At 41.7% G+C, this 57,671-nt stretch carries 54 protein-coding genes (2 of these 54 cut by a window edge); 34 read left to right on the plus strand and 20 right to left on the minus strand.

Going from position 1 to position 57,671, the window contains the following annotated elements; all coding sequences use genetic code 11:
- The 3 genes from KXQ82_RS17460 to KXQ82_RS17470 all read left to right on the plus strand — a co-directional run.
- Nucleotides 1-142, plus strand: the 3' end of a protein-coding gene (locus tag KXQ82_RS17460; RefSeq protein WP_219489750.1) for a hypothetical protein. 350 nt of this gene lie to the left of the window's left edge; only the last 142 of its 492 coding nucleotides appear in the window; its start codon lies beyond the left edge, outside the window; its stop codon occupies nt 140-142.
- Between the two features lie 76 nt (nt 143-218).
- Nucleotides 219-995 (plus strand): hypothetical protein, encoded by a 777-nt coding sequence (locus tag KXQ82_RS17465; protein ID WP_219489751.1) that lies wholly within the window; start codon nt 219-221, stop codon nt 993-995.
- Between the two features lies 1 nt (nt 996).
- Nucleotides 997-1,731 carry a hypothetical protein gene (locus KXQ82_RS17470; protein ID WP_219489752.1) on the plus strand — a complete coding sequence of 245 codons (735 nt, stop codon included), beginning with the start codon at nt 997-999 and terminating at the stop codon, nt 1,729-1,731.
- Nucleotides 1,732-1,781: 50 nt separating this feature from the next.
- On the opposite strand, the gene KXQ82_RS17475 is transcribed toward KXQ82_RS17470, so the two are convergent.
- The 6 genes from KXQ82_RS17475 to rpsO all read right to left on the minus strand — a co-directional run bounded on the left by KXQ82_RS17475 (nt 1,782) and on the right by rpsO (nt 7,862).
- Complete coding sequence (locus KXQ82_RS17475) at nt 1,782-2,732, minus strand: D-2-hydroxyacid dehydrogenase (protein WP_219489753.1); 951 nt, start codon at nt 2,730-2,732, stop codon at nt 1,782-1,784.
- Between the two features lie 83 nt (nt 2,733-2,815).
- Nucleotides 2,816-3,886 carry a 3-phosphoserine/phosphohydroxythreonine transaminase gene (gene serC / locus KXQ82_RS17480; RefSeq protein WP_219489754.1) on the minus strand — a complete coding sequence of 357 codons (1,071 nt, stop codon included), beginning with the start codon at nt 3,884-3,886 and terminating at the stop codon, nt 2,816-2,818.
- Nucleotides 3,887-4,107: 221 nt separating this feature from the next.
- Nucleotides 4,108-4,761 (minus strand): ribulose-phosphate 3-epimerase, encoded by a 654-nt coding sequence (gene rpe, locus KXQ82_RS17485; RefSeq protein ID WP_219489755.1) that lies wholly within the window; start codon nt 4,759-4,761, stop codon nt 4,108-4,110.
- A 66-nt stretch (nt 4,762-4,827) separates the two neighbouring features.
- Nucleotides 4,828-5,103: a hypothetical protein gene (locus KXQ82_RS17490; protein WP_219489756.1), complete on the minus strand. Its 276-nt coding sequence runs from the start codon at nt 5,101-5,103 to the stop codon at nt 4,828-4,830.
- Nucleotides 5,104-5,314: 211 nt separating this feature from the next.
- Nucleotides 5,315-7,456, minus strand: coding sequence for a polyribonucleotide nucleotidyltransferase (pnp, locus tag KXQ82_RS17495; RefSeq protein WP_219489757.1), 2,142 nt, complete (start codon nt 7,454-7,456; stop codon nt 5,315-5,317).
- Nucleotides 7,457-7,583: 127 nt separating this feature from the next.
- The gene (rpsO, locus tag KXQ82_RS17500; protein ID WP_219489758.1) at nt 7,584-7,862 is read right to left on the minus strand and encodes a 30S ribosomal protein S15; all 279 of its coding nucleotides are present in this window, start codon (nt 7,860-7,862) and stop codon (nt 7,584-7,586) included.
- Nucleotides 7,863-8,058: 196 nt separating this feature from the next.
- On the opposite strand from rpsO, the gene KXQ82_RS17505 reads away from it, so the two are divergent.
- Complete coding sequence (locus tag KXQ82_RS17505; RefSeq protein ID WP_219489759.1) at nt 8,059-8,484, plus strand: acyl-CoA thioesterase; 426 nt, start codon at nt 8,059-8,061, stop codon at nt 8,482-8,484.
- A 93-nt stretch (nt 8,485-8,577) separates the two neighbouring features.
- On the opposite strand, the gene KXQ82_RS17510 is transcribed toward KXQ82_RS17505, so the two are convergent.
- From KXQ82_RS17510 to KXQ82_RS17535, 6 genes are all read right to left on the minus strand, one after another.
- Entirely contained in the window at nt 8,578-9,318 is a 741-nt protein-coding gene (locus tag KXQ82_RS17510; protein ID WP_219489760.1) for a rhamnogalacturonan acetylesterase, read from the minus strand.
- Nucleotides 9,319-9,394: 76 nt separating this feature from the next.
- Nucleotides 9,395-11,890 (minus strand): MG2 domain-containing protein, encoded by a 2,496-nt coding sequence (locus KXQ82_RS17515; protein ID WP_219489761.1) that lies wholly within the window; start codon nt 11,888-11,890, stop codon nt 9,395-9,397.
- A gap of 2 nt (nt 11,891-11,892) precedes the next feature.
- Nucleotides 11,893-14,331: an alpha-2-macroglobulin family protein gene (locus tag KXQ82_RS17520; protein WP_219489762.1), complete on the minus strand. Its 2,439-nt coding sequence runs from the start codon at nt 14,329-14,331 to the stop codon at nt 11,893-11,895.
- A gap of 182 nt (nt 14,332-14,513) precedes the next feature.
- The gene (locus KXQ82_RS17525) at nt 14,514-15,011 is read right to left on the minus strand and encodes an FKBP-type peptidyl-prolyl cis-trans isomerase (RefSeq protein WP_219489764.1); all 498 of its coding nucleotides are present in this window, start codon (nt 15,009-15,011) and stop codon (nt 14,514-14,516) included.
- A gap of 76 nt (nt 15,012-15,087) precedes the next feature.
- Nucleotides 15,088-17,106: a thioredoxin domain-containing protein gene (locus KXQ82_RS17530; protein ID WP_219489766.1), complete on the minus strand. Its 2,019-nt coding sequence runs from the start codon at nt 17,104-17,106 to the stop codon at nt 15,088-15,090.
- A gap of 148 nt (nt 17,107-17,254) precedes the next feature.
- Entirely contained in the window at nt 17,255-17,605 is a 351-nt protein-coding gene (locus KXQ82_RS17535; RefSeq protein WP_219489768.1) for a hypothetical protein, read from the minus strand.
- An 89-nt stretch (nt 17,606-17,694) separates the two neighbouring features.
- On the opposite strand from KXQ82_RS17535, the gene KXQ82_RS17540 reads away from it, so the two are divergent.
- Both KXQ82_RS17540 and KXQ82_RS17545 read left to right on the plus strand, forming a co-directional pair.
- Nucleotides 17,695-18,792 (plus strand): mandelate racemase/muconate lactonizing enzyme family protein, encoded by a 1,098-nt coding sequence (locus KXQ82_RS17540; protein WP_219489769.1) that lies wholly within the window; start codon nt 17,695-17,697, stop codon nt 18,790-18,792.
- 97 nt (nt 18,793-18,889) lie between these two features.
- A complete protein-coding gene (locus KXQ82_RS17545; RefSeq protein ID WP_219489771.1) occupies nt 18,890-21,778 on the plus strand; it encodes a PAS domain-containing sensor histidine kinase in 2,889 nt (962 codons plus the stop codon).
- Nucleotides 21,779-21,818: 40 nt separating this feature from the next.
- On the opposite strand, the gene KXQ82_RS17550 is transcribed toward KXQ82_RS17545, so the two are convergent.
- On the minus strand, nt 21,819-23,636 hold the full coding sequence (locus KXQ82_RS17550; protein WP_219489772.1) for an alpha-amylase family glycosyl hydrolase: 1,818 nt from the start codon (nt 23,634-23,636) through the stop codon (nt 21,819-21,821).
- A 177-nt stretch (nt 23,637-23,813) separates the two neighbouring features.
- Between KXQ82_RS17550 and KXQ82_RS17555 the strand changes: the two genes are divergently transcribed.
- From KXQ82_RS17555 to KXQ82_RS17605, 11 genes are all read left to right on the plus strand, one after another.
- Complete coding sequence (locus tag KXQ82_RS17555) at nt 23,814-24,812, plus strand: alpha/beta hydrolase (protein WP_219489773.1); 999 nt, start codon at nt 23,814-23,816, stop codon at nt 24,810-24,812.
- Between the two features lie 49 nt (nt 24,813-24,861).
- The gene (locus KXQ82_RS17560) at nt 24,862-25,731 is read left to right on the plus strand and encodes a sialate O-acetylesterase (protein ID WP_219489774.1); all 870 of its coding nucleotides are present in this window, start codon (nt 24,862-24,864) and stop codon (nt 25,729-25,731) included.
- Nucleotides 25,732-25,736: 5 nt separating this feature from the next.
- Nucleotides 25,737-26,252, plus strand: coding sequence for a GNAT family N-acetyltransferase (locus KXQ82_RS17565; RefSeq protein ID WP_219489775.1), 516 nt, complete (start codon nt 25,737-25,739; stop codon nt 26,250-26,252).
- 39 nt (nt 26,253-26,291) lie between these two features.
- Nucleotides 26,292-27,413: a magnesium/cobalt transporter CorA gene (gene corA / locus KXQ82_RS17570; protein ID WP_255563711.1), complete on the plus strand. Its 1,122-nt coding sequence runs from the start codon at nt 26,292-26,294 to the stop codon at nt 27,411-27,413.
- 75 nt (nt 27,414-27,488) lie between these two features.
- Nucleotides 27,489-28,607, plus strand: a complete 1,119-nt coding sequence (locus KXQ82_RS17575; protein WP_219489776.1) for a tetratricopeptide repeat protein — start codon at nt 27,489-27,491, stop codon at nt 28,605-28,607.
- Nucleotides 28,608-28,770: 163 nt separating this feature from the next.
- Entirely contained in the window at nt 28,771-31,044 is a 2,274-nt protein-coding gene (locus KXQ82_RS17580; protein WP_219489777.1) for an ATP-dependent helicase, read from the plus strand.
- Nucleotides 31,045-31,225: 181 nt separating this feature from the next.
- Nucleotides 31,226-32,065: a hypothetical protein gene (locus tag KXQ82_RS17585; RefSeq protein ID WP_219489778.1), complete on the plus strand. Its 840-nt coding sequence runs from the start codon at nt 31,226-31,228 to the stop codon at nt 32,063-32,065.
- A 157-nt stretch (nt 32,066-32,222) separates the two neighbouring features.
- Complete coding sequence (locus KXQ82_RS17590; RefSeq protein WP_219489780.1) at nt 32,223-32,978, plus strand: porin family protein; 756 nt, start codon at nt 32,223-32,225, stop codon at nt 32,976-32,978.
- 45 nt (nt 32,979-33,023) lie between these two features.
- Nucleotides 33,024-33,422: a hypothetical protein gene (locus KXQ82_RS17595; protein ID WP_219489782.1), complete on the plus strand. Its 399-nt coding sequence runs from the start codon at nt 33,024-33,026 to the stop codon at nt 33,420-33,422.
- Between the two features lie 6 nt (nt 33,423-33,428).
- Nucleotides 33,429-33,836 (plus strand): DUF1801 domain-containing protein, encoded by a 408-nt coding sequence (locus KXQ82_RS17600; RefSeq protein ID WP_219489784.1) that lies wholly within the window; start codon nt 33,429-33,431, stop codon nt 33,834-33,836.
- Nucleotides 33,837-33,890: 54 nt separating this feature from the next.
- On the plus strand, nt 33,891-34,643 hold the full coding sequence (locus KXQ82_RS17605) for a porin family protein (protein WP_219489786.1): 753 nt from the start codon (nt 33,891-33,893) through the stop codon (nt 34,641-34,643).
- A 17-nt stretch (nt 34,644-34,660) separates the two neighbouring features.
- Here the strand turns inward: KXQ82_RS17605 and KXQ82_RS17610 are convergent, their stop codons facing one another.
- The 4 genes from KXQ82_RS17610 to gatB form a co-directional block, all read right to left on the minus strand.
- The gene (locus KXQ82_RS17610; protein WP_219489788.1) at nt 34,661-35,380 is read right to left on the minus strand and encodes an RluA family pseudouridine synthase; all 720 of its coding nucleotides are present in this window, start codon (nt 35,378-35,380) and stop codon (nt 34,661-34,663) included.
- 163 nt (nt 35,381-35,543) lie between these two features.
- On the minus strand, nt 35,544-36,233 hold the full coding sequence (locus KXQ82_RS17615) for a response regulator transcription factor (RefSeq protein WP_219489790.1): 690 nt from the start codon (nt 36,231-36,233) through the stop codon (nt 35,544-35,546).
- Nucleotides 36,234-36,333: 100 nt separating this feature from the next.
- Complete coding sequence (locus KXQ82_RS17620; protein ID WP_219489792.1) at nt 36,334-37,464, minus strand: TlpA disulfide reductase family protein; 1,131 nt, start codon at nt 37,462-37,464, stop codon at nt 36,334-36,336.
- Complete coding sequence (gene gatB / locus KXQ82_RS17625; RefSeq protein WP_219489794.1) at nt 37,461-38,933, minus strand: Asp-tRNA(Asn)/Glu-tRNA(Gln) amidotransferase subunit GatB; 1,473 nt, start codon at nt 38,931-38,933, stop codon at nt 37,461-37,463. Before gatB ends, KXQ82_RS17620 begins: the two co-directional genes overlap by 4 nt.
- Nucleotides 38,934-39,069: 136 nt before the next feature.
- Here gatB and KXQ82_RS17630 point away from each other — a divergent pair, with 136 nt between their 5' ends.
- Nucleotides 39,070-39,606 (plus strand): hypothetical protein, encoded by a 537-nt coding sequence (locus KXQ82_RS17630; protein ID WP_219489796.1) that lies wholly within the window; start codon nt 39,070-39,072, stop codon nt 39,604-39,606.
- A 100-nt stretch (nt 39,607-39,706) separates the two neighbouring features.
- Here the strand turns inward: KXQ82_RS17630 and alaS are convergent, their stop codons facing one another.
- Complete coding sequence (alaS, locus tag KXQ82_RS17635; RefSeq protein WP_219489798.1) at nt 39,707-42,418, minus strand: alanine--tRNA ligase; 2,712 nt, start codon at nt 42,416-42,418, stop codon at nt 39,707-39,709.
- 136 nt (nt 42,419-42,554) lie between these two features.
- Here alaS and KXQ82_RS17640 point away from each other — a divergent pair, with 136 nt between their 5' ends.
- The 16 genes from KXQ82_RS17640 to KXQ82_RS17715 all read left to right on the plus strand — a co-directional run bounded on the left by KXQ82_RS17640 (nt 42,555) and on the right by KXQ82_RS17715 (nt 55,470).
- Nucleotides 42,555-42,890 carry a MerR family transcriptional regulator gene (locus tag KXQ82_RS17640; protein ID WP_219489801.1) on the plus strand — a complete coding sequence of 112 codons (336 nt, stop codon included), beginning with the start codon at nt 42,555-42,557 and terminating at the stop codon, nt 42,888-42,890.
- A 221-nt stretch (nt 42,891-43,111) separates the two neighbouring features.
- Nucleotides 43,112-43,963 carry an ATP phosphoribosyltransferase gene (hisG, locus tag KXQ82_RS17645; RefSeq protein WP_219489803.1) on the plus strand — a complete coding sequence of 284 codons (852 nt, stop codon included), beginning with the start codon at nt 43,112-43,114 and terminating at the stop codon, nt 43,961-43,963.
- Nucleotides 43,964-44,000: 37 nt separating this feature from the next.
- Entirely contained in the window at nt 44,001-45,287 is a 1,287-nt protein-coding gene (gene hisD, locus KXQ82_RS17650; RefSeq protein WP_219489805.1) for a histidinol dehydrogenase, read from the plus strand.
- A 127-nt stretch (nt 45,288-45,414) separates the two neighbouring features.
- Nucleotides 45,415-46,461 (plus strand): histidinol-phosphate transaminase, encoded by a 1,047-nt coding sequence (gene hisC / locus KXQ82_RS17655; protein WP_219489807.1) that lies wholly within the window; start codon nt 45,415-45,417, stop codon nt 46,459-46,461.
- 51 nt (nt 46,462-46,512) lie between these two features.
- Nucleotides 46,513-47,661: a bifunctional histidinol-phosphatase/imidazoleglycerol-phosphate dehydratase HisB gene (gene hisB, locus KXQ82_RS17660; protein WP_219489809.1), complete on the plus strand. Its 1,149-nt coding sequence runs from the start codon at nt 46,513-46,515 to the stop codon at nt 47,659-47,661.
- Between the two features lie 106 nt (nt 47,662-47,767).
- Nucleotides 47,768-48,358 carry an imidazole glycerol phosphate synthase subunit HisH gene (gene hisH, locus KXQ82_RS17665; RefSeq protein WP_219489811.1) on the plus strand — a complete coding sequence of 197 codons (591 nt, stop codon included), beginning with the start codon at nt 47,768-47,770 and terminating at the stop codon, nt 48,356-48,358.
- Nucleotides 48,359-48,367: 9 nt separating this feature from the next.
- Complete coding sequence (locus tag KXQ82_RS17670; RefSeq protein WP_219489813.1) at nt 48,368-49,117, plus strand: 1-(5-phosphoribosyl)-5-[(5-phosphoribosylamino)methylideneamino]imidazole-4-carboxamide isomerase; 750 nt, start codon at nt 48,368-48,370, stop codon at nt 49,115-49,117.
- Nucleotides 49,118-49,218: 101 nt separating this feature from the next.
- Nucleotides 49,219-49,974: an imidazole glycerol phosphate synthase subunit HisF gene (gene hisF, locus KXQ82_RS17675; RefSeq protein WP_219489815.1), complete on the plus strand. Its 756-nt coding sequence runs from the start codon at nt 49,219-49,221 to the stop codon at nt 49,972-49,974.
- Between the two features lie 123 nt (nt 49,975-50,097).
- Nucleotides 50,098-50,685: a bifunctional phosphoribosyl-AMP cyclohydrolase/phosphoribosyl-ATP diphosphatase HisIE gene (gene hisIE / locus KXQ82_RS17680; RefSeq protein ID WP_219489817.1), complete on the plus strand. Its 588-nt coding sequence runs from the start codon at nt 50,098-50,100 to the stop codon at nt 50,683-50,685.
- 130 nt (nt 50,686-50,815) lie between these two features.
- Nucleotides 50,816-51,709, plus strand: a complete 894-nt coding sequence (bla, locus tag KXQ82_RS17685; RefSeq protein ID WP_219489819.1) for a class A beta-lactamase, subclass A2 — start codon at nt 50,816-50,818, stop codon at nt 51,707-51,709.
- 121 nt (nt 51,710-51,830) lie between these two features.
- Complete coding sequence (locus KXQ82_RS17690) at nt 51,831-52,739, plus strand: WD40 repeat domain-containing protein (RefSeq protein ID WP_219489820.1); 909 nt, start codon at nt 51,831-51,833, stop codon at nt 52,737-52,739.
- 92 nt (nt 52,740-52,831) lie between these two features.
- Nucleotides 52,832-53,317, plus strand: coding sequence for a DUF4442 domain-containing protein (locus tag KXQ82_RS17695; RefSeq protein WP_219489822.1), 486 nt, complete (start codon nt 52,832-52,834; stop codon nt 53,315-53,317).
- Nucleotides 53,318-53,403: 86 nt separating this feature from the next.
- On the plus strand, nt 53,404-53,874 hold the full coding sequence (locus KXQ82_RS17700) for a GNAT family N-acetyltransferase (RefSeq protein WP_219489824.1): 471 nt from the start codon (nt 53,404-53,406) through the stop codon (nt 53,872-53,874).
- Nucleotides 53,875-53,884: 10 nt separating this feature from the next.
- Nucleotides 53,885-54,508: an AlbA family DNA-binding domain-containing protein gene (locus KXQ82_RS17705; RefSeq protein ID WP_219489825.1), complete on the plus strand. Its 624-nt coding sequence runs from the start codon at nt 53,885-53,887 to the stop codon at nt 54,506-54,508.
- Nucleotides 54,509-54,554: 46 nt separating this feature from the next.
- Entirely contained in the window at nt 54,555-55,121 is a 567-nt protein-coding gene (locus KXQ82_RS17710; protein WP_219489826.1) for a winged helix-turn-helix domain-containing protein, read from the plus strand.
- Nucleotides 55,090-55,470 carry a restriction endonuclease gene (locus KXQ82_RS17715; protein WP_219489827.1) on the plus strand — a complete coding sequence of 127 codons (381 nt, stop codon included), beginning with the start codon at nt 55,090-55,092 and terminating at the stop codon, nt 55,468-55,470. Before KXQ82_RS17710 ends, KXQ82_RS17715 begins: the two co-directional genes overlap by 32 nt.
- A gap of 18 nt (nt 55,471-55,488) precedes the next feature.
- Here KXQ82_RS17715 and KXQ82_RS17720 read toward each other — a convergent pair whose 3' ends face one another.
- Both KXQ82_RS17720 and KXQ82_RS17725 read right to left on the minus strand, forming a co-directional pair.
- A complete protein-coding gene (locus tag KXQ82_RS17720; protein WP_219489828.1) occupies nt 55,489-56,073 on the minus strand; it encodes a DUF502 domain-containing protein in 585 nt (194 codons plus the stop codon).
- Nucleotides 56,074-56,086: 13 nt separating this feature from the next.
- On the minus strand, nt 56,087-57,671 hold the 3' portion of the coding sequence (locus KXQ82_RS17725; RefSeq protein WP_219489829.1) for a bifunctional UDP-N-acetylmuramoyl-tripeptide:D-alanyl-D-alanine ligase/alanine racemase. The gene runs 887 nt beyond the window's last position; the window shows 1,585 of its 2,472 coding nt (coding positions 888-2,472); the start codon falls outside the window, past its right edge; it ends in the stop codon at nt 56,087-56,089.

Consider the following 57,671-nt stretch of genomic DNA (forward strand, 5'->3'; position numbering starts at 1 on the left):
CCAAACAAACAATAATATTGGAACGGTAACCGTAGACAGTATTAACGTTACTAAAGGGTATATTTCGGGCAGCTTTTTAAGTACGATAACCGTAGCTTCAAATACTGCAAACGTAGTAGGTGTATTTACCATACAGCAATAACATTCTGTTCATATTTTCTTGTTTTTAATATAATTTATATATGTTACCTTTATGGGGTTTTATATAATTTATATTAATGAAAAAGAATTTTACCCCTAAGTTGGTATTTATCTATACGTTGCTTTTTGCGGGAATTGCAATTATATCATCCTGCGCTAAAATTGCGGGACATACTATAATACCAGCAACTTCAACAGGGAGTACAGGTAGCACTGGTTCAACTTCAGGTACCGGAAGCACAGGCAGTACTGGATCGACAGGTTCGACAGCCTCCACCGGTAGTACCGGAACTACAGGCAGCACTGGCTCGACAGGCTCAACGGGTAGTACCGGAACCACAGGCAGCACTGGCTCGACAGGTTCAACTGGAAGTGGAACAACAGTCAATCCATCTGCCGGCACACCAAATGCAAACGGTATTGGCCCTATAGCAGTTGGTGCTTCAAATACTATTATTTTTCAGATAAATGGAGGACCTATTGTTACATTTAGCTCAAGTGCAACTAATCAGATTTCACTTAATTGCCTTGATTTTGGTGGTGGGGCTGCGCAAACAGGTATAATAGCAGCAAATTCGTCAGCTACAACTACCTTGGCTATATCTTACTTTGGGAATGGTGTAGGTACCTATTCCGGTGCGTCAAGTTTCATTACAACAGGTGTCTTTGATCTTACTGACAAAACCGGCACCGAAAAGATTAATGTTACAACTTCAAATGTTAACCCTACCCCTTTGACTTCGCCCGCCACACCTACTACTGGAACAGTAAAAGGTACTTTTGATGGCACTATGTTTGATGCTAATTCCGGTTTGTTCTTACGCGTATCAGGTTCGTTCAACATAACTCAGTAGAATGAATCTTAAGTATACGCGGTTGTTATTTGCTATGTTCACAACATTGTTGTTTTCCTCCTCATGCGTTAAAATTGCCGGTCATTCTGTTAGCCCAACTGTAACTACCTCCACAGGAAGTACGGGCAGTTCTGGTTCGACAGGCATAACTGGTAACACTGGTGGTACCGGATCGACCGGTACAACGGGTTCAACTGGAAGCACAGGAGCGACGGGTAGTACAGGTTCTACCGGTAATACCGGATCGACAGGTGGAATTACTTATTTTGACCCTAACCTGGGCATTGGTTCTGTACCTATTGGCGGAACAAATACATTCATTTTGCTATACAAGGGCGTAACATACTCATATTCTGCTGCTACCGAAAATATAAATATAAGTACTCTTTCCACATCCAACAGCGGGAAACCGCCAACAATATTGTCCGGACAAGATAATAGCAGCACATCATATGTAACCTTACAATTTGACGATACTGTTGCCGGAACTTATAAGTTATCCGGCTTTAATTTTCGTAATGTGGCGCATGGAAACGACATAAAACTAATCTTAACCCGTGCAACTTCTACCGCATTCGCAAAAGTAATAGCCGAAAACGTTACTGCTAACCCGATAGTTACCAATTATTTAATTGGAACAGTAAAAGGCACTTTCAACGGATATGTAACTGACGATAAGTCTGCGACTTTGGATTCGGTAAAGGTTGAAGGTTCTTTCAATTTCTCATTACATTAAAAAAGGCCCGGGTAATACCAGGGCCTTATATCTTCCACGTAAAGTTTGCTTTATTTCTTAAAGAAATCAATGATCAAACTAGCCAACTCCACCCCTATGCGTTCCTGGGCTTCGTTTGTTGAAGCGCCAATGTGTGGGGTTAATGATATTTTAGGGTGAGTTAAGATCTCAGCACGAGGTGTTGGTTCGTTATCAAAAACGTCTAATCCGGCAAAGCTAACCTGTCCGCTGTTTAATGCTTCTATCAGCGCCAGCTCATCAATAGTACCGCCACGTGAGCAGTTTACTACGGCAACACCTTTTTTCATTTGAGCAAATTCTTCAGTACCTAATACCGGTTTATCAGTAAACGGTGTGTGTATACTGATGAAATCGCTCTTTGCAATAACTTCTTCTTTAGTTGCAACCTTCACCGCGGCTTTAACCTGTATGCCACCGCCTAAAGTCAATTCAACTTCGGGGTTAAACGGAAACAGGTCATAAGCTAAAACATCCATACCTAAACCTATGGCAACCTTAGCTACCTCGCGGCCTATACGGCCAAAGCCTAAGATACCGATGGTTGTACCACGCAGTTCTGAACCTTTGGCGTAAGCTTTTTTCAGATCGTTAAATTTGGTAGCGCCTTCAACCGGCATTTTGCGGTTAGCATCCTGCAGAAAACGTACTCCTGTAAATAAGTGGCCAAAAACAAGCTCGGCAACAGATAATGATGATGATGCGGGAGTATTATAAACGGCCACGCCTTTTTCTTTGGCATAATCAACATCTATGTTATCCATACCAACACCGCCACGGCCTATTAGTTTCAAGGTAGGTACGGCATCAATAAGCGCTTTGCGCACTTTAGTAGCGCTACGAACGGTTATCGCATCATAAGCGCCTAATTTTGCAGCAAGTTCATCCTGTGGGATATTCTGGGTATCAACTACAAAACCTGCTGCTTCAAGCATTGCTTTACCTGCAGGATCGATACCATCATTAGCTAATATTTTAATCATTTGGTTTATTAAGTTTATTGGGTTGATAAGTTGATTAAGTTGAAGAAAGTAACCACTCGCCTATCAACTTAATCAACACTTAACTATGCTTTATTCTTCTCTGCAAATTCCTGCATGGCCTCTATCAGCACATGTACGCTGGTAATTGGCAAGGCATTATAAATTGACGCCCTGAAACCACCGGCACTACGGTGACCTTTTATGCCTACTATCCCTTTTTCTTCTGCAAGCTTAAGGAATGGTTTTTCGTGCTCAGGGTTAACCGGCACAAAGCACACATTCATTTTGGAACGATCCTCAGGTACGCAAACACCGGTAAACAATGGATTGCGGTCAATTTCTTCATATAAAGCCTTTGCCTTTGCATCGTTCTCTTTCGCGATAGCAGCAACGCCGCCTTTAGCTTTTAACCAACGTAGGGTAAGCATGGATACGTATATGGCAAAGCATGGCGGAGTATTATACATTGATCCACCTTCAATTTGTGTTTGATAGTTAAACATTGCCGGTATTTTACGGTCAACTTTACCTAAAATATCGTCTTTTATGATAACCAGTGTTGTACCTGCAGGGCCCATGTTTTTTTGAGCACCGGCGTATATCACACCAAAATCAGCAACATTAATTTCGCGGCTGAATATATCTGAAGACATATCGCAGATTACCGGAACCGGTGATTTTGGAAACTCGTGCAGTTGTGTACCGTAAATGGTGTTATTTGATGTTAAATGCAAATAGGCTGCATCAGCAGGAACTGTAAAATCTTTAGGGATATGTTTAAAGTTAGCTTCTTTTGCTGTCGCGATAACTTCTACATTACCAAAGTATTTTGCTTCTTTGAGTGCTTTGTTTGCCCAAACACCGCTTTCAACATAAGCTGCTTTACCATCAGTTGGTAACAGGTTATATGGCACCATGGCAAATTGAGTGCTGGCACCGCCTTGTAAAAATAATACCGAGTAACCTTCGGGAACATTAAACAATTCTTTTACCAAACTTACTGCTTCGTTTAAAACTGCTTCGAACTCCGATGAACGGTGCGAAATTTCAAGAATAGATAAACCTATTCCATTCAAATCGATCACGGCTTCTGCGGCCTGTTTTAAAACTTCGTGTGGTAAAATGCCCGGACCGGCACCAAAATTATGTTTCATATTTACTGTATTAGTTTCTGTTTAATTGGGCTGAGTTATGGCCTTTAACGTTAAATACTATAGACTTTGTATATTATGAGAGTTTCGAAAAACAAGCAACTATATTAAGAGTATTAAAAATTTAACGCCCCGAAGTTAGTAATTTGAAATTGTTTAGCTATATTTTATAGAAAATAATTGATACCAGCTTTGGATAAATGTTAATAAAATTACAATTGGGTTTAGTTAATATTTTTGAGATGGCTTATTGCCGCGTTAGGATCGGTTGCAGAGAATACCGCGTTACCGGCAACTAAAACATTTGCACCTGCCTCTAATAATTTAGCCGCGTTGTTTGAATCTACTCCCCCATCAATTTCAATATGGAGCGACGGGTTACGTATCGTGCTGATGATAACCAGGTCGTTAATTTTTTTATAGGTATTAGCTATAAACTTTTGAGCGCCAAAACCCGGGTTAACAGACATGATCAATACCATGTCCAGTTCATCAACAATATCATCAAGTACAGCTACCGGTGTATGCGGGTTAAGCGCCACCCCTGCTTTACAGCCCAGTTCTTTTATTTTATTGATGGTACGGTTAAGGTGTGTACATGCTTCGTAATGCACCGTAATCACATCGGCACCGGCATCTTTAAATTCCTGCAGGTATCTGTCAGGGTCAACAATCATCAGGTGTACATCTAAAGGCTTTTTGGCTATTGCCTTAATTTGTTTAATAATGGCAAAACCAAAAGATATGTTTGGTACAAACACACCGTCCATTACATCTACATGTATCCAGTCGGCATCGCTTTGGTTAAGCATTTCAATATCTTTTTGCAGGTTAGCAAAATTGGCGGTTAAAATAGATGGTGAAACCAGGTGCTTCATGCCGCAAACTTACATAAATTTTATGTTTTTGTAGTTTCGAAAAAACGACTATTGGCAAGCTGCTTATTAATCGCAATTCAATAACAGATCGTAGTACTTTTTCATTAAAACAGGATCATAATCAACCAATGATCTATGTGCTTCGGCTACAAGTTCATTTAGTATTGATGCGGCAAGCATGCCCTCTGCATCAGGCATGGCTTCGTGAAATTTTATGAGTTCTTTTACCCGAATAATTTGGTGGAGCAGGTCGGTAATAAGATCATTTTGCGCACGCTTTTCCATCCCCTTTCCGCCGGGTTTGTTTTTATCATCAAGCGGATCGTGGATATTAAGTGTCATGTCGATAATTACTTAGTATATGCTTTATTAACATTAGTTAATAAGACACTGTTATACGTCAAAAATCATGCTATAATTTAAAATCGCAACAAAATATATCCGGAAATTTAACAATGCGTAATAAATATGATGAGCGCACTTTTTATTCAACAGATCGTCATAAAAAAAGGCCCTCTTTTCAGAGGGCCTTTTAAATATAATTGATTTTATATTAAGCTTTTGGCTCAACCGGTTTAGCTTCCGGTTTTGGTAATAAAGCTTTGCGCGAAAGCTTCAGTTTACCTTGTTTATCAACTTCAAGTAATTTAACACGAACCTGATCGCCTACGTTGAATATACCATCCATTGTTTCGATACGTTTGTGGTCAATTTCCGAAATGTGTAATAAACCATCCTTACCCGGCATAATTTCAACGAAAGCACCAAACGGCATGATCGAACGAACTTTACCTTCGTAAATTTCGCCAACCTCTGGTTTAGCAGCTATCGCGCGGATACGTGCAACAGCAGCATCAATAGCGCCTTTGTTATCAGCAAATATCTGAACGATACCCTGGTTGTCTTTTTCTTCGATAGAAATGGTCGAACCGGTTTCACGTTGCATTTCCTGGATAATCTTACCACCGGGACCTATTACAGCGCCGATAAATTCTTTATCGATACGTAGTTCAACAATACGCGGAGCGTGTGGTTTAAAGTCTTCGTTAGGAGCCGTAATGGTTTTAGCCATTTCACCTAAGATGTGCAAACGGCCTTCTTTAGCCTGGTTTAACGCATTAGTTAATACTTCGTATGATAAACCATTGATCTTCAAATCCATTTGTACAGCAACAATACCGTTTTTAGTACCTGTTACTTTAAAGTCCATATCACCCAGGTGATCTTCATCACCCAAGATGTCAGAAAGGATAGCATATTTTGTACCCATTTCGTTGGTGATCAAACCCATCGCGATACCCGATACCGGGTTGCTGATTTTGATACCTGCATCCATCAAAGCTAATGTACCGGCACAAACCGTAGCCATTGATGATGAACCGTTAGATTCTAAAATATCAGATACAACACGGATGGTATAAGGATTTTGATCATCGGCAGGTAACACACGTTTTAACGAACGCATAGCTAAGTTACCGTGACCGATCTCACGACGGCCTGCTCCCCTGTTCGGGCGAACCTCACCGGTTGAGAAACCAGGAAAATTGTAATGCAACAGGAATTTTTGGTAACCGTTGATAAACGCGCCATCAATCATTTGCTCATCATCCTTAGCACCTAAGGTAACCGAAGTTAATGATTGTGTTTCACCACGTGTAAACACGGCAGAACCGTGAGCAGCAGGCAAATAACCAACTTCGCTCCAGATAGGGCGTATTTGTGTAGTTGTACGGCCATCTAAACGTTTGCCTTCATCCAATACAAGGTTACGGATAGCATCATACTCAACATCGTGATAATATTTTTTAGCTAATGATTTTGTGATATCATCAATTTCGCCTAAAGTAGCGATATAGGTATCCCTAACTTCTTTGAATTTAGCACTACGCTCATCTTTAGCTGATGCAGAACTTGCAACAGCGTAAACCTGATCGTAAGTAGCAGCGTAAATAGCTTTCTTCAGCTCTTCATTACTATGCTCATGGCTGTAGGTACGTTTTTCAGTTTTGTTAAGCTCTGCAGTTAATTCTTTTTGAGCTAAACATTGTACTTTAATAGCAGTGTGGGCAAATTTAATAGCCTCAACTAATTCAGCTTCCTGTATCTCGGCACTTTCACCTTCAACCATGTTGATATCATGCTCGCTACCGGCTACGATGAACTCTAAAGTGGCGCGTTGCAATTGGCTCAGTGTTGGGTTGATAATTAGTTTACCATCAATTTTAGCCACGCGAACTTCAGATATCGGGCCGTTGAACGGGATATCAGAACAAGCTAAAGCTGCTGATGCAGCTAAACCTGCTAAACAATCAGGCATGATATCTTTATCAGCCGATATTAATGATATCATTACTTGTGTATCAGCATGATAATCATCCGGGAACATTGGGCGTAATGCACGGTCAACCAAACGCGAGATCAAAACCTCATAATCTGATAAACGTGCCTCTCGGCGTAAAAATCCACCAGGAATACGGCCTGTAGCCGCGTATTTTTCTTGATAATCAACAGAAAGGGGTAAAAAATCAATACCTTCTTTTGCTTCTTTTGATGATACTACAGTAGCCAATAACATGGTATCACCCATTTTAATTACTACAGAGCCATCGGCTTGTTTGGCCAGCTTGCCGGTTTCAATTTCGATGGTGCGGCCGTCACCCAGATCGATAACTTTTTTAATTACGTTTAAACTCATCTTTTTTTGTGTTTGGCGCACTTTTCATCTTTTGAGTGCACCGGTTTTTATGGTGTATAAATATTTCGGACAAAAGTAAAAAAGCCGTCTCCAAAAGAGACGGCTTTTTAGTGATTCACTAAAAGAATTATTTTATGATATCGCGCAAGCCTAAAGCTTTGATAATGGCACGGTACCTGTTAATATCTTTTTTGTAAAGGTATGCCAGCAATCCGCGGCGTTTACCTACTAATTTTTGAAGGGATAACTGTGTAGAAAAATCTTTTTTGTTTTTCTGTAAGTGGCCGGTTAAGTGAGCAATACGTGCTGTAAATAAAGCTACTTGTCCTTCGGTTGAACCGGTGTTAGTGGCTTCGCCACCGTGTTTTGCGAAAATCTCTGATTTCCAATCGTTACTTAAATACATTACCTGAATAATATTGAAGCGTAAATAATTCTATTAATTGGGTGCAAAGGTAATTCTTTTAAGTCAAAAGTAAAAATCCAAAAGGCAAAATAAAACATTCGCGGTTAGCGGGTGTTAACTTAACAAACAAACTGGCTTTTAAGCATATTAGGCTATATAGTTTTGAATTTTTACTTTTGACTTTTTATCTAACATTATGCCTGGCACTAACCCACTTTATAAAGCCTTCGAAACTGAACTACGCGTACGCCCCGATGATATCGATATGTTCCAGCATGTGCATAACAGCAAATACTTTGATTATGTATTAGCTGCCCGTTATGACCAAATGGAACTTAACTACGGCATGAGCATGGAAAGGTTTATGGAAAACGGTTATGGTTGGGTAGTTAAGGCTGTACACATTAATTTTAAACGGGCCTTAATGCTGGGCGACTACTTCACCGTTAAAACAGGTATCAATGAAATTGACGACCGGGGCTGCCGCGTAAAGTTTATCATTACCAATAAGAGTAATAACAAGGTGAGCGCCGATGGATGGTTTGATTTTGTGATGATAGATATCAACACAGGCAAAAGCGTTCTCATTCCTGATGATATTATGGAGCATTATATGATATAATGTGCAAATTAGTAAATGTGCAGATGTGCAAATAATTGCGTATCACCATTCTTTTAAATCATTTGCACATCTGCAAATACGCACATTTGTACATTAGGGTTTCAAATATGCCGTCAGCGGCAATTTCAATTCCTTCAATCCTTCTACAGCTAATTCAGCCATTTTGTGCGCGCCTGTTGGGTTAAAGTGGGTATTATCCTTCACCCCCTTCGGGAAGCCTTTGTACACACCCGAATCTGCCCAGTTCCATAGCGATTGTGATGGTGCTTCTCCCATCGCTTTTACCAGCTTCTCGCTTTTTTGCAGCATATCTACAAAGGCTACATTATTTTTAGTGGCCACATCGCGTACAGCATCCGGGTATAAGCCATGCGAGTTTGTAAGTACACCATCCTTAAAGCTGCGGCGGGTAACAGGCGTCATTAATATCGGGGTTGCGCCTTTGCCGCGTGCATCAGTAACAAATTTTAACAGGTTGGCTTTAAACTCATCTATGGTAGTACCTGTATTTGGTTTTTCAACCTTCTCATCATTGTGGCCAAATTCAATTATTACATAATCTCCGGCCTGCAATGTGCTCATTACATCATCCCAACGTTTCTCATTAATAAAGCTTTTGGTACTGCGGCCATTTTGTGCACGGTTATCAATGGTAACGTCACCGGTAAAATACTCTTTGAATACCTGACCCCAACCTGTTTCGGGATAAACACCCGGGCTTTTGTTGGCCATGGTCGAGTCGCCTATCATGTATACTTTTATGGGTGTTAGTTTCGTCCAGCTCACTAAAATAGCGGTAAGCAAAATAAAGGCTATTGGTTTTATAAATTTCATGATATTTTTTATACTGTGTGAGATTTTATAAATGTGCAAATTATTAATTCAGTTCCCCATTTAAGGGTTTAGAGGATTATTTTACCATATATGTTGTACCCGATACCACAGGCGTGCCCTTCTCCGTCAACCCCTGCACCACTACCCTGATGTTTGTTTTCGGGTCGGCGTTAAAAAAGGTTAGCGTTGCTGTACCGCTGGCATCAGTAATCACATCGGGTTCCCAAAATATAGCTGTGCGGCTATCCGGCTTGCCCTGGTTACCTGCATTATAAACCGGCTTGTAAAAAGTGCGGGCTTCGTAATAACCATCAACATGGGCATTTACCATACTCAGCTGCGCTTTTTCCATAGCATTTGGTTTCAGGTCCAGAAATATCAGGTAAACATCACCACCGGCGCCGGTACCATACGTACCCGTGCTGCTGGCTGCTGATACCGTTTGGCCCAAAACGTGCCTTACAGTCACCTTGTTTATCACATCCATGGTCAGATCGAGGTAGATACCATTGCTGATATCATCAACATCTTCGCGCCCGTTGGCAATAAAGCGTGGTACTATCTTTTTCTGACTGTCACGGTTCTTCTCCACATCAAACTGCGCCCCTAAAAAATATACGGTATCCACATCATTTACGCGCGCGCCCGGCACTTCGTGTATCAAAAAATCGCGTAACGAATTATAGAAATAGTATTTTGATGTTACCGGGTAAGTAAGATCCGGATAGCCAAATTTAGTTACGGTTTGGTTGAACAACTGATCGTATTTATTAGCTTTAATGGTTAGCTCCTTTAGTTTTAGGGTATCCGATAAGCGTTGTTTTCCTCTTGACCGTACCGCATCAGCATTTAAAAACGCAACCTGGCTTACTGTATCAACCGTAAACTGGCGGACAGGGTTTGCCGGGATCGCCGCTTTATTTAGTGAATCCATTTGTATCAGGCCCACCTTTTTTTGTTTATCATCAAAAGCTGCCAGGGTTATGTCTTTACCCCCGGTAAATGGCACACCTTTAAAATAGTATTTACCGGCACTATCTGTTTTTGTAAGATAAGCTTGCCCTACTACAGGCCCCTTAATAGTTAAGGTTACATTTGTATTAGGGATAGGTTTATTGGCAAATTTAGCCCTTAGCCTGCCTGATACGGCAAAACCATCTTCGGCCGGGTAGCTTATCCTGATAGCGGTATCGGCTAAACGTTTCCATACAAAATCGCGCCAGCCTTGTGTCATCAATAACAGGTCTATCTGTTTAAAGCGATTGGTATTTGTGGTATCAAAATACCTTTCGGGATGCTCTATTTTACCCCTTACCTCCGATTGCAGCATCAGGTACGATACGATATTGCCATCACCCGCCGGAACTACCTTTGCATCAACCACGGCAACTGAAAGGTTTGCCTTTAGTGGGTTGTTCCTTGCATCAGCCGCTTTAATGTTCAGGGTTACTTTTTCTTTTGAAGCATACACGATCTTATCTGTTTTAACAGTTAATGCTTTCGCTGATATAGAATCCGGGATAAAGATCAATCTTTCGCATTGCGGGTGTTGTTGCTTATCGTATATCGTAATGCTGGAAACCCCTGCCGGGAATTGTTTTTTTGGCAGCGTGGCGCTGATCTGCATCTCCTGGAATTTTGCTGTAGCATTTAACACCCTCAAGCCTGTATGCCTTGCGGTAAGTACAATTTCCTTATCGGGATTATCTGCCAGCGTAGCCTGGTTGGTACTGATAATGATACGTAAATGCTCAGGGTCTGCATCGCTGGTGTGTATGGTATAACCTTTGGCTAAAGCGGCAGGTAAAGTTGTTGTAAAGGGCTGGTTATTATTGAACGCCCCTTTTACCGCATAGGTTTTATTCGCCTCGGGCGTAAAAACAAATAAGCCTGTTCCCTGGGCAGTACTGTTAAAACGCGCAACCGTATCACCTGTTGATGATATGATGCTTGCCTTAACGCTCACATCCTTCCCATTAGGATCTTCGGCTTTAAAAGCAACTATCCCCGTCACATCATTAACCATTGATCCGCCTTCAGGGAAAAAACGGATAATAGACTTACCTTTTGTTGTTGCTATTACTGCAGGTTTGTTTTGCTTGGCTAAAGTTTTTGCCGCGGCACCGGCTGCGCCTTGCTTATCAATAATGGTATTTGATATGGTGATGGTTTTCTCAAAAATAAAATTATCGCCAAAATTACGCATCCAGTTGGTGTAGGCACGCAGCCTGTAAGTGCCTGCCGGGATAGAATCAGCAAGTTTAAAATCGCCTTTACCTAAACCATTAGCCATAAAAACGGTTTCGGTATTGATGATCTTAGCGTTGGGGTCTACCAGATCTACATATAAATTATTGGTATAACCTAAAGGTATATTTGTTTGCGCGTCAACCAGGTAAGCCTTAAACCACATATCATCGCCGGTGCTATAATAATCCCGATCGGTATGAAGATATACCTTCTCAAAAAAGAGTTTGCCCGCGGGCGCCTTTTGTGCTTGCGAAAAACCCGTATAACTAACAAATAGTAGCAGAGCGGTCAGGCTTAACCTGTTCATATATTTTAGTATCATTTTTATTTAATGCTATAACCTGCTACTGCCGATAGTGGCACTCCGGTGTTTGATAAACCCTGAACTACTACTCTTATTTTTGATTTTGGATCGGCATTGTAAAAAGATACCGTTGCCTGACCTTTTTCATCCGTTGTTATCATAGGCTCCCAGTGAATGGTTGTACGCTGGTCGCTTTTGGTTGAAGAATATTCGTAATTAGGCGCGTAAAAAGTACGGGCATTATAATAACCGTTAACATCCTGGTTAACCAGGCTAAATTCCTTTTTATCAAAAGCTGTTGGTTTAAGTGAAAGATAAACCAGGATCCTGTCGCCACCACCCATGCTGATCAGGTGCCTTACTGATACCGTATTGATCTGGTCCATAGACAGATTGTAGTAATCCAACCTTTCGTACATATCCTCGCGTTTATCTACAACAAACTTAGGAAACACCTTTTGACCGCCGAACATAAACATGATACCGCTTTCCTTATCGGGATTGGCGATAGCCCCGGGCACTTTTTGTATTAAAAATTGCTCCAGGGTTTTATAGGTATAATCGGCCTTGGTGATGTTGAACTCATATTCAGGGTACCCAAAGCTTTGCAGGGTTTCGTCCATTAAGGTAACCGTTTTTGGCTTATCGGTAATATTAACCTGTTTTAACTGCACCACATTTGATACCTTAAAACGATTAGCCTCATTTACACGTGTTGTACTGGCTTTGTTAAAAGCCAGTAATTGCGGGCTCGGCTCTTCATTAAATATAGGTGTAGGTGTAACCGGGAAGGCATCATTGGCAAGGGTATCTAAAAACAACCAGCCATCTTTTTTACCTTTCAAATTGCGCGATGTGAGTTTAAGGGTCTGGTTGCCATATAACTCAATACCATCCAGGTAATATTTTCCATCCTGATCGGTTTGCGTCGCGAAAATTTTATTACCCTTTGCACCGGGCGCATATAAAGTGATATTGGCATTAGCGATAGACTTATTTACCATTACCGATCTTACCCTTCCCGATACCGTAAACCCGGCTTCGGGCAGGTAGCTTAGTTTTAATGTTGAATCTTGCAGGCGTTTCCATACAAAATCCCGCCAGCCTTGTGTTAACAGCAGCATATCCATTTGCTTAAAACGATTTACATTATTCACATCGAAGTATTGCGCTGCATTTTCAATTTTCCCCCTGATATCCGATTGCAGTAACAGATAGGCTACTATGTTGCTTTCATCGGCAGGTACTACAGTGCCATCAATTGCAGCTAAAGATAGTTCTGCCTTCACGGGCTGGTTTTTACTATCAGTAGCGGTAATGGTTACTGTTGTTTTTTCTTTTGATGCGTAAACCGCTTTATCAGGTACCACACTCAGTTTAACATTATTTTTGTTGTTGATATAAACCAGGCGCTCGCAATTAGGATGCATCAATTCATCAAACAAAAGAATACTGCTTACCCCCGGTGATAATTTCGCCTTGGATATACCGATACTCATTTGCAGATCAGCAAGGTCAAATTTTCCTTCCCACTGATATTTATCGGCATGTTTACTGGCAAGTGTTAATTTTTTGCCTTTGTTTTTATCTAACGTGGCCTGGTTAGTACTTACAACCACCTGTACTACAGAGTCGGTATTAACAATATGAATAGCATATCCTGTACTCAATACATCGGGTAATGCCGATGTAAAAGGCAGGTTGTTTTTATAGGTGCCCTTTATCATGTATTTGGTACCGGCAACAGGCAATATGGTAAAACTACCCAGCCCCATATCGGTACTTTCAAAATGCCCCACCACATCGCCCTGGGCAGATGTAACATCACCACTTACCTTTACACCTTTGCCCATAGCATCTTCTGCTTTGTAACCTACCACAGTGGCAACACCTTCTATCATTGATCCGCCTTCGGGGAAAAAATTGATCTTGTAGGTCTGGTCGATATTTACCGGAGGTATCTCGGTTGCTTTGCCGCGTTTACCTGCTTCTTTAACCTGCGGGTTTGCCGATTTTACCCCCTGAACGCTGTGAATAGTTATCTTTTTATCAAAAATAAAATTATCGCCAAAATTACGCATCCAGTTGGTGTATGCTTTCAGGTGGTAAACACCTTCGGGTACTGAGTCGGTCAGTTTAAAATCGCCCACGCCCATACCCTGATCCAGGCGTATGATTTCGCGCGACATGATCTTTGAATCGGGAGAAATCAAGTCGATATACAGGTTATTACTTGTATAGGTAGGATAACTGCTTAAGCCATTAACCAAATAGGCTTTAAACCAAATATCTTCGCCGGTAGCATAATAATCACGATCAGTGTGTACGTATACTTTCTCGAAAAATAAGGTGAAGTTTTTTTGAGGGGCTGTGGCCACAGGCTTTTTTTGTGCTGATGCCGATTGGCCGATGCTTAAAAGGCAGCACAATAAAACAGCAACTAATAAATTGGATTTCATGGGAGGTTTTAGCTGTAATAGATTAAATAAGGTTTAGACTAAAAAATTTAAAATAGTTTAAATTGTACCATCCTGAACTGTAATGACAGGATGATACGCGATGGGGAGTCAATGATAAGCAATTATACAAAAAAAGCCGTCCCGAAAATTATCGGGACGGCTTTTTAACAATTTATATTTTTTTAGTGTTGATGATGACCATCAGGGCCGTGTGCATGACCATGAGAAAGTTCTTCAGGGTTTGCAGGGCGTACATTTAGTATACTACCTTTAAAGTGCAGTTCCTGACCTGCCATAGGGTGATTCAGGTCAACAATAACCGCGTCTTCAGCTATTGATACAACCTGGCCCTGGAAATGGTTACCCTGGTTATCCTGTAAAGGTAAAACGCTGCCAATAACAGGCATTTCGTTTCCGTTAAACATTTCTATAGGCAGGTTAGCTACCGCTTCATCATCATATTCTCCATAAGCGTCTTCGGCACTCAAGCGAAAATCATAGCTATCGCCGGTTGATAGGTTGCTCAGGTTTTCTTCAAACTTTGGCAACATCTGGCCAACACCAAACAAAAAGGTTAAAGGTTGTTCCTGGGTAGTGCTTTCTACTAAAACCTCGGCTCCATCCTGGTTTACATACAAATCATAAGTTAGCGACACTACATTTTGTGGTTGAATTTTCATTATCAGTAATTTTTTTAAAGTAAAACAATAAACTCAAAAAAGTATAACACAAGCTAACCAAGCCTGTATATCCGTTTTAAGCTTCAATTTGTTTAAACGCCTCAGTTGTTTCTGTAACGGGCAACCGGCAGGTTTTATCTTTACAAACAAAAATCCTGGTCTCGTCGCTAAACTTATCTGCCAACAAAGGTAAACTTCCTTTTGTTCCGCCCAATATTATTTTGTTGGGGATGTACTTTTTTTCTGTTTCTTTTCGCCTTGCTTCTGCATTGGCCCCGGTTATGGCAATTTCGTAAACACCGGCTACGTTATCCAGCAGCAACATTGCCCAATTTGAGTATGCCGAGCCATATTTTGCCATCAGCTTTTTAATGTTGCGCATCATTTGGGCCGATATGTTGAGGTATTGTTCATCATCAAACAACAACCCCAGTTTATACAGGTTACGTGCCATTACCGAGTTGGATGATGGTATCACATTATCCATAATTTCAAGCTTCCGGGCTATCAGTTGCTCGCCGTTGTTAGGCGTGTAATAGAACATGCCTGTACTTTCATCATAAAAATAGCTGATAGTATAAGTAATTAGCTTTTTAGCAAGTTGTAACCATTGCTCATCAAAAGTAACCTCGTACAAAGCGGTAAACGCCTCAATGATCATGGCGTAATCATCCAAAAAAGCAACTGCTTCATCAAGCTTACCTGCCGAATCCGAGCTATCGTAAACCCTTGTGATCTTCCCTGAAAGTGTGATCAGGTTATCCTGGATAAAGGCCGCGTTTTTGAGTGCCAGCTCCAGGTATGCAGGTTCATCAAAGGCGCGGTAAGCATCACAAAGGCCCTTTAGCATTAGGCCATTCCATGATGCCAGTACCTTATAATCCAAACCCGGGCGGATACGTTTGGAGCGGGCGGTTAATACCTTTTGTTTTAACTCCGCTATTTTTTCCAACATACGTTCAACCGGCAAACCCAGCTTTTGAGCCAATACAGCGTCATCATCACTTCTGAAAAAAATGTTAGTATGCTCTTCTTCCCAGTTACCTTCGCTGGTTACATTATAATAGATGCCAAATAATGCGGCATCATCTCCCAAAATCGACTCAACATCTTCCAGGTCGAAAGTATAGAACTTACCCTCAACACCTTCACTATCAGCATCAAGCGCCGAATAAAAACCAAACTCGGGCGAGGTCAGCTCACGTTCAACAAACGTAATGGTTTCTGCAACTACTTTACGGTACTGCTCATCGCCCATGCAGGTATAAGCTTCCGAGTATAACGATACCAATTGAGCATTATCATACAGCATCTTTTCAAAATGTGGTACATGCCAGTGCCCGTCAACCGAGTAACGGGCAAAACCGCCCCCTACATGGTCATATATGCCGCCCTTGGCCATTTTATCCAGCGTAAGCCCAACAATTACCTGTGCGGCCTCATCCTTCATTATATGTGCATAACGCATTAAAAACTGCCAGTTGTTCGGCATCGGGAATTTGGGTGCGCTACCCAAACCTCCTTCATTAAAATCAAAGTATTGTTTCCATGGCTGTACAATGGCTACCAGATCGGCCTTTGTGTTTTCGTGCTGCTCCGTTACAAAACTTATGTTCTCATACTGTACAATACCTTCAGTTAATTTAACAGCATAGTCTTCGGCTTCCTTTGGTTTGGTTTCCCAAAAATCAGCAAGATTTTGAAGCAGCCCCATCCAATCTTGTTTTTTAAAATAAGTACCTCCATAAATGGGGCGCTGGTCGGGCAGGCAAATGCAGTTAAGCGGCCAGCCGCCACGGCCTGTCATTAACTGTACGGCGCTCATGTATATCTGGTCAATATCCGGCCGCTCTTCCCTATCCACTTTAATGCACACAAAGTGCTCGTTCATTACATCGGCCACCTGTTTATCTTCAAAGCTTTCGTGCTCCATTACATGGCACCAGTGGCAGGCTGAGTAGCCAATACTTACCAGTATCAGTTTGTTTTCATCTTTAGCTTTTTGCAAAGCCTCTGCCCCCCAGGGGAACCAGTTTACGGGATTGTTGGCATGTTGTAGTAAATATGGCGATGTGGAGTTGGATAGTTTATTCATAAAAAGCTACAGTGTGGTTTTGAGCCACATATTATACTACCGGCACAATACATTTGTTTGCCGGTGTACAACATTTCAAATTAAGCTATAAATAAGCTACGATAAAATAGTGAGGCGATATTTTACTTCGCGATAGCATAAAAAGCAGCTAACCCTCTACCTCCAAACCTATTGATTGTGCCATTAGCCAGGTACGCTCAAGCCAGGCTTCAAACAGGTTTTCTTTACCAACGGGGTATTTGATATTGATGAGCATTTCATGATAATTTTCAAGTTTGTTTTTTTTAACAAAATCATACTCTATGGTACGGTTTAAATAACTACCAAAATCCTGGTTTAAAGCTTCGGATGCTGCTTTGATGTTGCCCGATGTCCACTCTTCGGTGTGATACAGTGATACAACCTCATCGGCAGATCTATCCATTAACCAGGCCATATCCTCAACGGTAATGTTATTATTCTCCGCTGATTTTTTTACGATATTTCCAAAATGCATCATAATATTTTTTCTTTAGGTAACGGTTTTTACGACTCCGAAATTTAAAAGTTGCATAAAAGTATTCTATACCTTATCACTACCTTTAAGCCATGCAGATAACCCACACCGATATATATCGTTTTAGCATACCCATGAAACCTTTTACCATTGCTACCGGTACTATGGATTATGCCCAAAATACTTTTATACGGGTACACACAGATGCCGGATATTATGGTGTTGGGGAGTGTTCGGCTTTCCCGATGATTGTAGGCGAAACGCAGGATACCTGCCTGGTAATGGCACGTGAGTTTGCCGGATTATGGAAAGGCACCGACCCGTTAAATATTGAGGCGCGGTTAAAACAATTACATGATTTTACTGCCGGTAATACTACCATTAAAAGCGCGTTTGATATGGCTTTGTATGATATTGCCGCCAAACATGCCGGGCAACCACTATACCAATACCTTGGTGGGAAGAAGCGGGTTGTTGAAACTGATATTACCATAGGGATAGCTACGCCCGAACTGATGGCACAAAAGGCTATTGAGTTTGTAGGTTTGGGGGCAACTATACTGAAAGTTAAATTGGGTAAAGATGCTTTGACAGATATCAAACGCATTAAACTCATCCGCGAAATGGTAGGTACAGCCGTAAAAATACGGATAGATGCCAACCAGGGCTGGAGCTTTGATGATGCGGTAGCCGCCTTACAAGGCCTAAGCCAGTTTGATGTTGAGTTTTGCGAGCAGCCCATGCGCACCTGGTTTGACGACCACCTCCCTGAACTGATGGCCTTATCTCCCATCAAAATAATGGCCGATGAAAGTGTATATAACCACCACGATGCCCGCAAACAGATCAACAGCAAAAGCTGTGATTATATTAATATCAAGTTCTCAAAATCGGGCGGAATAAACGAAGCTATTAAGATACATAATGTTGCCCGGGATGCCGGCATACCCTGCATGATGGGCGGCATGTTGGAAAGCCGTATCGCGTTAAGCGCCAAGCTCCACTTTGTGTATGCCAGCCCTAACGTTAAGTTTTACGATATGGATACCTGTATGCTTGGGCATTTGGCAGACCCTTGTATCGGTGGTGTTCAATTTGATGGGTATCACGTATCAATTGATGATACCCCGGGAATTGGCGCTGATGCTGCTAAAGCTTTTTTAAATGACTGTGAGCTAATATCTGTCTGACAAAATGCCTTTAAAACTTTTATTTATGAAATAGGTTTTAGTATTTTTAAGAGTTTAACATTGTACTTTTATCATACCGTAATACGCCATATTCAATATGACCTTAAACGATAATGAAATTATACCTGATCATCCATTTCTTTCGGGTGGTGGCGAGATGGGTAATTTGATACGCTCGTTCAACTGGTCGAAAAACGCTTTGGGCATACCAGCAAACTGGCCAGCCGCATTAAAACAAACCGTTAACATGATGTTAACCACACCTTTTCCCATGCTGGTTTGCTGGGGCGAAAACCATATTCAACTTTATAATGATGCTTTCAGGCCTATACTTGGCGCAACCAAGCACCCGCAAGCCTTAGGCATCAGCGCGAGCGAAACGTACGCTGAAATATGGGATACTATTGGCCCCATGTTTAAAAGTGTGCTAAAGGGCCAGCCCATTGGTTTTCCAAACTTTATGGTAACTATGGATAGAAATGGCTATCCCGAAGAGTGCTATTTTGATTTTTCATACAGCCCTATCCGCGATGAGCAGGCTCATATAGAAGGGATATTGGTGATCTGTATAGAAACCACAGATAAGGTGCGCACCCTGGAAGAATTAAGGCGTAACCAGGATGCACTTGCTAAAAGCGAAGAAAACTTTAAAAACATCATCTTACAAGCGCCGGTTGCAATGGGTTTATTCATCGGTAATGATATGGTGCTGGATGTGATCAATAATTCATTTCTAAAATTGTGGGACAGACCAGGTAGTATAATTGGCTTGCCTTTGCACACCGCCTTACCAGAATTAATTGACCAGCCCTACCTGCAGATAATGCGGGATGTGGTAAGTACCGGAAAAACATATTATGGCAATGAGGCAGAGGTAAAATTGTTCCGTAACGGGGTACTTGATGTAGGTTATTACAATTTCATAAACCACCCTTTCCGTAATAACGCGGGAGAAATAACCGGAGTTATTGTAGTAGCAAACGAAGTTACTGATTTAGTGCGGGACAGGCACAAGGTACAGGTTCTTAATAATGAGCTATCGGCAATCAATAACGAATTACATCATACAAACCAAAAACTGGTTGTAAGCAATGATGAATTAGCCCTCATAGAAACCAATCTGCAGGAAGTAGTTTTTAAGCTAATAGACCGCGAGGCCAGGCTACAATATATGCTATCAGAAGCGCCGGTTGCAATTGCTATTATGACGGGCCCTGATCTGATCATCGAATCGGCTAATAAAAAGCTTTTGGAAGCATGGGGTAAAGATGAATCTATTATTGGCAAACCTATCCATATTGCTTTACCGGAACTACAGGGACAACAATTTTTGAAGTTACTGGATGATGTTTTTACAAAAGGTGAGCCTTTTTATGGCAACGAGGTAAAGGCATTGTTAGAACAGAACGGCCAGATAGAAGATGTGTACTCTAATTTTGTTTACCAACCTATTAAGAATGATGAGGGCAAAACGATAAGCATTATGTTGGTTGCAAATATTGTTACTGAGCAGGTAGTAGCCCGCAAAAAAACAGAGCATGCAGAACAAATGATGCGTTTTTCCATCGAAGCGGCCAACCTGGGTACCTGGGATCTTGACCCTAAAACATATAAATTTAAAGGTAATGCCAGGTTAAAACATTGGTTTGGATTAGCGCCCGATGATGAAATTGAATTATCAAAAGCCATTGATATAATTATTGAAAAAGATCGCGAGCGGGTAATTAACGCTATTCAACAAGCAATGACTTATGAATCGGGTGGTAATTATGATATTGAATATGTTATAGTAAACCCCGCAGATAATATTGCCAGGTTTGTTAGGGCACAAGGCCAGGCAATTTTTGATTCCGAACAGCATCCCCTTCGTTTTAACGGGACTTTGCAGGATATCACTGAAGAAAAAAGAGGGCGGCAGGAATTAGAACGTTTATACCAACAGGAAAAGCTTTCAAAAGAAGCCGCCCAGCTGGGGACTTTTGACCTGGACCTGGTTGAAAACGTATTAGAGTGGGATGAACGCTGCCGAACATTGTTTGGGATATCGCACAACGACCCGGTGGATTACGACAGGGATTTTTTACCTGGCTTGCACCCCCATGATCGCGAACGTGTTATCGACGTTATTAGCAAATCTTTTACAAAAAGGATCAGCAATGGCGATTACGATGTTGAATACCGAACCGTTGGCGTAGAAGACGGAAAGATAAGATGGGTAAGAGCCAAAGGAAAGGTGTTTTTTAATGAAAAAGATGAGCCAATACGTTTCATAGGGTCGGTGCTTGATATTACCGAGCAAAAACAAGACGACCTGCGTAAGAATGACTTTATCGGTATGGTTAGCCACGAGTTGAAAACGCCGCTTACCTCGCTTAGCGCATACACCCAGATATTATATACCAAAGCTGTAAAAGCCGAAGATAAATTTGCAACCGGGGCATTGGATAAGGTGAACATACAGATCAGAAAAATGACCAATATGATCAACGGTTTCCTTAATATTTCCAGGCTGGAATCGGGCAAGATAGAGATCATCAAATCAAAATTCAATATCGCTGAGTTGTTGAGCGATGTGGTAAAAGAAACAGAACCTACGGTAGTTACACACAGCATAAAACTAATACCTTCAGACAGCATAACTATTAATGCTGATAAAGATAAAATTGGTTCGGTAGTATCAAACCTGTTAAGTAATGCCATCAAATATTCGCCAAAAGGCAAGCATATTGAGGTTACCTGCGAACGTTTTGGTGATACGGCAAGGGTAAGTGTAAAAGACGAAGGCATGGGCGTTAAAGCCCACGATATTGACAAAATATTTGACCGATACTACCGTGTTGAAAGCAACCATACCCAACATATTTCCGGCTTTGGGATTGGACTATATCTAAGCGCCGAAATTATAGAGCGCCATGGCGGTAAAATTGGTGTAAACAGCGAACACGGCAAAGGCAGTGAGTTTTGGTTTATGTTGCCTATTGCATAAAAATGCCACCCAATTATTTAAGGTGGCATTTATAAACATGTTATCCTCTATCCTGCGATAGTATCAACGACGAATACGGGGCTATTGAAATGTTGGCACTATATGGCAAGGCATCGCACTCATCTTTAAAGGCTTCGGTATCTAAAGATGTAAAATCGCCAAAATCCTTATCATATCCTTCCCAATCGCTATTGAAACGTATTTTCCATACACCTTCGGATGGGAAACCTATACGGTAATCACTGTAGCCATTGTTTGAAAAATTTAATATAACCATGGTAGAGTTTCCTTTTTCAAGTGTTTGAAAACGGTGATAGGCGATCAGTTTCTTCTCATTATCAAGACGAATTACATGTGTGTTTATACCTGATAAACCTTCCGTATTGTTACCATAATTGAGGCGCAGTTTGATCAGATCGCGATGCAGTTTTGCAAAACCATTAAACTCCTTTAGTCGTTTCCAATCTATCGGATCAGTATCTGAAAACCATTTATCTTCCAGCAACTCATGCCCCTGGAATATCATGGGGATACCCGGTGCTGTTAATACCATAGCTATACCCAATGACGCGCGCTTTTTTGAATACCAGTTATTCACATCGCCATTGGCAATTTCTTCGGCAACGCGTGCTTTGCCGTTAGCTACTTCATCATGGCTTTCGGTGTAAACCACGCGTTTAAACGGGTTGCCACTATATTGCCGCATCAATGCGTTTTGCACGGTTTCCATATCACGGTTGGCATCATCCTGTGTAATTAAAGCTTCGCGTATGGGGTGTACAAAATCGGCATCCCACTGCGCGCCAAAGCCTAATCCCTCCCACTCGCTTACCGGATTGGTAATGCTGTCTAAACCATGCAGATCTTCGGCTATAGTCAGTTTCCACGGGAATTTTTCAGCAATCTCGCCGTTTATCCATTGCAGTAAACTTGAGCCATCATTCAGCACGCTGCCCGGGTCTTCATCGGCGTGTACGTTCCGTATGTAGGGTATCATGTCCATACGCAGGCCATCAACACGGTATTCTTCCAGCCACATCATCGCGTTGTCGCGGATATATTGGCGCACTTCATTGCGGCCATAATCGGGCCGGGTATCGCCCCATGGCGTTTCAGATTTCCAATCGTTATAAAAATAGATGCCGCCTTTATCGTTTTCGTTCCAGCCATCAAACTGCCACAGGTCCATATCTGTGGGGCCAAAGTGATTGTACACCACATCCAATATAATGGCTATGCCATGCTCATGCGCGGCTTTTATTAATGCTTTAAACCCATCCGGGCCACCGTACTCACTTTCAATGGCAAAGGGGTGCGCAGGGTTATATCCCCACGAAAATCCTCCGGGGAATTCAAATGGTGGCATAATTTCGATGGCGTTAATACCCAGGTCGCGCAGGTATGGCAGCTTTTCAATAACACCGTACATATCGCCGGGTTTGCCTTCTTCCTTTACATTAAAGGTACCTGTATGCAATTCATATATCACCAGCTTGTTCCAGGTAGGCATATCATATCCTGCATCTCCCCAGTCAAAGGCAGTATGATCATATACCAATGAATTGCCCACCGAATTGGTTAGCACCCTTGCATAAGGATCATTACGGGACAGATCGCCTGATGGTGTTTTTAGCAGATATTTGTATTCATCACCATTTTTGGCATTTTCTACCAACCCGGCCCAGTATCCATTATCTTCCCTGTCAAGCTTATTAGCCTGGTTATTCCACTTATTAAAACTACCGGTTACAAATACTTCAGTTGCATTTGGTGCCCATACCCTGAAATGTACGCCATTGGGTTGCACAATTGCACCCATGCCTTCAATTTTAATTTGCTCTTGTATGTTTTGATCCATTTTATCCACTTTGTGATTTTTAAACATATGAAATACAAAAGCACGCCTAAATGTTTGCGCTGGTGGATAATATTTACACAAAATAGTATGACGCAAATATTTTCACTCCAAATAAATAACCTTTTATTAAACCATCCGTAATAGTAATAGTCTAAACCACATCAACTAACACAACCTATGTCAAAACAACTACTTTCTGTATTTACCGCAGGTATGTTTTTTACTATTGTGATGATAGGTTGCAATAAAAGTACGCCGCCGCCGGTTAACACTCAATTTGTATGCCCGGCAAACAGGTTCACTACCGAAACATTTACCTATACCACCACCACAATACCTTTTGGCCAGGCTGCTGATTATAAAGGCAAGCTGCAAACGCTGCAAATGCTCATTAACCTGCCATCGGCAGATACGCTGGCCCGTAGGCCGCTTATTATTTATTGTCATGGTGGTGGTTTTACATCGGGTACCCGCACGGATGCATGGCCCAATAAATTTTGCCAGTCATTTGCTAAACGGGGTTACGTTACCGCCAGTATTGATTACCGGCTGGGCATAGGTACAAACGGCGATATTGATGTGATAAGCGCGCAAACCCGTGCAGTGCAAGATGCTAAAGCCGCTGTGCGTTATTTTAAGCAAACCGCTGTTGAGCAAGGCAACCCTTACCGTATTGATACCGCGCAAATATTTATAGCCGGCGAGGCTTCGGGCGCGGCAATAGCTTTACAAATGGGTTATTTAACCAACCCTGCAGAATTTACCTCAATTGCTGATGCTGATGTTTTAGTTAACCTTAACGGGATTGAAGGCAACAGCAATACCGCGCCTTATTCGTCAAAAATAACCGGCATCATCAGTTTATCGGGCGCTATATTAAATTTGAACTGGATACCTAATAAATCCGTATCGTTAATTATGGTTCACGGTTCTAATGATACCGGCGTACCTTATAAATCGGGTATCGCAAGCCCATATACCGCAACTATGCAGTATGGAAGTTACCTGGTTGACTCTACTTGTATAAGCCAGAAAATGAATAGCAGCCTATATACATTTAAAGGCGCCGGCGCTGCACCATATATATCTTCAACCAAATACGCCGATAGCACTATCAAATATGTATCGCAGCAGCTATATCATTTAATTGACTGCGAACGCCTGGGCAGGCGTTAAAACAATCTCTTTCAGCATTATTTTACAATTTGCTACTTTAGCAACAATTATGAACCGTTGTATATTTTTGATGCTATCGCTCGGATTGATATCCGCCCAAATTGCATTTGCCCAAAAACATGGTAAAATAAGTGTGTATCTTATTGGCGGGCAATCAAACGCTACAGGGCAAGGTTATATGGCCAACATGGCCGATACCATGAAATTTGATACTACCATACTACTCTTCCATTCCGGGAAACCGCATTTAAATTCGGGAAAACCTGCATTAACATGGATGCCGCTCAGGCAAGCTTCAGAATCGGCCGATAGGTTTGGCCCCGAATTAGGATTTTCGAATAAGATACGTTTATATGACCATAACAAACATATTGCTATTATAAAACACGCGCACAGCGGCACCAACCTTTACAACCAATGGAATCCCGGAAAAGACGCCGCCGATACCGCACATTGGGGCCAGCAGTTTAAAGTGTTTGTACAAACTATTGACTCGGGCCTGAACGCCTTACGTAAAATGGGTTACATGCCTGTTATTAAAGGTATGCTTTGGCAGCAGGGCGAAAACGATGCAATAAAAATTGATAGCGCCAGTTTAAACTACGCAAAAAATTTAAGTCATTTTATCAGCAGGGTGCGCCAGCAATATAAAACGCCTAAAATGCCCTTTGTTTATGGCTATGTGCTGCCCCCGCCAAATACCGGTGCCGACCGCGACCTGGTACGTAAAGCGGAGCACGATGTTGACCAACACTCCGCTACGCCATGGGCAATTAAAAACGCGATAGTAGTTTTTACAGACGATTTGAGCCTGCGTGCCAACGATAAGAATACAAAATACCCGAAAGATATTATTCATTTTGGTACCAATGGTACATGGGTGCTGGGTATAAGAATGGCACAAAAATTTGCAAACTGAATATTATGAAGATCCGGAAAGTTGAACTATCCGAAGCGGATACACTTTTACAAATCACCACCAAAACCTTTTTGTATGCCTTTGCTCATTTAAATAAAGCAGAGGATATAAAGATCTATTGCGATTCCTTTTTAACTATAAACAGGATTACAACAGAGATAAACAATACCGATTCTGATTTTTATTTTGTTGTGGACGAGGATGATATAATTGCTTACCTCAAATTAAATTATGCCGGGGCGCAAACAGAGTTTAAAGATAGCGAAGCTGTTGAGATAGAGCGCATATATGTTTTAGCCGAACATCAAGGCAAGCAGATAGGTCAGCAAATGCTGGATTTTGCAGTCAGTATGGCGCAAAGCAAACAACTAAAATACATATGGCTTGGCGTATGGGAAAACAATAGCAACGCTATCCGCTTTTACAGGCGCAATGGCTTTGAGGTTTTTGATAGCCACTATTTTATGCTGGGGAATGACAAGCAAACCGATCTGCTGATGAAACGTTTGATCAGCATTTAAAACTAATAAATCAATATCTTTAAACATACGAATTGGATAATGGCAAAAGTTAAAAGGCTAAAAATAAAGAGCGATAAAAAATACGGTAATATTGGCGACAGTCCCGGTGCCATACATATTGATGAGAACGCACTTAAGCCTGTACTTAAATTATACTCGTACAATAAAGATGAAGTAGAAGAAAGTGATGGGCAAACCTTCGAAAGCATACTTAAGCAGCTTGATCATTGCAAAACACATACCCACTGGCTGCAAATAAATGGCCTTGGCGATGAGGGACTGATAGAAGAGATAGGCAAACATTTCGGTATTAATGCACTGGTGCTGGAAGATATTGTAAACACGCATCAACGCCCTAAAATTGATGATTACGACAGTTACTTCTTCGCGACAAGCAGGCTCATTACTTATAAAGACGATGAGGTTAGCAATTGCCAGGTATCATACCTTGTAAAAGATAACTTGGTGATAAGTTTCCAGGAGGATTATAATAATATTTTTGAGCCGGTAGTAAAAAGGATGAAGTCGGGCAAGGGCTTGATACGTATTGCCGGCCCGGCATACCTATGTTATGCCATGATGGATACCATTTTTGATATCTATTTTAGCGTATTGAACACCATTGGCGATCTGCTGGAAAATATTGAAGAGCGCGTGTATGACAAACCTGATAAAAGCATTATGTACGATGCGCAAAAAATGAAGCGTACCATGATCGTGTTGCGCCGTGCCATATGGCCGGAGCGGGATAAGATAAACGACATGATACGTGAGGAATACACACTCATTAGCCCGGAAGTAAAGGTTTTTCTGCGCGATGCATACGACCACTGTATCCAGATCATTGATATGATAGAAAGCTATAAAGAGATCACTTCGGGGGTTATTGATGTTTACCTGTCGCTGGTGAGCAATCGCATGAACGAGATCATGAAAGTACTCACCATTATTTCGGCCATATTTATACCTATCACCTTTATAGCGGGCGTTTACGGCATGAACTTCGCCCATGTTGACCCTGTTACCAATAAGGTACTCCCCTACAACCTGCCCGAACTAAGTAGCCCGTACGGATACATTATTTGCTGGGTGGCCATGGTGCTGATAACAGGTACGCAGGTGTTTATATTTTGGCGAAAAGGTTGGTTTAACAGGCTATAACATTAGCAGTAATAAAATAATATCTGTTTCATAATAACATGTATATTGGTTGCACTAAACCAACAACTCCCAATTATGAATAAGTTATTGATAATATTACCCTCTGTTTTATTAACTGCCAATATCGCTTTATGCCAAAGCCGGATCGATCAGGGACAGCGATCTGTGCTCGCACCCTCAGGTTCAGTTACCGCTGCCGAGCGGATCATGACCACTTCGCGTAATTCACAGGCCACAAATTACAATAATTTAGGGCTTGCAGCTTTACATGCCGGAAAGTATGATGAAGCTTTAAAGTACTTTGACCAGTCGATAAGCATTGATAACAGGTATGCATCACCCTATAACAACCGCGGATTGGTTAAAGAAAAATTAAACCAGCTAAAAGAAGCTATCGACGATTTTAACGATGCCGTTAACCTTGAACCGCAATTTATAGGAAGTCAATACAATGCAGCCAATGCCAAGTATCGTTTCGGTGATTATAAAGGTTGTATCAAAAACTTAAACGCGGTTATAGATCTGGCACCTAAAGATGCCAATGCATGGCTGAAACGTGGCATGGCCCGCAACAAGATAAAAGAGTATAAAAAGGCGGTGGAAGATTGCAGTCGCGCCATCGAATTAAACTCCTCGTTATCTGATGCATACATTAACAAAGGCATTGCCGAAATGAATCTCGATAAAAAGGTGGAAGCTATGGACGACCTTACAAAAGCGCACCAAATGGGCAATCGCTGTGCCGATTCATTGATAAATGTTTTGTCGCCAGGTACCGTGCTGCCCCCCGTAGCTAATGCGCCTGTTAATACATTAACGAGCATACCAGCGGTTGATTCAAAAAGTATTGCCGAAGCCAATTCATTCAATGCAAAAGGCATTCAAAGTGCCAAGGAAAACAGCCTTACGGATGCTATTGCCAATTTCACTAATGCAATAAGCATAAACCCTAATTTTGCAAGTGCTTATAACAACCGGGGGAATACAAAGAGAATACAAAAAGATTATGCAGGTGCCTTACAAGATCTCAACAAAGCCATAGCCCTCAGCCCTAATTACTCTGTTGCTTTTATTAACCGTGGCCGGGTTGAAATAGAAGTTGGTAAAAAAGCGGATGCCTGTGCTGATTTTACAAGGGCTAAAGAATTAGGCAACCGTGGTGCTGATCAATTTATTATGCAAAACTGCCAGTAAGTTTACTGGCAAAAAACACTAACCCGCTATTGTATTTTAGTGCATTCGTAGCAATGCAGTTTATCCACACATGCCTAAAAATGTGCAATACTCTGTGCGCTTTGCCCTATGCTCTTTGCACGTAAAACGCTAATTTCGCAGACATAGAAAAGAGGAGAAAGTTTTGGATTATTTAAAGGGATTAAATCCTTCGCAACGAGACGCGGTATTACAAACCGAAGGGCCGGTAATGATCATCGCGGGCGCGGGTTCAGGTAAAACAAGGGTTATTACATACAGGGTGGCACACCTGATCAGCAAGGGTGTCGATTCATTCAACATACTGGTACTTACATTTACCAACAAAGCCGCGCGCGAAATGCGCGAGCGTATTATGCATGCCGCAGGGCCCGAGGCCAAAAATATCTGGATGGGAACCTTCCACTCGGTATTTGCCAAGATACTGCGTGTAGAGGCTGATAAGATTGGTTATCCCAACAACTTTACCATTTACGATACCGATGATAGCAAAAGTGTACTGCGCGCCATTGTTAAGGAAATGAATCTGGATGATAAGCTGTATAATATCAATTTTGTGCTTAATCGTATATCAGCGTCAAAAAACAACCTGATATCGGCACAGGAGTACCAGCAGAATGAAGCCATACAGGCCGATGATCATTCAAGCGGCCGCGGTTTATTGGGTAAAATATTTGAAGCATATACCAACCGCTGTTTCCGCGCGGGAGCTATGGATTTTGATGACTTGCTGTACAAAACCAATGAGTTGCTAAAACTTCACCCCGATGTGCTGTACAAATATCAAAACAAGTTTAAGTATCTGATGGTGGACGAGTATCAGGATACCAACTTTTCGCAGTACCTTATTGTGAAAAAACTGGCTTCCATTAACGAGAATATCTGCGTGGTAGGCGATGATGCGCAGAGTATATACGCCTTTCGTGGTGCAAACATCCAGAACATACTCAATTTTGAAAAGGATTATCCCGACCTGAAAGTATTTAAACTGGAGCAGAATTACCGTTCTACCCAAAACATTGTGAATGTTGCCAACAGCATCATATCCAATAACAAAGAACAGCTTAAAAAGAATGTTTTCAGCGAAAAAGATCAGGGTGACAAGATCAAGATCGTGCGTGCATTTAGTGATAATGAAGAAGGTAAGGTAACTGCCGAATCCATTATGCAGGAGCGTGCTAATAAGAGTATGAAATGGAAAGATTTTGCCATTTTGTATCGTACCAACGCACAATCACGATCGATGGAGGAAGGTTTGCGCAAACTCAACATCCCCTACAAAATATACGGGGGGCTCTCCTTTTATCAGCGTAAAGAAATTAAAGACCTGATAGCCTACTTCCGCTTAACGTTTAACCCAAGTGATGAAGAAGCCTTAAAGCGTGTTATCAACTATCCCAAACGTGGTATTGGCGATACTTCGCTCGACCGTATCATCATCACCGCCGGCGAAAAAGATAAGTCGGTTTGGGAGATCATGAGCGATGGGCAAACTTACCTGGATGGCCGTATCAACTCGGTGATATATCCTTTTGTTACCATGATACAAAGCTTCCAGGTGATCACAAAGAACCTGAACGCATATGATGCCGCCCTGCATATCGCGCAACACTGCGGCATATTAAAAGATCTGTACGAGGATAAATCTGTAGAAGGATTGAACCGTTACGAAAACATACAGGAGTTGCTAAACGGTATTAAAGAATTTAGCGAGCGCGAAGATATTGAAGAAAAAGGCCTGGATGTATTTATGCAGGATATTGCCCTGCTCACCAACGACGATAACGATAAAAAGAAAGATGCCGATACCGTATCCTTAATGACGATACACTCCAGTAAGGGTTTGGAGTTTCCGCATGTATACGTGGTGGGCCTGGAGGAGAACTTGTTCCCCTCGCAAATGAGCCTGAACTCGCGTAGCGACCTGGAAGAAGAGCGCCGCCTGTTTTACGTGGCCGTTACCCGCGCCGAAAGCAAGCTTACCATCAGCTACGCTACATCGCGCTTTAAGTTTGGCACGCTCATTAACTGCGAGCCAAGCCGCTTTTTGGATGAGATTGACGCTCAATACCTCGAGCTTGATTTTACCGCTAAAAAGCAACCCACCGGTAACCCTTTCTTTGATGATGAGCGCAGCGCCTGGGCCAGTAAGGATACCTTTAGCAAGCCCAAACCAGCTATTGCGCCAAAGGTTAAAACCACCAGCATACTGGCAAAAGCACACGTGCCATCGGCAGGCTTCGCGCCAAGCGATACCAGTAACCTGCAGGTAGGTATGGAAGTAGAGCACGAGCGATTTGGCTTTGGTAAAGTAGTAAGCATGGAAACCAAACCAGATGTTAAGGCCACCATATTTTTTAAAGAAGTTGGGCAGAAACAGTTGCTGTTAAAGTTTGCCAAGTTGAGGATTGTGGGGTAAGATGTAAAAGACGGAGTCTGAGATCAGAAATTCGTAAAGATAGAACAAACTCTCGGCTGTATTTAGAGCTTGTGAGTTAGCATCTGTACGCCTTACGGTAAATACCGTTACAATGGCCAATTTATGTTAAGTAGCTGATCTTATATGGCTTATTGTTTTTTTGAATTATAGAAAATATCACATGACACTTATTGCATCTTGGTTGAATCTCGAAAATAAAACACATCCGACTATTTGGACTGCTGCCGATTCTCAAATATCTGACGGGAAAGATACATTAACGTTGGAAGGTTCTAAAGTATTGGAATTACCAATAAGAGTCAGAGATTTAACGACCCCTATTCAAGAAGTTTATTTTAAATCTTCGTTTGGATTTGCCTACGCTGGCAGTTCCTTCACCGCATTTAACACATATTCAACTTTGAGCGTTATCCTTGACAATCTTGGTCGATCTAAAGTCGAGGGTATTTTACCGTCTCATGATAGTATTTTAAGTAAGTGTAAAGACATTTTAAAACATTATACAATAGAAAAATCAAGACTTGCAGAAGTTTCTATTTGGGGATTTTGCCCCGTTAGCAAAGAACCTTTTATCGGAGTTATTAAACAAAACGAATTTATAAATGATTATGACATTACGATCCAACATGGTTCAACAACCAATCTAAAATGGTTTTTATTAGGGAATAGTGATGCTAAAAAAAAGTTCGAGGAATTAATTTTAAAAAGGTTAGAACAATTTGAAAACTCTTTCAATTCAGATTATTGGCGTTCCCCATTTTATCCTTTGCGAGAGATTATTGAGTCCAAACGGTTCGGTGGTGTTGGCGGCAACATCCAACTTTCAATGTCAACTCTTTATTCATTTGGCCATTATTCAGTAATTGCTCCAATCGATGAAAGCAAAAAATCATGGACGTTAAAATTTAGAAATTTTGATGTAAGAGAAGACTTTGGCTGGTACGTTGGGGATTGCTTAATTTCGATTAATGGTATGGCTATGGATTATCCTTATTCATAAACTAATTACTATGGTTCCCCATGTTGTTCTTATATACTATCTACGAATCAATAAGCCAGTTGCGTGATAATAAATAATTTAACCCATCCCAAATTTTTAATAATTTTTGACACCTTTATATATTACTATCGTCTATCACCATATAAACCTTAGTATCATGAAGAGGCCCTTGCTCCTTTTATCTGCAATTTTTATCTCATGTATAACTGTTAAGGCACAGTATATTGATCAGCCCCGTGTCCGTATCGGTTTAAAGGCCGGACTTAACTTATCAGGCTTTACGCGCGATGTGGGTGTTTTTGATCAGCATTCGGCAACTTATGACAACAGCCCGTACGTTGGCGCGCAAAACTTTATCCGTTTAACCTGCCTGTTTGGTATTACGGTTGATTACCCCATAAATAATAAACTGTCATTTGCTACCGAATTATTATACAATGGCCGTGGCGGAGCGTACCAGATAGAAAACCCCAATGTTTACGATACTGATGAATACGGCAATGCTATTACCGCGTATGACCGATATAATTTCCAGATCGATTACGTAGAGGCACCCTTGCTTTTGCAATACAAAATATCAGTTGGCCAGGATAATTCCACCTACTTTTTGTATGGCGGCATAGCTCCCGCGATACTGGTAAAATCGCGAACCAATTATAATTATTATACCGGCGATGCGGCAGATGCCAGCAGCACTACTAAAAAAGGCATTTTGTATAATGTGAACGGATTTAATATTAGCCCGATAGCAGGCCTTAAAATAGCATGGAACCATGATGCGCCACGTATGCCTTTCTTAGATATCAGAATGGAATACGCTACCTTACCGGTATTTAACCGGACCGAAAGCAACGGTTATAATTTACGTACCGGCATGTGGACCTTGGCCATAGGTGGCGGATTGAGGTTTTAGTTACTTCTTAAAAATTGTGTATCTTGGTATTACCGATCATAAGATATGAAACCTTTTCTGCTGATATTTTTCTTTCTGCTTTTTTGCAAAATAGCGAATGCGCAGTTTGAAAATCCTCCAAAACTCTCGGTTACCGCTGATGCGGGTGGCCCGCCAGTAACGATCAGGATTTGTGCACCAAGCCGTAGTAGCATCCTGACAAAACCTTTAGTTTTAATATATACGCACAATCAAACCATCAGGATAAATATTGGCATCGACAGTATAGATAAAATTGAGCCCAAATCTATTAAATCAATAAATGTACTGAAAGACGCTAAGGCTACCAGCATGTATGGCGATGCAGCAAAAGCAGGAGTTGTGCAAATATATCTTGATGATGAAAAATACCCGGATGCTTATAAGAGGTTTATTAAGCCAGACACAACTGTACGTAAAAACTAATCAGGCATGACCATAGCAGAACACCTTGACCAAAAAGACCCGATCCGCCAGCCCTTGTTGAAAGCGTTACATGAGATCATCATAAAGAACGACCCAAGTGTTGAAGCGGTTGTTGGCACGATGATGGGCAAAGAAATGATATTGTATAACGATCGTGGCTCGTTTAAATACGGCCTGGCAGCGCCTAAAGAATATATGAGCCTGCATGTATTACCCATGTACATGAATGCGCCTTTACATGAAAAGTATGTTAACCTACTTCCCAAAGCAAAATTTCAGAAAGGTTGTATCAACTTTAAAAATGCCGATGAAATACCTTTAACTATCGCAGCGCAACTCATTACTGACTGTGCCCCTATTGATCTCATTAAAATAAGACAGGATTATCTGGATGCAAAAAAGAAGAAAAAATAACCTTTAATCTATTTATTATTAAATACTTATTTTTATCAAACCAATTTACCTGTTATGATAAAAAGAGCATTGCCTTTAGTTTTGCTGGCTTTATTGCCGGTTGTTAATGCCATCGCGCAAAAACAAATTATAAAAAAAATACATTTAAGCGTTAAAGGTGGCGTTAACCTGTCGTCATTCACCAATGATGTTGCACCATTTGATCCATATTCAAAGCTCACCTCGAGCAGCCGTTTTTTTGAGAATTATACAAAATACTTTCGTGTAAGTATTATAGCTGGTGTAACTGCCGACTATCCCATCAGCAAATCCTTTTCAATAGCCACCGAGTTATTGTACAATGCACGGGGGGCAGCCTATCGTGTTGGTTATGGTACTTTTAGCAGCGGGAGCTCGAGCAGTGTTGAGGGCGAGTATAATTATTACCGGTATAAAATTGATTATATAGCGTTACCCTTATTAGTACAATATAATTTAATGGGGCCAAAATCAAGGTTCTCATACCTGGTGTATGGCGGTATTGCACCGGCCTTAGCTATCAAAACCGGGGTAACACAGTTATATCATAATAAAGACGGCAGCGTAGGCTCGGCAGATTATAATCTCGATAATGTTCGTAAACTTAACCTGAGCCCGGTAGCTGGTTTGCAATTTGGCGGGAACAGGCAAAAACGCATGCGCCCCTTTTGCGATCTGCGTTTTGAATACACTGCACTGCCTGTATTTGATAAAGAAAGCATATTTAACGGGTACAATTTAAGTACCCGCATGTGGACGGGAAGTATTAGTGCGGGGATACGGTTTTAATTACGTTAAAATCGTATCTAACTATCAAACTTCTCCAGCAGCTTCAGCAACGTATCAAAATCCTTTGGATAAGGTGCGTGGATAGTGACTTCATTGCTTTCATCTATCTTAAACGTTACTTCATAAGCATGCAGGGCAAAGCGCTTCATAATGGGCAGTTCTTCCTGGTCTTTACCAATGCGGTAGCCTCGTTTAATTTTGGATAAAAAAACAGGCTCTCCTTTATACATTTCATCCCCCGCTATTGATGCACGCTGTGTAGCCAGGTGGATACGGATCTGGTGCATACGGCCTGTTACCGGGCGGCACTCTACCAAGGTATAATGCTTAAAGTATTTTAGTGATTGAAAATGCGTTTCGGCCTTTTTACCTTCCTGCCTGCTAATGGTTACATTACCTTTGCCTGCGTTTAGTATGGGCAAATCAATTGTAAGATCATCAAAGGTATGTGTACCCTCAATAATGGCATGGTATATCTTCTTCACCTTGCGGCGCTCAAACTGCATGGATACCAAACGGTAAGCTTCGGGGTTTTTAGCTATAATAAGCGCGCCTGAGGTTTCTTTATCCAGGCGGTGGCATATTTGTGCATCCGCACTGTAAGCCTTGGCTAAACGCAGCATATTGATCTCTCCACCTTCACGCTCATCAAGCGAACTGATAAAAGGTGGTTTGTTTACAACAATGATATCAGGATTTTCGAACAGGATAAGATCCTGGAACTTGGGTATCTTCATTTCGCTGCAAATATCGCAGAAAGATGTCGAATTTCGAATTTTCGATTTCGGATTTGCCTTTTGGCAGAAATCATTTTAAAAAAAGAAGGCATTATCTGTTTAAAAACGATAATGCCTTCAATAATAAATTCGAAATTGAAAATCCGAAATTCGAAATCAAAAATTAATGTAGCTCAAACTTATATCCCACCCCTTTTACGGTAGATACATAAGTTTCGCCCAGTTTTTCGCGTAGTTTGCGTATGTGTACATCAATGGTACGGTTGGTTACCACCACGCTGTCTTCCCATATGTTTTTCAGGATAACCTCGCGGGTGTATACTTTACCTGGTTTTGATGCCAGCAGGTACAACAATTCAAATTCTTTTTTGGCCAGTACTACTTTTTCGCCACCCTGAAAAACAAGGTATGCTTCGCGGTCAATCACCAGATCGCCAATTTCCAGTTTATTGTCAGATACTTCTTCAGTTGGCGAGTTGCGGCGTAGTATAGCGTTAATGCGGCTAACCAAAGCGCGTGGCTTTATCGGTTTAGCTATATAATCATCGGCACCCACATTAAAACCTGCAATTTCTGAGTACTCTTCGCTGCGGGCGGTTAAAAAAACCATAAAGGTATTTTTAAACTCGGGCATGGTGCGCATAATACGGCAGGCTTCTATTCCATCCATCTTAGGCATCATAATATCAAGTATGATCAGGTCTGGAAGGGCTTTTTTAGCTTCGGATACAGCTTCCTGGCCATTATGGGCAGTATATACCTGGTATCCTTCTTTCTTTAAGTTATATTCTATCAACTCCAAAATATCCGGTTCATCATCAACTATCAGGATTTTTTGTTTTGGATTGCTCATAAGGTTGTTTTTTTCAGTAAATGTATAACCTTAAAGATAGCAAAAGATTAAGTCAATATTAACAAATTGTTAATGGTCACATTAATTTAACGTACAGCTACTACTTACTGAACGTTTTATTAAAAAAATCTTCAAGTTGCTTGCCTGTGATGTTTTTTGCCACAATTATACCTTTAGGATCAATGATGAAATTTGAGGGAATGGCTTCAATTTTATACAGCTTTTCAACCGGGCCATCAAAGCGTTGAAACTCCGATGCATGGCGCCATGTTAACTTATCGGCAGCTACAGCCTCAAGCCATGGTTTACGCTCAACATCAAGGCTGATACTTAAAATATTTAAACCTTTATCTTTAAATTTAGCATACAATTTAACAACATTAGGATTTTCTTTGCGGCATGGCGCGCACCATGATGCCCAAAAATCCAACATAATGTATTTGCCTTTATAATCAGACAGTTTAACAAGTTTATTATCACTATCAATAAGCGTAAAATCTGGCGCAACATGCCCTACCGAAATAGGCTTGATCTCCATCATCGTCTTAACAAAAAAGTTAACAGTAGCATTACCCGGAAACTTTCCTTTAACAAAATCTGCATAAGCAACCAACTGCTGCTCATACTTAAACCTGTCTAAAGCCTGCGATGCATAAAAGGCGGCCAGCGAGGTTTCATTTTCATTCATAAATTTCAGTACCTCGGCACTGCTTGCATCCATGTTTTTTTCAAAACGCGGATAATAAAAGGCTATTAAAGCGTCAGAGTCAGCTTTATTTTTAGCTGTTTTATATTTTGCGCTAAACTCATCGTTTATAGTTTTAGTAACTTTACTATAACCGGCCATTATTTTGTTATAGGTGCGCATTTTTTCAGAATCCTCCGATCCGTATATTTCATAGGCACCGGTAGTATCTTTTCCTTCAATTTTTATATTGATATCCTCTCCGTTCCTCGCGATCAGGTTTATCGGGAAACTACCTAATAAAACTTCGTAAAACTGGGGGTCGGCAACGTTACGTTTAAATGAAAACTCCCCATCAGTTAATGCTACAGAATCGATTATCGTCATGCTGCCCGATTGCGTGCTATCTGTTTTTAAAAGAAACGCTGTTTTAATTTTGCCCGGGTGCTCCACCTTTCCGCTAATAGTGAAAGAGTTTTTATCGCGACAAGCGGTTAAAGCAATCGAAAATGATATAATAACTGAAAGTACTACTCTTGTTTTCATTTGGTTGATTCTAACACTTCAATTAATAATTGGTTAGTTTTTTTGGGATCAATTTTCCCTTTTGACAGCTTCATTATATCGCCCATAAACAGGCCTAAAACGCCTTTTTTTCCATTATGGTATTCTTTTACCTTATCGGGATGATTAGCAAGCGCTGTTTTGATGAACAATGTTACATCTACACCACCTTCTTCAATTATCAGGTTCTGCTCATTGGCTACCTGTTCAGCAGTTTTTTCAGGGTGGCCTACCAGTACCGGGAATATTTTATGTGCGGCTACCGAATTACTTACCTTACCGCTATCTACCAACGCGATAAGGCCAGCTAACTGAGCTGTACTTAATTTGAAATCCTGAATGCTGATACTGTTTTCATTCAGGTATGATTTTACAGTACCCATTAACCAGTTTGCAGCCGATTTATAGTGGCTGGTTTGCTTTATCAGCGATTCAAAATAATTCACCACATCTTTATCAGCAGTAATTACCAATGCATCGTATGATGATAAACCCAATTCGGTAGTATATTTCATATACAATTCTGTCGGCAAAGCCGGCATTTCCTTACGTATATTATCAATATAACTTTGGGTAAGTACCAAAGGTGGCAAATCCGGATCAGGGAAGTAACGATAATCATTCGCCATTTCTTTTGAGCGCAGTACTGATGTTTCGCCGGTATGGGCATCAAAATCAAGCGTATTCTGATCTATTCTTCCGCCGGCCTCAATAACGCTAACCTGGCGCAAAAACTCATGATCGATGGCGCGTTGAACATTACGTATCGAGTTCAGGTTTTTCACCTCGCAGCGGTTGCCTAAAGTTGTGGTGCCCTTTAACCGTACCGAAATATTGGCATCGCAGCGCATACTGCCTTCTTCCATATTGCCATCGCAAATGTCAAGGTATCGTACCAGCTTACGCAACTCGGTCAGGTATTGCTGCGCTTCTTCGGCGCTTTTCAAATCGGGTTCTGATACAATTTCGAGCAAAGGTACCCCTGCCCTGTTCAGGTCGATGAATGATTGCGTGCTGTCCTGGTCGTGCATGCTTTTGCCTGCATCTTCTTCCATATGGATGTGGTGGATAGCGATGTTTTTTACTTCGCCGCTTTTAAGGCGCACCTCAACAGCACCACCAACACATATCGGCTCAATATCCTGGCTTATCTGGTAGCCTTTCGGCAGATCGGCATAAAAGTAATTTTTCCGGGCAAAGTGGTTATTTAAACTGATCTTGCTGCCAACAGCCAGGCCCAGTTTAACAGCATATTCTACCGCTTTGGTATTTGTACGCGGCAAAGTACCGGGATGCCCAACAGATACCGGGCTGATGTGTGTATTGGGCCCACCACCAAATGCAGATGAGTCTGACGAAAATATTTTGGTATTGGTTGATAGCTGGGCATGCACCTCTAAACCAACAACCAACTCATATTTTTCAATGTTCGAAACCGGGGTATTTGTCATTCTAAAAAATCGTTCCGGTTAAACTCCGGACTATTACAGGTGTCAAATATAAGCTTATTCCCGTTTATCAATAACGGAGCCACATATTTCGGCATAAATATTGAATTAATAGTGTTAAATAACTAAAATTTATAACATGAAAAAAGTTAAAATAGTACTTGCCGCCATGGCGCTATTCATTGCAGCAGGCATTACACAAACTAAAGCCCAACTGAGCATTAGTGTTAATATAGGCTCACAGCCTACATGGGGGCCTGTTGGTTATGACAGGGCCGATTATTATTACCTGCCCGATGTAGAAAGCTATTATAGTGTATCAACCCATCAGTTTATTTATTTAAGCAACGGCAGATGGATATACGCGGCTAACTTACCCGGCAGGTATGCTAATTATGACCTGTATTCAGGCTATAAAGTAGTTGTAAACAGGCCACGTCCCTACCTTAACTATAACCAGGACAGGGTTGAATATGGTAAATATAAAGGATGGAAAGGTAAACAAACCATCATTCGCGATTCGCGCGACCCGAAATATCATGGTAAACCGAACAAACAGGAAAAAGAATATTACAAAGAGGAAAAGAAATACGAAAAACAAGAGCAGAAATATGACAAGCACCAAGACAAGGGTGATAAACATGGCAATGGTAAAGGCCACGGCCATGGCGACTAAATATTAACTATGATTACCATGCAAAAAGCCATCCCGAATACCAGGATGGCTTTTTTGCATTTGATAGATTTGACAAATTTAAAAAGCTGTCAAATCTAAATTATGGTATAAAACTTTTCGCTTTTTCCAGGGCCCTGTCTAAACCGCTCGCATCTTTACCACCTGCTGTTGCATAAAAAGGCTGGCCGCCGCCGCCGCCCTGTATCTCTTTAGCCAGTTCGCGCACTATCTTGCCGGCATCTAAACCTTTATCTTTCACTAAGTTTTCAGATAGCATAACTGTCAGGCTTGGCTTGCCATCAAACTCGGCTGCCAATACCAGCAACATATCGGTAACAATATCCTTAATGCTGTAAGCTAAATTTTTAACCGTGTCGGCATTGGGCAGGTCCACCCTTTCGGCGATAAAGTTGATGCCGTTTATGCTTTGAGCTTTATCTGCAAGGCCTTGCTTTAAACCCGAAGCCTGTTGCATTAAAGCCTTGCCTTGTGCTTTTTTAAGCTTCGCGTTCTCTTCTACCAAGTCTTCCACACTTTTAACTACGTTGGCCGGATTTTTCAACGCCGCTTTAACACCATTAAGCGCGGCAAACTGTTCACTGATATAATTTTCTGCAAAAACGCTGGTAAGGGCCTCTATGCGGCGAACACCTGCGGCAACGGCGCTTTCGGATATGATCTTGAAGAAACCGATCTCTCCTGTATTTTTTACGTGTGTACCACCACATAACTCCTGACTAAAATTAGAATCGAACGTGATCACCCGTACCCAATCGCCATATTTTTCCCCAAAAGCAGCGGTAACGCCCCTTTCAATAGCATCGCGATAAAAAACGTTGCGTTCTTCTTTTAGTGGGATACACTCGCGTACCTTTTGGTTTACCGTACGCTCAATAGCTTCCAGGTCGCTGTCGCTGATCTTGCTGAAATGCGAGAAATCAAAACGCAGGTACTCCGGTGTAACCAACGAGCCTTTCTGACTGATATGATCGCCCAGTATTTGCCTTAAGGCTCCATTCAGCAAGTGAGTGGCTGAGTGGTTAGCATTTGTGTATTGGCGCATAGGGTTTGCATAGGCCATATAAGTGCGTGGCACAGGGTTTGGCAAACGCCCCGCTTGCTCAACCCCTTCGGGGGTATAAGTTGGCATTGGCGTAGCTACGTGAATGATAAGGCCGTTCTCCTTTTTCGTATCGGTCACATCAAACACAAGCGGACCTGTTTGTTCATTATACCATTCACTTACCAACTGGCCCTTATCGCCTATCTGGCCACCACCTTCGGGATAAAAAGGAGTCCTGTCCAGCACGATATGATATTGTTCTTTACCTTGTGTACTCACCTTGCGATACCGCAATATCTCTACACGGTCTATCATCATTTCATCATACCCCTCAAAGCGGGTATCGCCATTACGCAAAACCACCCAATCGCCCGCGTTAACTGCTGATGCCAATTTAGAGCGTTGTTTTTGTTGGTGGAGAGCAGCCTCGTAACCGTCAAGGTCAACAGTCCATCCCTTTTCACGAGCCATTAGTTCAGTTAGATCGATAGGAAATCCATAGGTATCGGATAGTTCAAATGCAAAACGCCCATCCACGATATCTTTATGGCCGTCATAGTTACTTATATATTCGCGAGTCTTGAGTTCCTCAACAAAAAAGTCTTCAAATAATGTTAAACCCTTTTCCAAGGTCCTCAAAAATGCTGTCTCTTCTTCCAAAACAACCTTTTGCACAAAATCTTTCTGCTCTACCAGTTCAGTAAAAACCCCATCAAACTGTTTAGCCAACAAAGGCACCAACTGGTTTAAGAAGGGTTCCTTAAAGTTCAAAGTCTGGTAAGAATACCTTACCGCACGGCGTAATATCCGGCGGATCACATAACCTGCCTTATTACTCGCAGGCAATTGCCCATCCGCAATAGCAAAGCTAATGGCACGGATATGATCGGCCATAACGCGCATGGCAATATCGGTTCTTTCTTCTTTGCCGTAAGGGATACCACTTTTTTCGGCGATGAATTGAATGATCGGTTGGAAAACATCCGTATCATAATTCGACCGCTTACCTTGTATCACCCGCACCAAACGCTCAAAACCCATACCGGTATCCACGTGTTTGGCAGGCAATGGCTGCAGGCTGCCGTCTTTTAAGCGGTTAAACTGCATAAATACGTTGTTCCATATCTCAATCACCTGGTCGCTGTCGCCGTTAACCAGGCTTGCGCCATCTACTTGTTTCCTTTCAGCATCGGGTCGGCTGTCAAAATGTATCTCGGTACACGGGCCGCAGGGGCCGGTTTCGCCCATTTCCCAAAAATTATCTTTTTTGTTTCCTTTAACAATATGGTCGGCGGCTACGTATTGTTTCCACAGTTCAAGCGTTTCGGTATCAGGCGCTAAACCTTCTTTTTCGTCACCTTCAAAGTACGATACGTACAGGCGGTCTTTATCAAGCTTATAAACCTCGGTCAATAGCTCCCAGCTCCAGGCAATGGCTTCTTTTTTAAAGTAGTCGCCAAAACTCCAGTTACCAAGCATCTCGAACATGGTATGGTGATAGGTATCAATACCCACCTCTTCCAGATCATTATGCTTGCCCGACACCCGCAAACAACGCTGCGTATCAGCCACACGGGGACTAACCGCTGCCGCCTCGCCCAAAAACACATCCTTAAACTGGTTCATGCCTGCGTTGGTAAACATCAACGTAGGGTCGTTCTTTACCACAATGGGTGCCGAGGGAACGATGGTATGTTGTTTGGAAGCAAAAAAATCTAAATAAGCCTGGCGTATTTCTGAAGCGGTCATGGTATTTTATTATAAAATGCAAAGATAGTTTTTAGTAGGAAAGTCGAAAGTCTTGAGTCGGGAGTCTTGAGCCGGTTTCGATAAAATATTTTTGACTCAAGACTACAGACTATCGACTAAAGACTTAAATTTGCATATGCCTTACAAAGAACGCGAAATATCTAAAATGTACTATACCATGGGCGAGGTTGCGGCCATGTTTGATGTAAACCAGTCGCTGCTGCGTTTTTACGAAAAGGAATTTGATATTCTTCAACCCAAAAAGAACAAAAAGGGAAACCGCTACTTTACTAACGAGGATATCGAAAACCTGAAAATCATCTTCAACCTTATTAACGACAAGGGCTATACCCTGCAAGGCGCTAAAGATTACCTGAAACAGAACCTGGAAGGCACAAAAGAGAACCAAAGTGTTATCGCCTCGCTGGAAAGCATTAAGAGCTTTTTGTTGGAGGTGAGGGATCAGATGTAAACCTGAATAGAAGCAAGAATCCAGAGTCAGGCATCAAGAAAATAGAGTTCTATTTGATTTTTCTAATATATCCCTATATTTGCAGCAACTTACCTCCAATAAATGAAAGGTTTTAACATACATCAACTGCATCTGCATCATCGTACAAAGTAACGATCCGCATATCTGTATGTTAATTTTAATACCTGTTCATCCTTATTACTACCCTTAATTCAAATTTTGTGAAGACACTTAAAATAGCGATCCAAAAGTCGGGCCGCCTGAATGAAAAATCTGTTGAGCTGCTAAAAAATTGTGGTTTAAACTTCGAAAACTATAAAAGCTCGTTAATATCGCCTGTATCAAATTTCCCTTTGGAGATACTTTTTTTACGCGATGACGATATCCCCGAATACGTACAGGATGGCATTGCCGATATTGGCATTGTGGGCGAAAACATGATAGAAGAAACCGAGGTTGATGTAGATTACCTGCAACGCCTGGGTTTTGGAAAATGCACTTTAAAGATAGCCGTACAAAACGACAGCGATATTAAAACGCTGACTGACCTAAACGGTAAGGCCATCGCTACATCCTACCCTGCTATTTTGGGTAAGTTTTTAGCTGACAATAACATTAAGTCGGATATCCGCATGATATCCGGTTCGGTAGAAATATCACCGGGTTTGGGTTTAAGCGATGCGATATTTGATATCGTATCAACAGGTGGCACACTAAAAAGCAATGGTTTAAAACCTTTTGCTGATGTAATGAAATCGGAAGCGATACTTATTGGCAATAAGAATATTGAGAACGCTGACCTGATACAGGAACTGATAGAACGCATACAATCGGTATTGCGTGCTAAAGAAACCAAATATGTAGTATTGAATGTTGCCAAAGAAAACCTGCAAAAAGTTGTAGACCTACTACCAGGTGTAAAAAGCCCATCAGTAGTACCATTGGCCGAACCGGATTGGGTGGCCGTACACACCGTAATACAGGAACGTGATTTTTGGGAGAAAATAAGTAAACTAAAACAAGCCGGCGCACAAGGTATTGTTGTGATGCCGATAGAGAAGATAATTACGTAGCCCCCTAACCCCCTGAAGGGTGAATTGAATATCTGGAATGAAAACATTTAAGTATAGGGATTTAAGTTTACAGCAACTCAAACAACTCGTTCAACGTAACGTTGACCCGGCGAATGAGATACGCACGGTTGTAGAGGATGTGATAGCCAACGTGCGCAAACATGGCGACAAGGCTTTGATAGACTATGCCGAAAAGTTTGATAAGGTTGTTTTGAATAAACTCTACCTTGATAAAGCCGAACTGGCCGGTTTAGCCTCTACGCTTGCGCCTGAGCAAAAAGCAGCTTTGCAAACGGCTTATAATAACATCAAAAAATTCCACCAAACGCAGCTAAAAACTGAGGATAAGGTTGAAACCATGCCCGGGGTAACCTGCTGGCGCGAGTTAAGGCCAATTGAGCGGGTAGGTTTATATATACCAGGTGGAACGGCTGTTTTACCAAGCACGTTTTTAATGTTAGGCATACCCGCACAAATTGCCGGTTGCCACCAGATAGTTGTTTGCTCGCCGCCGCAAAAAAACGGTAAGGTGAATGCCTTTATAGCCTATGTGGCTCAATTGCTGGGCATTGAAAGGATTTACCTTGCGGGAGGTTCACAGGCTGTTGCCGCTATGGCTTACGGTACCGAAAGTATTCCCGCAGTGGATAAAATATTTGGCCCGGGTAACCAGTTTGTAACCAAAGCTAAAACTATCATACAATCAACCACTACCTGCGCCATTGATATGCCTGCAGGCCCTTCGGAAGTATTGGTGATAGCTGATGATACCAGTAACCCGGAGTTTGTTGCCGCCGACCTGTTAGCACAGGCCGAACACGGTATTGATAGTCAGGCTGTTTTAGTGGCAACATCACAAAACATTATTGATGCTACTTTAGCTGCTTTAGAAAAACAGTTACCCATATTGCCAAGGGCCGAAATAGCCACGAAGGCAATTGAAAACTCGTACGCGGTATTAGCAGATGATTTAAAACAAGCAATGCAATTCAGTAACCTGTACGCACCGGAGCACTTGATCCTGGCAACAGAAAACTGGAATCAAATAACAGGCGATATTATCAATGCGGGTTCAGTATTTTTAGGGAACCTGACGCCTGAAAGCGTCGGCGATTATGCATCGGGAACAAATCACACACTACCCACAAGTGCTTATGCAAGGGCATATTCAGGTGTATCAGTTGATTCCTTTGTGAAAAAGATAACTTTCCAGCATATTACGCCCGATGGCATCCAAAACATCGGGCCAAGTGTAGAAATATTAGCCGAATTGGAAGGGCTGCATGCCCATAAGAACGCGGTGACGTTGAGAATGAATAAATAGCAATAACAAACTATGTCATTGCGAGGCACGAAGCAATCACTGAGGCATGTAGCAAACAATGCATGTCGTATACCTTTCTCAGAGATTGCCACGCTATCGCTGCCAATGATATAAAGCGATAAAAACAATGTTTAGTATAAACAATATTATCAGACAAAACATCAAAACCCTCAAACCCTACTCTTCCGCACGCGATGAGTTTCAGGGTGAGGCGAGCGTATACCTTGATGCCAACGAAAACGCATTCGGCTCGCCGCTGGAGCAACAATACAACCGCTACCCCGACCCAATGCAATACGCCGTTAAAAAGCGTTTGATGGAGATAAAGGGCCTACCGGTACGCAACATATTTTTAGGTAATGGCAGCGACGAGGCTATCGATATCTTGTTCCGCAGTTTTTGCGAACCGGGTATTGATAATGTGATACTGGTACCGCCAACGTATGGCATGTACGAGGTTTCGGCAAATATTAACGATGTGACAATCAAACGTGTACCGTTAACACCTGAGTATCAGTTGAACCTGGAAGGTATTGCCGAGGCCATTGATGAGCATACCAAAATGATATTTGTTTGCTCGCCCAATAACCCAACGGGTAACTCTATTAACCGTGCGGATATTGAAACCCTGCTGGCTAATTTTAACGGTTTAGTAGTTGTAGATGAGGCGTATATCAATTTCAGTCGCCAAAAAACTTTTATACAGGAGTTAACTGAGTACGCTAATTTAGTTGTTTTACAAACCCTATCCAAAGCATGGGGTTTGGCCGGTTTACGTTTAGGAATGGCCTTTGCCAGCGAGGAGATCATCGAGGTGATGAATCGCGTTAAGCCACCTTACAACATTAACGAGGCAACACAGCAATTGGTTTTAGAGGCCTTGCAAAATGTGGAGCAGGTGAACGATTGGATAAAACAAACCTTAACTGAGCGTGATAATTTGGTATTAGGATTAAAAGAACTAGACTTTGTACTGGATATTTACCCATCAGATGCTAATTTTATCTTAGCTAAAACAACCGATGCAAAGGGTATTTATAATCACTTGGTTGAGCGCGGTATTATTGTGCGCGACCGATCGAAAGTGGAATTATGCGAAGGCTGCCTGCGTATAACCGTAGGTACACCATTGGAGAACAGCATATTGTTAGAAGCTGTAAAAACGTTCAGATAATCGATATATCCTACTGTCCGTCAACATTATTTAATATTTTTGCCACGCAAAATGAACAAACTTAAACGCATACTTTTTATTGACCGTGATGGCACCCTGATAACCGAGCCTGCAGATGAACAGATCGACTCGTTCGGTAAGCTGGAGTTTTACCCTGCCATGTTGCAATACCTGCCTAAAATAGCTAAAGAGCTTGATTTTGAACTGGTAATGGTAACCAACCAGGATGGTTTAGGCACATCGGTTTATCCCGAAGATACCTTTTGGCCGGTACAAAACTTTGTTATCAATACATTGGCGAATGAGGGTGTGGTGTTTAGTGATTATATCATCGACCGTACTTTTGCTAAAGATAACGCCCCTACCCGGAAACCGGGTACAGCATTGTTAGGTAAATACTTTGATGCCGAAGTTTACGACCTCGCCAACTCGTTCACCATTGGCGACCGACTGAATGATGTTTTACTGGCAAAAAATTTAGGTGCAAAAGCCATCTGGATAAATAACAGCAGCAATTTAGGTGGCGGCGAGTTTACCGATGAGCAACAAGCTGTTGTAAAAGCGACTGTAGCTTTAGAAACAACCGACTGGAAAAAGATATACGAGTTTTTAAAACTCGGCGAGCGCACTACTGAGCATACCCGAAAAACCAAAGAAACTGATATCGAGATCAAGATCAATCTGGATGGCAGCGGTGATGCGAAGGTATCTACAGGTTTACATTTTTTTGATCACATGCTCGATCAGATAGCCCGCCACGGCAGCATCGACCTGGAAGTTATTGCCAAAGGCGATCTGCATATTGATGAGCATCACACCATCGAAGATACCGGCATTGCTTTAGGCGAAGCGTTTTTAACCGTTTTAGGCGATAAACGTGGTATTGAGCGTTACGGTTTCTGTTTACCGATGGACGATTGCCTGGCTCAGGTTGCTATTGATTTTGGTGGACGCAACTGGATAGTTTGGGATGCCGAGTTTAAGCGCGAAAAGATAGGCGAAATGCCGACGGAAATGTTCTACCATTTCTTCAAATCATTCTCCGACGCGGCAAAATGCAACCTCAATATCAAAGCAGAAGGTCAAAACGAACACCATAAGATAGAGGCCATATTTAAAGCCTTCGCCAAAGCCATTAAAATGGCTGTACGCAGAGATGTGAATAATATGGTGCTGCCTTCAACTAAAGGAGTATTATAAAATAGAATCAAGAGTCAAGATGCAGGAATCTAGACTCTTGAAAATATGTATTGGATTGAGATAGGTGTCTTGCATCTTGATTCTCGATTCTTGATTCTAATCAAATATGATAGGTATAGTTTATTACGGCGCAGGCAATATATTCTCACTCACTTCGGCTTTGGACAGGCTGGGCATTAGCTATGGTATGATACATACCGAGGCTGATTTTGAGCAATACGACCGCTACATTATCCCGGGTGTTGGACACGCCGGCGCGGCTATGAATAAATTGGTGTCTACCGGTTTGGTTCCTAAAATAAAAGCACTTGAAAAACCTACACTGGGTATTTGTGTGGGTATGCAGCTGATCACTTCCTACTCAGAAGAAGGCGATTCAAACCTGCTTGATATTATCCCGGTAAAGACCCTGCGTTTTGCCGATAGCGCCGAATATAAAGTACCCCACACCGGCTGGAACCGTGTTTACCACGAAAGTGAGAACCTGCTGTTTAAAGGCATCCCGCAAGGCGCCCACTTTTATTTTGTGCACTCTTACTTTATTGAGTTTAACGATGCATACACTTTAGCATCAACAGATTATAGTTTGAAATTCTCAGCATCAATAGTTAAAAATAATTTTTACGGCGTTCAGTTTCACCCCGAAAAATCGGGTGCATTTGGCGAACAACTTTTAACTAACTTTGCAAACCTTTAAAACATAACCATGTACATAATCCCCGCAATAGATATTCTCGATAAAAAAGTAGTTCGCCTGCGCGAAGGTAATTACGATGATGTAACCAATTATGAGGTTACGCTTGAGGAAATGATAGACAAGTACCAAAGCCACGGCACCGACTTTATCCACATTATCGACCTTAACGGCGCTAAAGGCGATTTCAGCAATCAACAATACCTTTACGATATTATTCGTAAAACGGATATGAAGGTGCAGTATGGTGGCGGCGTTCGCAGTGTTGAAAAAGTTAAAGAGTTATTGGATGCAGGTATCCACCGCGTTATTGTGGGTACACAAGCCATAACTAATCCTGATTTCTTAGAAGAGTTGAGCAAGTCACTTTCAAAAAACAACCAAACATTAGACCGTGTAGTTGTAGCTATCGATGTGTTAGACGAGGTAATAAAATACTCAGGCTGGATGGAAAGCTCGCCTATTAAACTAATGGATTACGTTGATAAATGCCTGCGTTTAGGCTTCTACCGCTTTTTATGTACAGATATCAGCAAAGACGGTAAGCTGGGCGGCGCGGGTATTGAACTTTACGAAAAACTGCTTGACCACTCTCCTTTCATTAAACTGATCGCTTCGGGTGGTGTAAGCTCAATGGCGGATATTGAGGCTTTGAACAAGATCAAAGTAGAATCGTGTGTAGTTGGCAAAGCTATTTACGAGAATAAAATATCGATTGATGAGATAAAAGACTGGAATTTACAGTCGTTAGTCTCTATATAATAACCGTCATTGCGAGGCACGAAGCAATCCTAAACTATGCATATCGCAGACCTTTCTATCGAGGATTGCTTCGTACCTCGCAATGACGTGATAGTAAACTTATGTTAGCTAAAAGAATAATCCCTTGTTTAGACGTTAAAGATGGCCGTACGGTAAAGGGCGTCAACTTTGTTGATCTGCGTGATGCCGGCGACCCGGTTGAATTGGCCTGGCAATACTCGCAGCAAGGTGCGGATGAGTTGGTTTTTTTGGATATTACCGCTACACACGAACGCCGCAAAACTTTGGTAGAGCTGGTTAAAGCCGTTGCCCGAAACATCAATATCCCTTTTACAATAGGTGGCGGTATCAACTCAATAGCTGACGCCGACGCGCTTTTAAACGCCGGGGCGGATAAAGTATCCATTAACTCAGCAGCGGTACGTACACCGGGTTTGATTGATGAATTAGCGGGTGCATTTGGTGTTCAGTTTGTGGTAGTGGCTGTTGATACACGCCATACCGATGGAAAAAATATAGTTTACCTGAACGGTGGCCGTATCCCGACAGAAAAAGAAACATTCGACTGGATACTTGAAGCCGAAAGCCGTGGTGCAGGCGAGATATTGCTGACATCAATGGATCATGATGGTACAAAGGCAGGCTTTGATTGCACATTCCTAAAAACCATTAATAATGCTGTACATATCCCGGTGATCGCTTCTGGCGGTGCAGGCAACGTGCAGCACTTTGTGGATGTGTTTGAACAGGCTAATGTAGATGCGGCTTTGGCAGCATCGGTGTTTCATTATGGTGAGATATTGATACCTGATCTGAAAGGAATATTGAAAGATAAAGGGATTGAAGTTAGAATATAATAAAAAACGTCATTGCGAGCGATAGCGAAGCAACCCCTACACACGCAAGTCGATGATGCTTATCGGAGACCTGTCGCGCAGAGATTGCTTCGTACCTCGCAAAGACGAGCAAGAAAATAGAATATGAATATTGATTTTGATAAAACAAACGGCTTGGTTCCGGTAGTAATACAGGATGAGCAAACGCTTGAGGTGCTAATGCTGGGCTACATGAACCGGGAAGCTTATGATAAAACCGTTGCCGAAAACATCGTTACTTTTTTCTCGCGCACCAAAAACAGGCTGTGGACAAAAGGCGAAACCAGCAACAACTTTTTGCATGTAAAAAGCATCGCGCTTGATTGTGATAATGATACCCTGCTCATTAAAGTTAAGGCCGATGGCCCTACATGCCATACCGGCGATCGCAGTTGTTTTAAAACTTCATATAATCAAAACTTTATATTTGAATTACAGAATGTTATAAACAACAGGTATGACAATCCGTCAGAAGAATCTTACGTTAACAAGCTGCGTAAAAAAGGCCTGAACAAGATTGCCCAAAAGGTTGGCGAAGAAGGTGTTGAAACAGTAATAGCCGCCCTGGCCGAAACAGAAACCGACCTGATTAACGAAGCTTCAGATCTTGTTTTCCACCTGTTGGTTTTGCTGCGTGAGAAGAATTTGAGTCTGGACGTTATTGCCAAAAATTTAGAGTCGAGGCATAGATAACCAGCTAAAAAATTACGTCATTGCGAGGTACGAAGCAATCCTCGATAGAACAGTATGCGATATGTATAATTTAGGATTGCTTCGTACCTCGCAATGCCGTGGTGTAGAATACTGAAATAACCATCTGTCAATGTATAAGTCATTTCTACTATTCGTTATCTCCATATCAATTGCGTTAAGTGTTCGCGCGCAATCGAAATCAGATTCATTGCGGTTAAGGGTACAGGATATCGCCAAACAAGCCAACGGCACGGTAGGCTTTGCTATGATGGTGCTTGAAGGTCAGGATACCCTCTCCTACAACGGTAACCTTCATTTACCTATGCAAAGCGTAATGAAGTTCCCGATAGCGATAACGGTTTTAAACGCGGTTGACGATGGCCGGTTAAAGCTTGATTCGCTTATCCACATCAGCAAAAGCGATCTGCCTGAAACCTATAGCCCCCTGCGCGATAAATTCCCGGAAGGAAATGTTGATGTATCGGTAAAAGAGTTATTGAGTTACATGGTATCACTGAGTGATAATGATGCCTGTGATATATTGTTGAAAGTATTGGGCGGTACTGATGTGGTGGACGATTATATGCACAGCTTCGGTATCAGTAAAATAGCTGTAAAAGCTACAGAATACCAAATGGCACAGGCATGGGATGTGCAGTTTACCAACTGGACTACTGCAAAAGAGATGATACGTTTGTTGGATATAGCCATGAAGCCAAATTTCCTGTCTAAAACAAGCCACGCCTACCTTTGGCAAATTATGCAGGCCACCAGCACCGGGCCTAATCAGATAAAAGGTTTATTGCCCGCCGGAACAATGGTAGCACACAAAACAGGCCGCAGCAGCACTAACGATAAAGGCATCGCCGCCGCCACAAATGACGTTGGAGTGATAACGCTACCAAACGGAAAACATTTAGCTATCGCTATTTTTGTAAATAATTCATCTGCCGACCTTGTTACCCGCGAATCGGTGATCGCGTGGATTTCAAAGGAGGTTTATGATTATGAAGCGGCGAAATAACAAACGCGTCATTGCGGAGGCACGATACAATCTTCGATAGATATGTAGACGACATGCCTAAACGAATAAATAGTTTAGGATTGCTTCGTTCCTCGCAATGGCGTGATAGAGAAATTAAAAAATGAACGTCGAGAAAATAACCGAATTATCGGGACATAGCAACCCCATCTTCACACTGGAGCTTTCGCAGAAACCGGGAATACTGTTTACCGGCGGTAACGACAAAGGCTTGGTAGAATGGAATTTAAAGGATAATACTTTCATCAAAGTAATGTTCCCGGTACCTACATCCATTTATGCGGTGCATGGGCCTGTTGGCTTTCCATTATTGTTTACGGGCTTGCGCAGCGGTGAGGTTTTGGTATTCGATTTTATCAAACAGCAACTCATAGCACCGCTCAGAACGCATAAGGCGCCCGTGTTTGACATCAAGTCAGTTCGACATAAAAAGGAACTACTCATCGCATCCGAAGACGGCACAGTGTCTGTATGGAGCTTAGAAACGCTGCAGCTACTGCACACCATCAAAGTTTCGCATGATACCGTGCGTTGTATTGCCATATCGCCAAACGAAAAACAAGTGGCCTTTGGCTGCCGCGATAACAGCATCAAAATTTACGATCTTGAAGATTATACACTGATAAAAGAAATCACGGGGCATACCATGTCGGTCTTCACACTGGCTTACGCCCCGGATGGCAGTTATTTAGCATCAGGCGCCCGCGATGCGCAGGTAAAGATATGGGATGCCGTTACCTATAATGAGGTCAAAAATATCCCGGCACACTTATTTGCCGTTAACCATATCGCTTTCCATCCTACCGAGCCTTATTTTGCTACTGCCAGCATGGATAAGAGCATCAAGATATGGGGTTCAGATGATTTTAAACTATATAAAAATATCAGCCGCGAAAAGGGGTTTCCTATTCACCGTTTGTCCATCAACAAACTGGGCTGGTATGATGAGGGTACAAAATTGCTTTCTGTGAGTGATGATAAAGAAGTAGTGATTTGGAAAGTGGAGTTTTAATGTGCAAATCGCTCGGTTTGTGGAAAGATAGTTAACCCATTTGCACATTCGCACATTTGCACATTCACACATTATCCTGATATTTATTCCTGATGGTAGTTTCAGAAAAAGTGTTAAAGTGGGCCATGCGTTTGTACCCCCCGTTGTTCGTTCAGCGGATATGGGTGCAAAAGTTCGAAAAGGGCTTTATGGGCGTCAGCGTAAAGGTGAGCAAAAGCATTTTCAACAAAAACTTTAACAATTCTATTTTTGGCGGCACCATTTTTTCGGCTGCCGATCCGTTTTACGCGCTGCTTTTCCACCAGGCGTTGAGGCACCGGGGTTATACCGTTCGGGTTTGGCTAAAATCGGCCGAGATACAGTACCTTAAACCCGGGCGAACTAACCTGTATTTCAAAATTAACATTACCGAAGAAGACATTAAAGAGGCTGAAGAGATATTGAATACCGTAGGCAAATTTGTTAAGGCATACCCTGTGGAAATGTATGATAAAGACGGCCTCCATTGCGTTTCGATAATAAATGAAGTATATATCCGTAATTTATATGCGGGCGAGAATAAAACAATAGCGTATTGATCTGGTCATTGGGTCATTGATCATTAAGTCATTTTTCAATGGCTAAACAATGTCGAAAGCCGAATGATTAGTGACCTAATGACACAATGACTAAAGTTATAATGAACGATGACGTTTTTATAAAGAAGGGCTTCCTCATCTCAACAGATAAGGGCCTGCTGGATATTGATGTGATTTATAAATATTTAAACGAAGACTCGTATTGGGCAAAAGGTATCCCGAAAGAAAAACTGGAGCGCGCTATAGCTAATTCGATGTGCTTTGGCGTTTACCACGATAAAAAGCAAATTGGCTTTGCGCGGATGATAACCGATAAGGCCACGTTTGGCTACCTTGCCGATGTGTTTGTTTTAGATGATTACCGTGGGGCCGGACTTTCAAAATGGCTAATGCAAACCATTATGCAGCACCCGGAGTTACAGGGTATGCGCAGGTGGAGTTTGGCTACAGCCGATGCGCATGGCTTATACGAGCAGTTTGGCTTTACACAGATAACAAACCCGGAGCGTTGGATGCAGATATTTAATTCGTACCCAATACCGGCAGAACAGAATTAAACAGGTACCAATGAATATTAAAAGGCAGATATTAGAAGGTGAAGGTGTATCGCTCGATTTTAAGAAAACCATTACCAGTTGTGAGAAAATTGCCCGCACTATGGTTTCATTTGCCAATAACAAGGGTGGCCGGCTTTTAATAGGCGTGTATGATGACGGTACGATAAAAGGCGTAAAATCTGAAGATGAGGAGCGCTACATGATCACCCGTGCGGCACACCTGTACGCCCGTCCTGCCCTGGAGCCTACATTCGAAGAGATCTATGTGGATGATAAACTGGTATTGGTGGTAGACATAGCCCCAAGCCAGGAAAAACCCCACTACGCCCTTGCAGAAGATGGTAAATGGTGGGTGTACATCCGTGTAAAAGATAAAAGCGTATTGGCCAGCAAAATAGTGGTAGATGTGTTGAAGCAATCATCAGCAAATGAAGGTGTGATGATAGCCTACTCCGAAAAAGAAACAGCCCTGCTAAAATACCTTGATGTTAACCCCCGCATCAACATCAAAGAATACTGCGACCTGAGCAAACTGAGCCGTAAAGGCGCACAGCGTATTATTGTTAACCTGGCATTATCTGGTGTGATCAGAATACATACGACGGAGAAGGAAGAGTATTATACGGCGTGTTGATCGATATCTATTATTATATTAAACTAAATCCTACAATCATTAAAAAATGGCTAAAGAATTATCTCCATCACGAAAACTTGCAGCAAAAGTACTTTTTGCCACTTTTAAGATTTTAAAAGATGCTGGTGGCAAAATGCGAAACGTGGAGGTTGTAAATAGAATACGTGAAACGGTTTCATTTACAGAATGGGAGACTGAACGTTATGAAAAAACAGGTTACATTAGGTGGGAATCTATTTTAGCATTTTTTAGCATTGACTGTATAAAAACAGGCTTCTTGCAAAAGAGTAAAGGAATATGGATTTTAACTCCAGATGGTGAACAAGCTATAAAATTAGGTCCCGAGGGCGTGTTAGAAGCTTCAAGCAAAGGGTATAAAATTTGGAAAAGTCAACAACAAGTTGACGAGTCATTAAAAGAAGTAATTGACATTAAAGGTGATTCTGAATTAAATATTGAACAGCAACAAATTGCATTACTTAACGATTATGAAGGAAAAGCATACGAAGGTTTAAGACAACATGTTTTAAATAAAAACCCTTACGAATTTCAGGATCTGGGTTGCCGCTTTATTGTCTGCAATGGGTTATCATATTTCCCACACGGCAAATAAAGGAAAAGATGGAGGAATAGATATTATTGCATATAATGACCCATTAGGAACTAAACCGCCTCGTATGGTGGTACAGGTCAAACACCGGCCGACAAGTACAGTTCCATCTGACGATATACAACGGTTAGCCGGAACTATGAAAAGAGATTCGGATGTGGGAATATTTGTAACCAGTGGAGATTTTTCTTCACCTGCAAAAAACGAGGCGAGAACAATGGGTAAACATATCGAATTGATAGATTTTGAAAGATTTATTGAATTGTGGACAGAATATTACAGCAGAATGGATGACAAACAAAAAAATCTGCTTCCTTTAAGACCAATATATTTTTTAGAGGTTAATAGTTAAACTGCCTGTTTTTAATTCTTACAACCCACTCACTCCACCAGATATCACAAACTTCATCATATCGGCAGCGCTCTTGTCAATAGGTTTCACCTTATCGGCAGAAACGATAACCACTTGCCCGGCGAAAGAATACGAGTACGGGAAATAAACAGCCACATCATTAGGTAAACCCAGTTTACTCAGGTCCTTTTGGGTAAGGAACCCGATTTTTTTTAACCCAAACTCATTTACCTCTACCAACACAGGCTCGTTAAATTTCTTCTCATCGCCTACAAAGGCCTCGGTAAGGTCTTTAATAGAGCTGTACAAAAATTTGAACAACGGCAGGCGGTTTATCCAGCGGTTAAACCATAGCTTTATCGGTTCGGTAATAATGCTTGTTACTACAATGCCAGACAGTAACAGCACCAGTAATACCAGCAAAATACCCAAACCGGGTATGTAAATATGTTTACCCTCAATTAGCAGCAGGTTACTTACATTTAGCGCGTTATCAACACTCGCCACAGCCCAGAATATCAGGTAAATTGCTACTCCTAACGGAATAACGATCAGGAAACCTTTAATAAAGTAATTGATAAGGGCGCGAAATATCCTGTTCATGGCAATTTGCTAATTACTCGTAAAAATACACCCTTTTTACCCGTTGCGAAACATTTGTTAATATTTCGTAGGGTATGGTACCTATCTGTTTAGCCAGTTCTTCTATCCGGTACTCTTCATTAAAAACAACTACCTCATCCCCTTCCTTAACGCCAATAGCACCCGTAATGTCTATCATACACATATCCATAGATACATTACCTACAGTGGGTGCCAGCGTACCGTTCACCAGCATTTTACCTGCGCCGTTACCAAACGCGCGTAAATAACCATCGGCATAACCAATACGTACAGTGGCTATTTTGCCATCTTCCGGCAAACTACCGTTGCGGTTATAGCCAATCGTTTCGCCTGCTTTAACATGCTTTATTTGTGCTATACTCGTTTTTAATGAAGCTACGGTCTGCAGCGGCGATGGCTCTTCCTTTATGGCCCCATCTATCCCGTAAAGGCCTATACCCAGCCTTACCATGTCCATTTGCGCTACTGGCCAGCGTGTAATTGCAGATGTATTGGCAATATGTTTTATTACTGTATAGCTAAGGCTGTTTTCTATCTGCCGGTATATTTTCGTGAATAAATCAAGCTGCAACAGGGTAAAAGTATCATGAATGTCAGCATCGCTACCCGCCAGGTGCGAGAATATGGATTGTACATGAACATATTTATTATCTTTCAACACATCGCATAGATGCTCAATTTCAAACTCCTCAAAACCAAGGCGGCGCATCCCCGTGTCTATTTTAATATGAATAGGATATGCAGCTATATTTTTTTGCTGTGCAAACTTTATAAAATCATCGAGCAGTTTATAGCTGTATATTTCGGGCTCAAGGTTAAACGCCACCATCTTATCATAAGCAGAGGGTTCAGGGTTGAGCACCATAATGGGCAGGTTAATGCCGGCATCGCGTAAGCTTACGCCTTCATCAATAAATGCCACGGCCAAATAATCTACTTTGTTAAACTGCAGCATATTGGCTACCTCAAAACTACCGCTGCCATAGCTAAATGCTTTAACCATTGCCATTAACTTTACGCCGGGGTTCAGTTTTGCTTTATAATGGTTCAGGTTGTTTTGCAACGCGTTGAGGTTTATTTCGAGCACGGTTTCGTGCGCTTTTTGTACAAGGGCTTTACTTAGGCGCTCAAACTCAAAACTACGCGAGCCCTTTATCAGGATAGTTTCGTTATTAAAATTAAGCTGTGATAATTGCTCAAGCAAGGTATCTGTATCATCAAAAAATACACTTTCGGTAGTTTTAAACAAAGCCCGGTGCTCGCTTATGGCTTTACCTACGCCTATAATTTTGTCCGTCTTTTTTTCTTTTACAAGGTTGGCTACCTGTTTATACAACACGTCCTGCTCTAAACCCGATTGAAAAATATCCGATAAGATAAGCGTGCGCTTAGGGTGCTGATTTTGCTGATTCAAAAAGTTTAAGGCAATCTCTAACGACTGTATATCCGAGTTGTAAGAATCGTCGATGATAGAACAATCATTAATGCCCTGTTTAAGTTCCATGCGCATACTTACAGGCACAAGGCGCTCCATGCGGTCGTCAATAACTACGGGGTCATAATCCAAGGCTAAAAGT

Source organism: Mucilaginibacter rivuli (assembly GCF_019391655.1).
GTDB lineage: Bacteria > Bacteroidota > Bacteroidia > Sphingobacteriales > Sphingobacteriaceae > Mucilaginibacter > Mucilaginibacter rivuli.

Bases quoted from the DNA above. Each gene is read 5' to 3' on its own strand.
- KXQ82_RS17465 (WP_219489751.1), top strand. From the start codon at position 219: ATGAAAAAGAATTTTACCCCTAAGTTGGTATTTATCTATACGTTGCTT.
- KXQ82_RS17470 (WP_219489752.1), top strand. From the start codon at position 997: ATGAATCTTAAGTATACGCGGTTGTTATTTGCTATGTTCACAACATTG.
- KXQ82_RS17475 (WP_219489753.1), bottom strand. From the start codon at position 2,732: ATGATTAAAATATTAGCTAATGATGGTATCGATCCTGCAGGTAAAGCA.
- serC (WP_219489754.1), bottom strand. From the start codon at position 3,886: ATGAAACATAATTTTGGTGCCGGTCCGGGCATTTTACCACACGAAGTT.
- rpe (WP_219489755.1), bottom strand. From the start codon at position 4,761: ATGAAGCACCTGGTTTCACCATCTATTTTAACCGCCAATTTTGCTAAC.
- KXQ82_RS17490 (WP_219489756.1), bottom strand. From the start codon at position 5,103: ATGACACTTAATATCCACGATCCGCTTGATGATAAAAACAAACCCGGC.
- pnp (WP_219489757.1), bottom strand. From the start codon at position 7,456: ATGAGTTTAAACGTAATTAAAAAAGTTATCGATCTGGGTGACGGCCGC.
- rpsO (WP_219489758.1), bottom strand. From the start codon at position 7,862: ATGTATTTAAGTAACGATTGGAAATCAGAGATTTTCGCAAAACACGGT.
- KXQ82_RS17505 (WP_219489759.1), top strand. From the start codon at position 8,059: ATGCCTGGCACTAACCCACTTTATAAAGCCTTCGAAACTGAACTACGC.
- KXQ82_RS17510 (WP_219489760.1), bottom strand. From the start codon at position 9,318: ATGAAATTTATAAAACCAATAGCCTTTATTTTGCTTACCGCTATTTTA.
- KXQ82_RS17515 (WP_219489761.1), bottom strand. From the start codon at position 11,890: ATGATACTAAAATATATGAACAGGTTAAGCCTGACCGCTCTGCTACTA.
- KXQ82_RS17520 (WP_219489762.1), bottom strand. From the start codon at position 14,331: ATGAAATCCAATTTATTAGTTGCTGTTTTATTGTGCTGCCTTTTAAGC.
- KXQ82_RS17525 (WP_219489764.1), bottom strand. From the start codon at position 15,011: ATGAAAATTCAACCACAAAATGTAGTGTCGCTAACTTATGATTTGTAT.
- KXQ82_RS17530 (WP_219489766.1), bottom strand. From the start codon at position 17,106: ATGAATAAACTATCCAACTCCACATCGCCATATTTACTACAACATGCC.
- KXQ82_RS17535 (WP_219489768.1), bottom strand. From the start codon at position 17,605: ATGATGCATTTTGGAAATATCGTAAAAAAATCAGCGGAGAATAATAAC.
- KXQ82_RS17540 (WP_219489769.1), top strand. From the start codon at position 17,695: ATGCAGATAACCCACACCGATATATATCGTTTTAGCATACCCATGAAA.
- KXQ82_RS17545 (WP_219489771.1), top strand. From the start codon at position 18,890: ATGACCTTAAACGATAATGAAATTATACCTGATCATCCATTTCTTTCG.
- KXQ82_RS17550 (WP_219489772.1), bottom strand. From the start codon at position 23,636: ATGGATCAAAACATACAAGAGCAAATTAAAATTGAAGGCATGGGTGCA.
- KXQ82_RS17555 (WP_219489773.1), top strand. From the start codon at position 23,814: ATGTCAAAACAACTACTTTCTGTATTTACCGCAGGTATGTTTTTTACT.
- KXQ82_RS17560 (WP_219489774.1), top strand. From the start codon at position 24,862: ATGAACCGTTGTATATTTTTGATGCTATCGCTCGGATTGATATCCGCC.
- KXQ82_RS17565 (WP_219489775.1), top strand. From the start codon at position 25,737: ATGAAGATCCGGAAAGTTGAACTATCCGAAGCGGATACACTTTTACAA.
- corA (WP_255563711.1), top strand. From the start codon at position 26,292: ATGGCAAAAGTTAAAAGGCTAAAAATAAAGAGCGATAAAAAATACGGT.
- KXQ82_RS17575 (WP_219489776.1), top strand. From the start codon at position 27,489: ATGAATAAGTTATTGATAATATTACCCTCTGTTTTATTAACTGCCAAT.
- KXQ82_RS17585 (WP_219489778.1), top strand. From the start codon at position 31,226: ATGACACTTATTGCATCTTGGTTGAATCTCGAAAATAAAACACATCCG.
- KXQ82_RS17590 (WP_219489780.1), top strand. From the start codon at position 32,223: ATGAAGAGGCCCTTGCTCCTTTTATCTGCAATTTTTATCTCATGTATA.
- KXQ82_RS17595 (WP_219489782.1), top strand. From the start codon at position 33,024: ATGAAACCTTTTCTGCTGATATTTTTCTTTCTGCTTTTTTGCAAAATA.
- KXQ82_RS17600 (WP_219489784.1), top strand. From the start codon at position 33,429: ATGACCATAGCAGAACACCTTGACCAAAAAGACCCGATCCGCCAGCCC.
- KXQ82_RS17605 (WP_219489786.1), top strand. From the start codon at position 33,891: ATGATAAAAAGAGCATTGCCTTTAGTTTTGCTGGCTTTATTGCCGGTT.
- KXQ82_RS17610 (WP_219489788.1), bottom strand. From the start codon at position 35,380: ATGAAGATACCCAAGTTCCAGGATCTTATCCTGTTCGAAAATCCTGAT.
- KXQ82_RS17615 (WP_219489790.1), bottom strand. From the start codon at position 36,233: ATGAGCAATCCAAAACAAAAAATCCTGATAGTTGATGATGAACCGGAT.
- KXQ82_RS17620 (WP_219489792.1), bottom strand. From the start codon at position 37,464: ATGAAAACAAGAGTAGTACTTTCAGTTATTATATCATTTTCGATTGCT.
- gatB (WP_219489794.1), bottom strand. From the start codon at position 38,933: ATGACAAATACCCCGGTTTCGAACATTGAAAAATATGAGTTGGTTGTT.
- KXQ82_RS17630 (WP_219489796.1), top strand. From the start codon at position 39,070: ATGAAAAAAGTTAAAATAGTACTTGCCGCCATGGCGCTATTCATTGCA.
- alaS (WP_219489798.1), bottom strand. From the start codon at position 42,418: ATGACCGCTTCAGAAATACGCCAGGCTTATTTAGATTTTTTTGCTTCC.
- KXQ82_RS17640 (WP_219489801.1), top strand. From the start codon at position 42,555: ATGCCTTACAAAGAACGCGAAATATCTAAAATGTACTATACCATGGGC.
- hisD (WP_219489805.1), top strand. From the start codon at position 44,001: ATGAAAACATTTAAGTATAGGGATTTAAGTTTACAGCAACTCAAACAA.
- hisC (WP_219489807.1), top strand. From the start codon at position 45,415: ATGTTTAGTATAAACAATATTATCAGACAAAACATCAAAACCCTCAAA.
- hisB (WP_219489809.1), top strand. From the start codon at position 46,513: ATGAACAAACTTAAACGCATACTTTTTATTGACCGTGATGGCACCCTG.
- hisH (WP_219489811.1), top strand. From the start codon at position 47,768: ATGATAGGTATAGTTTATTACGGCGCAGGCAATATATTCTCACTCACT.
- KXQ82_RS17670 (WP_219489813.1), top strand. From the start codon at position 48,368: ATGTACATAATCCCCGCAATAGATATTCTCGATAAAAAAGTAGTTCGC.
- hisF (WP_219489815.1), top strand. From the start codon at position 49,219: ATGTTAGCTAAAAGAATAATCCCTTGTTTAGACGTTAAAGATGGCCGT.
- hisIE (WP_219489817.1), top strand. From the start codon at position 50,098: ATGAATATTGATTTTGATAAAACAAACGGCTTGGTTCCGGTAGTAATA.
- bla (WP_219489819.1), top strand. From the start codon at position 50,816: ATGTATAAGTCATTTCTACTATTCGTTATCTCCATATCAATTGCGTTA.
- KXQ82_RS17690 (WP_219489820.1), top strand. From the start codon at position 51,831: ATGAACGTCGAGAAAATAACCGAATTATCGGGACATAGCAACCCCATC.
- KXQ82_RS17695 (WP_219489822.1), top strand. From the start codon at position 52,832: ATGGTAGTTTCAGAAAAAGTGTTAAAGTGGGCCATGCGTTTGTACCCC.
- KXQ82_RS17700 (WP_219489824.1), top strand. From the start codon at position 53,404: ATGACTAAAGTTATAATGAACGATGACGTTTTTATAAAGAAGGGCTTC.
- KXQ82_RS17705 (WP_219489825.1), top strand. From the start codon at position 53,885: ATGAATATTAAAAGGCAGATATTAGAAGGTGAAGGTGTATCGCTCGAT.
- KXQ82_RS17710 (WP_219489826.1), top strand. From the start codon at position 54,555: ATGGCTAAAGAATTATCTCCATCACGAAAACTTGCAGCAAAAGTACTT.
- KXQ82_RS17715 (WP_219489827.1), top strand. From the start codon at position 55,090: ATGGGTTATCATATTTCCCACACGGCAAATAAAGGAAAAGATGGAGGA.
- KXQ82_RS17720 (WP_219489828.1), bottom strand. From the start codon at position 56,073: ATGAACAGGATATTTCGCGCCCTTATCAATTACTTTATTAAAGGTTTC.